The organism is Allobosea sp. 05T422_2, assembly GCF_056396265.1.
On record NZ_JBFTLD010000016.1, the window covers coordinates 1 to 50,598 of the forward strand.

Consider the following 50,598-nt stretch of genomic DNA (forward strand, 5'->3'; position numbering starts at 1 on the left):
GATGCGGGGCTATCTCGATCGTGGCTACACTGTCGTCAAGATGAAAATCGGTGGGGCCCCGATCGACGAGGACCGCGAGCGCATCGAGGCGGCGCTGAAGGAGATCGGATCGCAAGCCCAGCTGGCGGTGGATGCGAATGGCCGTTTCGACCTGGAGACCGGCATCGCCTACGCCAAGATGCTGCGGGATTATCCTCTATTCTGGTACGAGGAAGTCGGCGATCCGCTCGACTACGCCCTCCAGGCCGCCCTCTCGGAATTCTATCCGGGGCCGATGGCGACGGGCGAGAACCTCTTCTCTCACCAGGACGCACGCAACCTGCTGCGCTACGGCGGCATGCGCCCGGATCGCGACTGGCTTCAGTTCGACTGCGCCCTGTCATACGGGCTTGTCGAATATCTCAGAACGCTCGATGTCCTCCAGCAATTTGGCTGGTCGCCGTCCCGCTGCATTCCCCATGGCGGGCATCAGATGTCGCTGAATATTGCGGCTGGCCTCGGCCTGGGCGGCAACGAGAGCTACCCCGATCTCTTCCAGCCCTATGGCGGCTTCCCGGATTCGGTTCGTGTCGAGGACGGCCACATCGTCATGCCGGACCTGCCGGGAATCGGATTCGAGGGAAAATCCGACCTGATCAAGGTCATGCGAGCGCTGGCTGAGTGAGCGCGCGCTGATGCAGCCAATGCAGCGCGATCGTCAGGGGCAGCGGATCGACGAGAACCGTCGGCGGGTTGACGCGCAGGGGGCGGGCCATCTAGCACGCGGCAGGTTGACACGGCCGGGGCGGCTCGATGCGCCTCGTCGTGGTTCCCAGCCGAATGCGGCTAGCTGGGGTGACAGGCGTGGTGGAGCCAACGGTCTTCGGAACCCTCGGTCGCAACCGTCTGCGCCGCAACGCGCGTGCGGCCTGGCTACGCTTCAGACGGGACCTGCCACGGCGGCTGCGCAGCGACGAGATCGCGCTCGTCGTCTTCGCCGGCCTGGTCGGCATCGCGGCCGGCCTGCTCGTCGTTGCGATGGTCGGGGCTTCGAAATTCCTGCACCTGTCCTTTTTTGCGACCCATAAGGGCGACGTCAGCGGCGCAGCCCTGGTCGATCCGCTCCGCGCGGTCGCAATACCTGTCCTGGGGGGCCTCTTGATGGGAGTGCTCGGCGTGGTGCTGGCTCGCCGCAGGCGGGGCTCCGTCGTCGACCCGATCGAGGCCAATGCTCTCCACGGCGGGCGCCTGTCGCTTCGGGACAGCCTGATCCTCGTGGCCCAGACGCTGGTCTCGAACGGTTTTGGCGCGTCCGTTGGCATGGAGGCCGGCTATACGCAGGGCGGTGCCGCCTTCGCCTCCAAGATCGGACGCCTGCTGCAGGTCCGGCGCGCCGACTTGCGGGTGCTGGTCGGCTGCGGCGCCGCCGGCGCGATCGCCGCGGCCTTCGATGCGCCGCTGACCGGCGCCTTCTACGCCTTCGAGCTCATCATCGCGACCTATACCGTCGCGATGCTCGCCCCGGTCGTCGTCGCCTCGCTCTGCGCCATAGGCGTGACCCGGCTCTTCCTGACGCCGATGCCGTTCCAGGTCGACATCACCGCGCCGCTCACCGGGCAGGACTATGTCCTCGTGATGGTGATGGGGGCACTCTGCGCCGGCCTCGGCATCCTGCTGATGCGGGGCGTATCGCTGGCCGAGTACCTGTTCAGGCAAAGCCGACTGCCGCTCGCCCTGCGTCCCGCCATCGGGGGGTTGATGGTGGGCCTGCTGGCCCTGCTGACGCCGACCGTCCTGTCCTCGGGACACAGCGCGCTGCATGTCGGCTTCGCCGCCGACTACACGGCGTCCTTCCTCCTCACCGTGATCCTGCTGAAATCGATCGCCTCGGCGGTCTCGATCGGCTCCGGCTTTCGCGGCGRCCTGTTCTTCGCCTCGCTCTTCATCGGCGCCATGTTCGGCAAGCTGATGGCTCTGGCCTGGACCGCCGGGTTCGGGATTCCGGCCGCTTCGACGGTCTTCGCCGTCGTCGGCATGAGCGCGATGGCAACCGCAGTCGTCGGTGGCCCGCTGACCATGGCCCTGCTCGCCCTGGAGACGACGGGGAGCCTGCCGCTCACGGTGGCGGTGCTCGCCGCCTCGGTCGTCTCCTCGATCACGGTGCGCCGCACCTTCGGCTATTCCTTCGCGACCTGGCGCTTCCACCTGCGCGGCGAGGCGATCCGCAGCGCTGCCGATATCGGCTGGGTTCGCGACCTCGCCGTCGGGCGCATGATGCGCCGGGATGTCCGGACGGTCGCGGAAGGCACATCCCTCGAAGGCTTCCGCCGCGCATTCCCGCTGGGCGCGAACCAGCGCGCCGTGCTGGTCGATGGACAGGGCCGCTATGCCGGCCTGGTGCTGGTATCCGAGGCGTATGGCGCCGATCTGGAGGTCGCCACGGTCGCTGAACTCGCCCGCAACCAGAAGGACGTCCTGCTGCCTTCGATGAATATCCGCGAGGCTGCGGCGCTGTTTGCCGCATCGCAGAGCGAGGAACTCGCCGTCGTCGACAGTCGCGAGACGCTGCAAGTGATCGGCCTTCTGACCGAGCAGTTCGCCCTGCGCCGCTACAATGCGGAGCTCGATCGCCAAAGCCGCGACCTGACCGGCGGCTGAGCGCAACCCAAACAGGGGGGCTCCCGCCCCTCCGCTGCCGCGATTGCGGAGCCCCTGGGCCMGAGAACGCAGAAGGGCCGCCAATCCCGGCGGCCGCTTCATCCTGCCTGAACGCAAGGACAGGCCGAAACCCGGCGGGCTTCGACCTGTGGGAACGCCTGGATCAGAGACGGCGCCGGCCCCAACCCGGCATTTCGCGCTGCTCGTCACGGTGGCCACCTCCAAGCACCGCCCCGAACCAGCCCGCGGCAGCACCGACGAGAAGCACGGCGGCCGTCAGGAAGGCCGAGATGATGCCGACCTTCCGTGCCTTTTCGGCGGCCTGCTTCGCCGTCTCCTTGGCCTGGTTCAGTTTTGCCAGCGTGTCATCGACACGCTTTTCCGCCTCGGGCTTGCCGATCCCGGCACGGCTTGCCATGCGGGTCGCGATATAGTCGCGGTCCGCCGGATCGAGCGTGCCATTCCCCATCGCCGTCGACATCAGCCGGCTCAGCTCCGAACGCTCTTCGGGCGTCACCGGCGCACCGGCGCCGGGCGCCCGCAGGATGCCATCGATGGCCGAGCCGAGCGGATCCGGCTGCAGCTTCAGGAGCGAAGTCGCCCCCGAGGTTGCGGCTGCCGCGCCCTCAAGGGCTGTGCGGCCCGCGCCAACAGCCGATGACGTCGCGATGAAAGCCAGCAGGAGCGCCCCCGTTGCCCAGACCAGGAGGCCATGCGCTCCGTCACGCATCTCCCGTTCGTGGGCGGTGGCATCGGGAACAGGGCGCCGCATCCGGCCGGCCACATAGCCGCCGGCAATGCAGGCCGAGACGGTGACCCAGAGCGCCCATAGCGCTGCTGCGATGCCGAGCACGGCGAGCGAAGAGCTGCGCGAAGGCTCCGCCGAAACCAAGGAAAGCCCGATCGCCGATCCGAAGGCCGTCATGATCGAGGAGATGGCGGCTGCGAGCACCGCTCCCCCCAGGATGGGGGCCCATTCCAGATAGGAGGACGGAGCCGGCGCGACCGCGATCGAGACATCGGTTTCTGTGGGAAGAACAGCCATTCTCGCCTCCTCTCAACGCAGACCAAGGAACGAGAGGATGGCCATGACCACCACAATCAACCCGACGAGATAGATGATACCGTCCATTGCCCCCTCCTCCTGATTGCCCGTGGCCAGCGCCACAATCGAGCAACCTCCGGTGGGGCATTCGGTTCCCTGCGCTATGGGGCGGCCTCTCAGGCCAGCGAACGAGCGGCTACCATTGCTCAGGACGACCGGCTGAAGCTGCGCCGTGACGTCGCGATGCTCCCGGCTCCGCAGCGTGCTCTGTATTTCTCGTCCACGGGCATGTTGGGCTGATCCGCCCGCTCGTTGCTCCTCGCCCATACGATCGCGCGCAATTACGACCCCTGCCCGCACTTCGCGCCAATAAATCGTTTGGTCGATGCGGCGAGATGCTCGGTGCCTCGGTGGAAATCTCCGTCGTATAAAAATTCCTTGCTGCCCATGTGGAGAATAAATCTGCGGTATCCCACATAGGCGCCGAAGCTATTCTTTGAATCGATCCATCCGCAAAGGTATACGTTCTCAGACACAGGCCTGACATTTCTGATTTTAGTCGAAGTACCGTCGTTCATGTGCAGATCGATAGCCTCAATCAGGGTTGCTCGGTCTATCGGCTCCAGCTTGGCCAAACTGCCATCGATATCTTCGAATGCGACGACGCCTGTCACGAGCAGCGCCGCAATGACCACAATGGACATTCGCAACATCTGGCTTCAATCCTCTATGACAGGCCAAGTTCGCTGAACAGCAGGGTGTMGTTGCCAGCAGTTCGGATCGCGCGGTCGGCAGCCGATCATCCACCCCGCCCTCGATTATCGTCAACACCCAGCGGACGAGGCGCTCGGCCGTTCGGCAGCGGGTGCCACGCGCGGCTCGCTGTAGCGGCAGGTCGGGCCGATCCGCGGCAGGACCGGCACAGGCAGACAAAAAAAGACCCGCCGCCCCTTTCGGAGCAGCGGGCAAACTCGGGCGACCCGAGGGTCGCTGGATTCGGGCCTCAGCCCTTGGTCACGATCGGCGAAGCCACCGGCGGCGGGGCTTTGCCTTTGCCCTTGCCGTACATATCGGCGGCACAGCCACCAATGCCCATCAGCCCCACAGAAACGGCCAGAACCAGTATGGTTTTCATATMGGTTATCCCTCGTTGCCAGGACGACGACGCCGCCCATCCAATGTAGCATGACGGAAGGGAAATTCCCATTTCCCCGATCGGTTCCATCGATTGAGGAAGTTATCGTGCGAAGGTTAACGAAAAAGACCCACCATCTCTCTCGGGATGGCGGGCCAGTTCGTGGGAATCCTCGCGGATCACTGTGAAACGAACGGGCATCCCTCCGGTTCCCGATGGGCCGCCCTGGGCGCCCCGGTCGCCCGCGTCCTGGCCGGCACGGTGCCGGGACGCGACTGCTGACGGGTCAAGCGCAGGCCGGCTCTGCACATGCCGGATTGGCAAGGTTGCAGAGGCTAGACGAGCGATCCGAACCTTGTTGCCCGCGAATTTCATGAATTTCGTACCGAATTCAACGGCACCGGCTGAGCGCTCCGGAGACGGGCCAGTCGGCGGCGATCCGATGCCAGCGCGCGGCTAGAGCGTCTTGCGAAGAACCCATTCGCCATGGCGCGTGGTCTCATTCGCCTCTGTAAATCCAAGCGACAGGTAAAAGCCCAGCGGGCTGTGCTGGCCCAGAACAACGCTGGTGATCAAGGTATCGAAGCCGAGCGCACGCCATTCCGTAAAGGCCAATTCCATCGCGGCACGCGCATGGCCTTTTCCCTGGTGCTTCCTGTCGACCATGAAGCGCCAGAGATAAGCCGATTTCGGCTGTTCCCCGCTGCGCCACAGGATGAAGCCCACGGGCTCGTCATCCGCATAGATCGCTCGAAACATCGATGTCGGCTCGAAATGAGCCTGAGCTATCGATACCGCTACAGGCGCAACATAGGTGCGCTGTTCGTCGGCGACCTCCAGGCTGCAGATCGATCGAACGGTTGCGGCGGTCACTTCGCGCAGCTCGACGCCCATGCTTCGCCTATCCGCGTCCCACCCGATCTGCCGCATTCCTAGCAGCAAACCGCTTTGACGCCTCCTGCCCAACGGAAAGACCCACCACCGTTCTGCATGGTGGGCCCATCCCGCAGGCCGAGCCTTGCGGGTTCCCGACCTTCCGGCTCAAGCCAGGGTACGAACCTTTGGCTCGCGGCCCCATTGGCGCGTGCAGGCGGGGGCAAGAAAGGCCTGAGCCTTGGCACCGAGCTCCACGACGCCCGCATCCGCGACGATGCCCGCCTTGTCGAGGAGCGGTTTCGCTTCGGCGCTGAAGCCGATCGCCTTGAGATGGCCAAAGGCGTCCTTGGCGAAATCGATGGCTGCGCCCTCGCTGAGCAGGGCTGCGCAACCTGCTTCGGACAGCACGAGGGCGATAGCGTCGAACATCACCGACGGCGTGCCCGCCAGTTGACCGTCGGCCTTCAGCGTCCTGCCGCCCTTCAAGGTCACGCCGCCGATCCTTGGCGCGACGATCTTGACCGTGCCGCCCTCGCCCTCGACGGCCTTTCCAAGCATGTCGATCAAGGCTCCGTCCGCCCCGTCCGAAACCAGGACACCGACCACCCGGCCCTTCAGCGTCTCGGGATACTTGCCGACGATGCGCAGGGCTGGCGAAACCTCCATGTCCTGCGGGGCCACGGCCGGCGCCGATGCCTTGGGCAGCGCCATGTTCATGCCGTCCGCGACGCGACCGGCCAGTGTCTCGTCGACATTGCGTAGATTGGAGAGAACCCGCAAGCGGACATGGTCGAGCGAGACCTTCGACAGCTCGAAGACCAGCGCGCTGGCGATGTGGGCCTGCTCGATCTCCGTCTGCGATCGAAAGAACAGTCGGGCGTGCGAGTAATGGTCGGCGAAACTCTCCGAACGCAGCCTGAGCTTCGTCTCCTCCACCGGCAGGGCGAAGGTCCGGAAGCCGCCGTTCGGATCCTCGCGCGGCCCGCCGTCCTCGCCGGCCTCGCTGAGGCTGTTGGGCTCGTAATTCGCGCGCCCCGTGAACACCTTTGTCTGCATCTGCCCGTCGCGCTGCAGATTCTGGAAGGGACAGCCCTTGGCCTTGTTGATCGGGATCTGGTGGAAGTTGACGGTGCCAAGGCGCGAGAGCTGCGTGTCCTGATAGGAGAAAAGCCGCCCCTGCAGCAGCGGATCCTCCGAGACATCGATGCCCGGCGGCATGTTGGTCGGCAGGAAGGCGACCTGCTCCGTCTCGGCAAAGAAGTTGTCCGGGTTGCGATTGAGCACCATGCGGCCGATGAAGCGGATCGGCACGAGCTCCTCGGGTATCAGCTTGGTGGCATCGAGAATGTCGAATGGCAGCGCGTCCGCCTCCTTCTGGCTCAGGAGCTGGACACCGAACTCCCATTCCGGAAAATCACCCGCAGCGATGGCTTCATGCAGATCGCGACGGTGATAATCGGGATCGGCACCGGCGATCTTCACGGCCTCGTCCCAGCAAGTCGATTGCGTGCCGAGCTTCGGCCGCCAGTGGAACTTGACGAAGGTCGGCTCATCCTTGTCGTTCAAAAGCCGGAAGGTGTTGACTCCAAAACCCTCCATCATGCGCAACGAACGCGGAATGGCCCGGTCCGACATCGCCCACATGATCATGTGGGTGGCCTCGGGCATCAGGCCGATGAAATCCCAGAAGGTGTCATGGGCGCTGGCGGCCTGCGGATATCCGCGATCGGCCTCCATCTTCACGGCGTGAATGAGATCGGGAAACTTGATCGCGTCCTGGATGAAGAAGACCGGGATGTTGTTGCCGACGAGGTCCCAGTTGCCCTCCCGGGTGTAGAACTTGACCGCAAAGCCACGCACATCGCGCGGCGTGTCGACAGAACCGGCGCCGCCCGCGACGGTCGAGAAGCGCGTGAACAGCTCCGTCTTGACGCCGACTTCGGTGAGGATCCTGGCGCGGGTGAATTCGGCCAGCGACTCAGTCAGCTCGAAATAGCCGTGCGCCGCCGAGCCGCGTGCATGGACGATCCTCTCGGGAATGCGCTCGTGGTCGAAATGCTGGATCTTTTCCCGGAGCACGAAATCCTCGAGCAGGGTCGGGCCACGCCGCCCCGCCCTGAGCGAGTTCTGGTTGTCGCTCACCGGCACGCCGTGGTTCGTCGTGATCCGCTTGTCCGGAGCAGAAGCAGTCTGGTGCGTCTCGCCCCCGTTGCCGGGGTTTGCCCTTGGCGTTCCCGTCGATCTTGATTTGCTCATGATGGCTGCCCGTCGCTGGCTTGCAAGTCGTCGGGGCCAGGTTTGGCGCCGCCCGGATCTTGCATGTGCGGCTCCAACGTCCGAGCCGGCCGCCCGTTCCCACCGAGACCGCTCCCGAAGCCCTGGTCCGGCGCCGACAGCGCGGGATCGAGTGCTCGCCTGCGCTGACGGTTGCTCGCCCCGGTTCCTTGCCAAAAGCTMGCCCTCAGAGGTATCGAACTGCCGAACGGCGGCCAGAGTTGTCGGCAATGATCCGCTGAGAACAGCGACGCCGATCGGTCGGTTGCTCCAACCGCTGCTCGCCTCGGCCGCCCCGATCCCGTTCACCGGCAATGTCAGCCGGCCCGACMGGCGCGCGCCAGGCCATGCGAGACGAGACGATCGATGATTTCGGCATAGCTCACGCCGCTGGCGGCCATCGCCTTGGAATACATGCTGATATTGGTGAAGCCCGGAATCGTGTTCACCTCGTTCACGAGAGGCTGCATRTCCGCCGTCAGGAAGAAATCGACGCGCGCCATGCCATCGCAGCCGAGAGCCCTGAATGCCCTGGCGGCCATCTCCCGCATCTGCGCCTCGACCTCTGCGGGCAATTCCGCCGGTACCTTCAACGCCGCACCGTTCTCGTCGATATATTTGGCGTCGTAGCTGTAGAAGCCATGGCTCACGGCCGGAACGATCTCTCCGGGCCGGGATACGAACAATCCGCCCCTTTGATCTTCCAGCACACTGAATTCGATCTCGCGCCCCTGGATGAATTCTTCGGCAAGCAACTTGCGGTCATGCCGGAACCCCTCGCTCAGCGCCGGCCTGAATTCCTGGCTTCCGGAGACCTTTCTGACGCCGATCGAAGAGCCCTGCCGCGCCGGCTTGATGAAAAGCGGTAGCCCAAGTTCTCGTTCCAAAGCAGGAAGGTCAGGTGCAGCATCGTCGCTAATGGTCACGGATCGGGCGACCGGAAGGCCGGCTGCCCGCAGCAGGCGCTTGGCGATATCCTTGTCCAGCGCCGCCGCAGAGCCGAGGATGCCGCAGCCCGCGAGCGGCACGCGCGCGACTTCCGCAAGCCCCTGTATCGAACCGTCCTCGCCATAGAGCCCGTGCAGGACGGGAAACAGGATGTCGATCGTCCCGGCGTCGACCATCCTGCCGCCGGCCTCGATCGCGATCATTCGCCCGCGTCCGCCCGGGACGAGGGAGACCTCCGTACCGCTCTCGGGTTTGGCGAGCATGCCCCCCTCGAGGCGGCTCAGCAGCCATTGCCCTTCGCGCGTCACGAAAATCGGTACCGCGTCATATTTCGCGGGCTCCAGGGCATTCATCACATTGGTGGCCGACAGCACGGACACGTCATGCTCGGCAGAGCGTCCGCCGAACAGCACGGCAATCCGCAATCGGGGCGAAGACATCGACATCAGGAACTCCAGGAGATTCGCTTTGCAGAAGGCTCAAAAACCGACCGCGAAGCCGTGATGGGCGAAKACGCGGTCGAAGAGGGCCTGCAGCGGCGTGGCGCCTGCATCTCCATCCCTGCTTCTCCTCGTCGATCTGCGGCGGCACTTTGAAAGTGGCTCAATCAGAATGCATTATTGATTCATTTTACAGAGCCACTATACGATTCCACCCTGAGCCACTTGGTGAGCCATTTGGATGGGAGGCTTGATGAACCTGAAGCGGCGCAGGGAAAGCCCATCGGCTCGCTTTCAGCCGGGTATCAATCCATCCTCCCCGGCATCCCTGGCGCGGCAGCTCTACCTTGCCCTGCGCGGTGCGATTGCCGACGGCCGGTTGGATGCGGGACAGCGCCTGCCCTCGACCCGCCTGGCGTCGCAGGAGTGGAAGCTGTCGCGAGGCACCATTGCCGAGGCCTATGAGATCCTGATCGCCGAGGGCTATGCCATCGCCCGCCACGGGTCGGGCACCTATATTTCTGCAGGCGTTCCGGATGGGCTCTTGAGAGCCGGTGAACGCAAGGAGCCAGCGGCTCATGCGACCAGCCGCGCGCTCTCGCAAGCGGTCACGCGGGTTCTGACCTGCGGACCCAGCCTCGAACCACAAAAGCCCCTGCCGTTTGTGACCGGCCGGATCGCCCATGATGAGCGGACCGCAGGCCTCCTGAGCCGCATTGCCGGCCGGCACATGAACTACGCCTTTGAAGGCTATGGCGATATTCAGGGGGAGCCCGCGCTTCGGGCCGCGATCGCCGCTCACCTGGCCGTTTCGAGGGGGGTGCGCTGTACGCCTGATCAGTTGTTCATCACGGCCGGAACGCAGCAGGCGCTCGACCTGGCTTTTCGCGTGCTGGCCTCACCTGGCGACAGCGTCGTTGTCGAGGACCCGTGTTATCCGCCGGCCAGACAATGCCTGACTCTCAATGGCGMGCAGATCGTCGGCCTGCCCGTGGATCACGAGGGGGTCATGACGGAGGTCTTGGCGGCCGGCTCGCTGCAACCACCGGCGCTGTTCTATGTGACGCCGTCAAACCAGTATCCGGTCGGCTCCGTTCTTTCCCTGCCGCGGCGGCTCGAGCTTCTCGCCTATGCAAGGGGGCATGGCTGCTGGATTGTCGAGGACGACTATGACAGCGAATTTCGCTATGACGGTCATCCGATCGCCTCGCTGCAAGGCCTGGATCAGGCCAATCGTGTCCTCTACACCGGCACGTTCAGCAAAGCCCTGCTGCCGAGCCTGCGGCTTGGCTATCTCGTGGTCCCGGCCGATCTGGTGCCGGTGTTCCGGGCGGTGCGCCCGGCGCTTGACCGCTGCCCGCCGACTTTCCAGCAACGCGTCGTCGKCGATTTTCTCAATGAGGGCTATTTTCCAGCCCATCTGCGCCGCCTCAGGGAGCGACTGCGCGCGTCGCGGGATCTGCTGACGGGCCTCCTGAGGGACCGTGCCAGCGAGCATCTTGCCGTCGTCGTTCCCGATCAGGGCATCAATCTCACCGCACGCAGCACGGGGRCCTGGAGCAACGACAGGGCTGTCTCCGCGGCCGCCCTGGCGAAGGGCGTCGTCGTCATGCCGCTGTCCCGGATGAACGTCGCATCCTCCGATACATCGAGACTGCTGTTCGGATTTTCCGGGCTTTCCGAGGCGGAAGCCGATCTGGGAACGCGGCTTCTGGCGGAGGTGCTCGACGGTACGGATTTTCGCAAGGCGCCCGATTGAGGCGGCAATCCGGGAGGCGCGAGGCCGGTATCCGACCGCTCAGTCCGGGTCTCGCGGAAACGCCTGGATGCCGGTGGGCAGCGCAACCCATCCATGCCGCCGGATGTCGTAGACGGACACCTGGGGCAGCGGGAAATCCGGGTCGCCGAAGGCGCCGACAGCAACCGAGACCGCCCCGGTCGCCCCCTCCTCGCTGTGGAAGAGATTGCTCCCGCAGACCGGACAGAAGCGGAATTTGAACGCCGCTCCCTGGTCGCCGGTACGAACATATTCGAACGCCCGCCCGGACACCGTGTAGGGAGCGGCAAAGCTGGCCAGATAGGCGAAAGCGCTTCCCGTTCGGCTCTGACATGCCAGGCAATGGCACAGGCCGACCCCACGCGGCTCGCCTTCGACGGTGATGCTCAGCTGGCCGCATGTGCAGGAGGCGACGCGTTGCATGGGATCTCCCGAGCGTCAGAGCCACCTGCACGCAGCGGATGCCCGTTCGCCGCGTGGCATCCTGTTGCAGCGCGCTACGCGCCCGCGGGGGCTCAGTGCTTTGACGACCGGTGCTGGCCCGACTGGCGCTGCATCTCACCGGCCAGGCTTGTCTCGGAAGGGTGCCGCGTATCCGTCAGGGGCCTGCCGTCCCGCACGCAATAGCCCTGGGCCCGGCCGGCCAGTATCCATTGCTCGATCTGCTTGCCCAAAGCGTCGCCCTCGTCGTCATGGCCTGCGAGATAGTGCTCGCGCTGGGTTCGCTCCATGCGCTCCAGCACGGCCATCCAGTCTGTGTAGGTGGCTTTCGTCATCCCGGCCTCCCMTGCTGCAATCCCCGCGAAGCATGAATTGTGCCTGTCCGATATTCCTCCAGCCCGCCCGCGATCGAGCGCCGCAATCCATCCCATCTTTGCCCATTCCCGGACGACAGGGTCTGCCATATCCGACCACGCGTCCACGCCCGGTCAAACAAAAATCCGTGTTGGTTCATGGCCCGCCGATCGGGCTCGCTGATCACCGGACATTCCAGGGCCTCGGGATGATAAGGGGCCCGATCCGCAAGCGTAGCCAGACCCGGCGTTTCGAGCCGACCTGAACGACCGGGCTGGCCGCATGTCACATCAGGAACGGCTCAGCCGGCGGGTCCGCGTCAATTCGATCGCCGTATGGCAGACGACCGCTGCGAAGATGACCGCGCCCCCGATGACCGTGGCAACCGGCGGTTTCTCGGCCAGCAGGAGCCAGACCCACAAGGGGGTCATCACGATCTCCGTGGTCCCGATGAGCGCCGCCTCGGCCGGCGGCAGGTGACGTGCGCCCATGATGAAGAGCACCAGGGCTATCGAGAAATTCGTGGCGCCGAAGGCCGCGAGCACGACCCAGTTATGGAGGTCGAGCGAACCAGCCGAGCCGAAAGGGGCAAACAGCACGAAGGTCAAAGCGCGCTGACGATGATGGGCGGCAGCGCCGGCAGGTCCGGGTTAAGCCTTGGCAGCACGATGACCATTGCGAACGAGGCCGTCATGACGAGGGCAAGCAGGTCTCCGACGACCCGCCCGCCGCCGATCGACGACGCCATGATGATGCCGACCCCGACCAGGCAGACCAGGCCCGTCGCCAGCGTACGCCAGGACGCGCGCTCCTTCAGGAGTAGCCAGCCCAGGAGCGCGGCAATGAACGGTGCGGTTGCATAGATGGCGGCGACGTTGGCGACGCTGGTCGTGTAGTAGGCGCCGATGAAGCTCGCCTGGCTGATCGTCTGGCAGGCGATCATGGCCAAACCCGCCGGCTGCACGACCGCCCGCCAGTGCCGGCGCGACAGGCCGCCGCCGAGCATGAGCAAGGGCCCAATCAGGAAGAGACCGGCGAACAGGGAGCGCCATCCGATCGCCGTCCAGACATCGGTGGTCAGCAGGCGCGAATAGAGCCCGCTGGCGCTCMAGCAGATCGTCGCCGCCAGGACGAGGAACGTCCCCCTGGAGCGCTCACTCATGTGTGTCGAATGCTGGGTCAAGCGCTGTGTCTGCCGGTGCGTCGGGTTCGGGGTCGTGGCGGGTCTTGTGGCGCGGGACTATGCGATTGTATAGCTACTATGCAAGCGCATAATATTGATCTGCTGACCCTGACTGCATCGGAGGCACAGTGATGACGGCGACATTCAGGCGGGCCCCCGACTTCAACCGACGCGCCGACCTGATCGAAGCCGCGCTCGACTGCATCGCGGAGCTCGGCATCCAGGGCACGACGGTACGCGCCGTGGCTGCCCATGCCGGCGTCAGCAACGGCCTGATCCGGCACCACTTCGCGTCGAAGGACAATCTGATGGTCGAAGCGTACCGTCGGACGATCGAGATCATCACCGGACCGCCTCTCGCGATCGTCGAGACGGAGGGCAGCGCGCATGAGAAGCTGCGCCGTTTCATCCTCGCGAGCATCAGCGGGCCGGTCGCCGATCCTCGCGTCCTGTCGCTATGGGCGACCTTCATCAGCCAGGTTCCGATCAACCCTGCCTTCGCCGAGGTGCATCGCGACAAATATCTCGCCTACCGATGCGCCTGCGACCACCTGATCGGAGAAGTGCTGACGGCCGAGCAGCGCAATCCAGGCCCATCCGAGCGGCAACGCCTCAGCATCGCGCTCAACGCCGTGATCGACGGCCTCTGGCTTGAAGGATGCCTCAGCGCAGAGGAGATCGACGAGAGGCTCCAGGCGGAGACCGGGATCAGGACGATCGAAAGCCTGCTGGACATCAAGCTTGCCTGATAAGCCAGATTCCCGCCCCGTTCCGCGAACCGGACTAGCCTGATGCCCCGAGTGTAGCCTGGCAGCGCGGCGCCCGAACGCCGACGCGCTCAGCCCTGGGCGCTGCGGGCCAGATAGTGGTCGAGGCTCGCCCGCGTGCCGACGTGCCAAATTCGTTGCAGGGTCTGACCAAAAGCCTCCCGGAAGCGCGCGTCGTCCGCCAGATCGCCATAGACATCCCGCATCGCGAGCCAGGACTCCGGCTGGATTCTGGCCTTGCGGGCCTGCTCCGTCAGCCTTTGCCAGCTCGGATCGTTCGGCGCGATCGCCTGCCCGCTTTCGGTTTCGCCATAGCAATAGCGGCACCAGAGCGCGGAGACGAGCGCGAGACCGTCGATGGGGCGGCCTGCCCCGAGCGCGTCGCGCAGCGTCGGCAGGATGAACTTGGGCTGGCGGTTCGACCCGTCCAGGCAAAGCCGGCGGATCGTGTCGCCGATCTTCGGATTGGCGAAGCGCCGCTCGATCGTCCGCCGATAAGCCCCGAGGTCGGTATTGGGCACAGGGGGCACGAGCGGGATGATCTCGTGATCGAGCAGGGCCCGGAGGAAACGCGCGATCTGCGGGTCCTCCATCGCCTCATGTACGAAATGGATATCGAGCAGGCCGGCGGGATAGGCGATCGCCGCGTGCCCGCCATTCAGGATGCGGATTTTCATCAGCTCGAAGGGCGCGACATCGGCGACGAATTCGACACCGACCTGTTCGAGCCGCGGCCGCCCGGCGGGGAAGCGATCCTCCAGCACCCATTGCCGAAAATCCTCGCAGAAGACCGGGCGCCGGTCGTCGATGCCGAAATCGCTGCGCAGGGCCGCGCGCTCGCGCTCCGAGGTCGCGGGCGTGATGCGGTCGACCATCCCGTTGGGAAAGGCGACGCTCTCGCGGATCCAGTGCGCGTCGGAACGGTCGACCAGTTCCACCAGCCCGGCGACGGCATTCTCCGTGACATGGCCATTGCCCGGCAGGTTGTCGCAGGACATCACCGTGAAGGGCGCAAGGCCGGCGGCGCGGCGCTGCAGAAGGGCGGCGCCGATCAGCCCGAAGGCGGTCTTTGGAGAGGCGAGCCTATCGGCGGCATCCGCAATGATATCGGGGTGGTTCGCGTCGAAGGCCTGCGTCGCCGGATCGATGTAGTAGCCGCCCTCGGTGACGGTGAGCGAGACGATCCGCGTGCGGGCATCGACGAGGCGAGCGAGCAGCCCTGCCCTGTCGCCGGGCGGGATGAAATCGATCATCGCACCGGTGATCCGCGCCTGCGCGGAGGTCGCTTCCTGCGCGACGACCGTGGTCAGGAAGTCCTGGGCGGCAAGCTCGCGCCCCATCGCCGCATCGCTTTCCTGCACGCCGGTGCCGATGATCGCCCAGTCGCGATCGAGCCCGCTCTCGAAGAGTTCGTCGAGATAGCAGGCCTGATGCGCGCGGTGGAAATTGCCGACGCCGAAATGGACGATGCCGGCGCTCAGATCCTCCGGCCGATAGCGCGGCCGGGCGACCGCGCTGCCGATTTCGCCGAGCCGGGCCCGCGACAGAGTGACGGCCATCGCCTCACCCAGCCTTCGCGGCCAGCAATTGCAGGGCGAGATCGGGGCGATCGCTGGTGATCTGCGCGATCGGCTGCCCCAGCCAGTAATCAAGCTCGCGCAGGGTGTTCGGCACCCAGACACCGAGTTTCTCGCGCCCGACAATGCCCAGCGCACGATCGAGTGCCAGCCGCAGCAGCGACTGCTCGACCGCGATGATGCAGCCGAGATCGACGAAGCGCCGCAAGGTGGCATCAACGCCGCCGAAGGCTTCGCAGGAGCGGCGATCGACCGAAGCGAGGCGGCGCATGTGCGGGGCCTTCGCCCGGATCTCCTCGATGACCTCGGGAACGAAGCAGGTCAGGACGACGCGCGAGGCCATGCCTCTGGCCTCGACCAGGGCGATGACCTTCTCCAGCAGTCCCGCATGGGGATTGCCGAGCGCGTCCATCTTCATCTCGATCTCGAGCTCTATGCCGGTCGGCGCGAAGACGTCGAGCACGGCCGCCAAGGTCGGGATCGTCTCGCCCAGCGTGTCGTTGAGCCGAACCTTGCGCAGCGCCTCGCGGGAGAGCCCGGCGACCGGCCCCTTATGGTCCGTGGTGCGCTCGAGCAGCGGATCATGGATCACCATGATCTCGCCATCGGCGGAGAGATGCACATCGAGTTCGACCGCGTCGACCTTGAGGTCGCAGACGTTCTTGAGGTCGCAGACTTGCCGGAAGCCGCTGAGACTGTTCTCCGCCCAGATATTGCGCGCGCCGCGATGTCCGATGATCCGCATGATGGTCGCCTTGGTTTTATGGTGCTGGCCGCTACTTGCCGCTGTCGACAAGTCCCTTCACGAACCAGCGCTGAAGGAGAAGGATGACGAGGGTCGGCGGCAGCATCGTCAGCAGGGCCGCGTTCATCAGGAGATGCCAGGTCGGCAGCGAGTCGGCCTGCGGCATCAGCTTCTTCAGCCCGATCACGGCATTGGCCATGGCGGGCTCGGTGGTGAGCAGCAGCGGCCAGAGATACTGGTTCCAGCCCATCAGGAAGAGGATGATCGCGAGCGCGACGATGTTGGAGCGCGAGAGCGGCAGCAGGATCAGGCGGAAGAACTGCCAGGGGCTGGCGCCGTCGATACGGGCGGCCTCGCAGAGTTCGTCCGGAATGGTCAGGAAGAACTGGCGGAACAGAAAGGTCGCGGTGGCCGAGGCAATCAAGGGCAGGATCAGGCCGGRATAGCGGTTGACCATGTTCCAGTCGAGATCGACCAGGACCTGCATGCCGAGCCATGAGCCGAGGATGTTGAGCGGCAGGGCGACATTCGCCGCCGATTCATAGGTCGGGACGATGCGGACCTCGATCGGCAGCATCAGCGACATGAAGATCAGCCAGAACACGGTCAGCCGGAAGGGAAAACGGAAATAGGTGACGGCGAAGGCCGCGATCACCGAGACCGAGAGTTTTCCGATGGTGATGCCGCTGGCGATGATGAAGGAGTTGAGCAGGAGCCGGCCGAAATTGGCGCTGCTCAACACGGTCTCCAGATTCGTGAAATAGGCGTCGCCAGGCAGCCAGGACATCGRCACCCGCATGACCTCCTGCTGGGTCAGCGTTCCCGTGACGAAGACGAAATAGAGCGGCAGGCAGACGAGTGCTGCGCCGACCAGCAGGATGAGATGGCAGACGACGTCAAGGACGGGCGTGCGCTCGTTCATGCTCAGGCGCTCCCCTTACACGCTGTAGTTCACGCGCCGCTCGATGAAGCGGAACTGCGCATAGGTGAGGAGCAGGGCCAGCCCCATCAGGATCACGGACTGGGCGGCGGACGAACCGAGATCGAGCGTGACGAAACCGTCCTGATAGACCTTGTAGACCAGGATCGAGGTCGCTCCGGCCGGGCCGCCGCGCGTCGTCGCGTCGACGATGGCGAAGGTCTCGAACAGCCCGTAGACGAAATTGATGACGATCAGGAAGAACAGCGTCGGCGCGATCATCGGCAGCGAGATGCGCAGGAACCGCTGGATCGGCCCGGCCCCGTCGAGATAGGCGGATTCCAGGATCGAATGGGGCACCGAAAGCAGCGCCGCGACCAGGAAGATGTAGTTGTAGCAGATGTGTTTCCAGGACGCCGCCATGACGATCAGGGCGAGCGCATGCGAGGAATTGCGGTTCGGATCCCAGTCGAAGCCGAGCCCCTGCAGCATATGGGCGACCGGGCCGACGCGCGGGTTGAACAGGAAGGCGAGCATGATGCCGGCGATCGCGGGCGCGATCGCATAGGGCAGCAGCAGGATGGTGCGGTAGGCACCGCGCCCGCGCAGGATGTGGTTCGAGGCGAAGGCGAGCAGCAGCGCGAGCGACAGCGTCAGCACGTTCTGCGCGACGGTGAACACGACCGTGACCTGGACCGAGGACCAATAAACGCTGCTGCGGAACAGCCGCTCGAAATTCTGGAAGCCGACCCATTGCGTCGTCGCGCCGAACGGATCGGTGAGCTGGAACGCCTGGATCAGCGCCCTGACGGAGGGGATGAAGAAGAACAGCAGGAGGATGAAGAGCTGCGGCGCCAGCAGCCAGAAGGGCAAGCGCCATTCCGTGAAATGGGCCCGCTTCAACCCGCTCTCGGCCTGCCCGTCGGAGAAAGCCGGAGCAGTCCGGCGCCGCAGCGGCCAGCGCAAGCGCCAGCCGCCGGCAGCCGCCGCGGGAAGCTCCGCCGCGCTATTTCTTGCCAGCATTGAGCTGCTCGTAGCGGCGCAACGACTCGTTGCCGCGCGAAACGGCATCGTCGAGCGCCTGCTGCACCGGCTTGCGGCCGAGGAAGGCGGCCGAGACCTCTTCCATGATCGCGACATTGATCTGGTTGCTGTTGCCGATACGGAAGCCCAGAGAATTGTCGCTCGGCGTGCCGCGCATCAGCTGCACGACCGCGATCTCGCGCGTCGGGTTCTTCTGGTAGTAGCCCTGCGCCTTGGCTGCGTCATAGGCAGCGACCGTGACCGGCACATAGCCGGTGGCCTGGTGCCACCAGACCTGCGTGTCGGTCTGGGCCAGGAAATTGTAGAAGGCGCCGATCGCCTTGTACTTCTCCGGCGTGTGCCCCTTCAGGGTCCAGAGCGCCGCGCCGCCGATGACGCTGTTCTTCGGCGTCACACCCTGCTCGAAGGGCATCTCGGCCGCGCTCCAGTCGAATTTGGCAGCGGCGACGACGGCGGCATGCGAGGCAGTCGAGGCGATGATCGTCGAGCATTCACCCGAGGTGAAGAGCTGGATCGGGATGACGCCCTGCCCCGCGAGCTGCATCACGCCGGGGCCGATCAGGCGCTTCATCCGCTCGACCTGGCCGACGAGCTTGCCCTTGTTGAAGACGAAGCTGGTGTCGAGCCCGTCCATGCCGTTGCGCTTGGTCGCATACGGGATGTCGTTCACGGCGCTGTAGTTTTCCAGGAAGCTCCACTCGTAGTCGCCCGGCAGCACCATGGCGCATTTCGACACGCCCTTGGCCTTGATCGCTTCGAGCTGCGGCTCGAGCTCCTGCCAGGTCGCGCCGGGCTTGTCGAAGMCCGCGGCTTTGAAATGGTCGCGGTTGTAGAACAGGATCGGCGTCGAGGAGTTGAACGGCATCGCCTGGAGCTTGCCGTCGATGGCGTAGTAGCTGACGACCGGCGCGATGTATTTCTTGACGTCGATCGGCTGGCCCTGCTGGGCCATCAGTTCGCTGGTCGGGATGATCGCCCCCGAATTGACCATGGTCAGGAAGGAGCGCTCGTTCGACTGCACGATCTCCGGCTGGCGCTTGGCCCGATAGGCGGCGATCGTGCCGTTCAGGACCTCGTCATAGGTGCCCTTGCCGACCGCCTTGACGACATAGTCCTTCTGCGAGTCGTTGAACTTCTTGACCAGCTCGTCGACGCGTTCGCCGAGCGTGCCGCTCATCGCATGCCAGAACTCGATTTCGGTTGCCGCCTGGGCGCAGGACAACCCCGCCAGAAGCATCGCACCCGCACCAGCGAGCGCACCAAAGACAGGTCGCATTCAAAGCCTCCCTCGTCGGTTTATATGAGCATCTGCTCTTGATTGAAGCATATGCTCGCACACTCCGCTTCTATGTCAACCATCGATGACAAAGCGATGACGGCCGCCGGCAATCGGGGGGCACGGGCCGGACATCAGGACGAAGCGGGAGTGACGCGATGGACGCAGGGAGCTGCTGGCCGGCCTCAGAGCGCCAGCAGGGCGCGCGCCGTATCCTCGTCCGTGACGAGGCCATTGATGAGACGACCGCTGAGCGCGGCACGCAGAGGAGCGACCTTGGCGGTACCCTGTCCGATGCAGATCCGCAGCCGGTCGCTGCCGGGCTCCGGCGGCACGGAGGTGACCCGCAGATTGGTACCGCGGTCGAGCAGCCTGCCCTCACCGTCGAAGACCCAGCCGGTAACCTCGCCGACCGCGCCGTGGCGCACCATTTCGAGCAATTCGCTGCGCGTCATGAAACCGTCCCGATAGAGCACGGCGTCCTCGCCGATCTGGCTGATGCCCATTAGCCAGAGATCGGCCTCGCCGGCGATCGCGCGGATACGCCGGATCGCCTCGATCTCGATCAGCTGCGCCCGCTCCTCGGGGCTCGAGACATAGAGCGGCAGCGGCATCGGGAAATGCTGGGCCTTGGTGATCTCGGCGAGCTTGACCAGCGTGTCGAACGGGCTGGCGGAGCCATCCGGCGAGATCGTGCCGACCAGCGAGACGAGCCGGTGCAGCGGGCAGGACATCGGCGACACCCGCTCGATGCTGGCGCGCATCGAACGCCCGGTACCGAGCGCCATGACCAGCGATTTGCGCGAGCGCAGCCAGCGCTCGATCAGCACCCCGCCGAGCGAGGCGACGCCGGCCGCAGCCGTCTCGGCCGAGCCGTCGGAGGGCGCGATCTCGCAGTGCTGCAGCTCGAAACGATCGCGCAGCCGTGCCGCAAGCTCCATGCAGGCGCCGATCGGATGGTTCATCTGGAAGCTGATCAGCCCCTCGCTGCGGCTGAGCGAAACCAGCCGCTGCGCGGCGGGGCGCGAAATGTTCAGGATCCCGGCGATGTCGTCCTGGGTGCGGCCGGCAATGTAGTAGAGCCAGCCGGCGCGGGCGGCATCGTCGAGGCGCGCGCTGTCATTATCGGCCATGACGCCTCAGCCCGCCGTTGCAGGCAGCGCGAGCTCGCGCCAGGCGCCGAGCAACCTGTCGGCGCCGGCCTCGACCAGCGCGCGCCGCTGGTCCAGCACCGCAAAATGACTGCCTGCGGTCAGGCCATAGGCGGTCATTCCCGCCGCCTTGGCGGCAAGCACGCCGCTGACGCTGTCCTCGATGACGAGGCAACGCTCGGGCGCTACGCCGCGCTCGCGCGCCGCAAGCAGGAAGAGGTCGGGCGCGGGCTTGCCGCGCTGGACGCGCGTCGTGCTGAAGATCCGCCCCTCGAACAGATTCCAGAGCTCCACCTTGCGCAGGCAATGCTCGATGCGCTCCTCGTCGCTGGAGGACGCGACGCAATAGTCGACATCGAAGGCCTCGACCGCCTCGCGCACGCCGGCAACGGGTTGCAGCGCCGCGCTGAAGGCGGAGAAGAGCCGCGCCCGCCAGTCCTGCCTGAAACTCTCCGGAGCCGGCCGGCCGGTCATGCGCTCATAATCCTCGACGACTGCGCTGGCGGGGCGCCCGAGATAGCGCCGCATCACCGCTTCCAGATCATAATCCGGGTCCAGTGGCGAGAGAATATCGACCAGGGTGCGGCAGCTGATCGTCTCGCTGTCGACGAGCACGCCGTCGCAGTCGAGGATGATGAGGTCGAAGCGTGGAAGCGGAGCCATGAGACAGCAACAATCTTGAACGGATGCTCCGATCAAGAGCATCCGCTCGCATTCCTGTCAAATCCTGCAACCGCGCCTACTGCAGCGCGCGACTGAATTCAGCGGCGCTCTGCCAATCGTCGTAGCGCTCCCGATAGGCCGCAACGAGATCCCGCTGCGGATTGAAAATCTCGGGGCTTCTCAGGGGTTGGGTACAGATTTCGCCGGAGTTCTCGCCGGTGCAGGCCAAGCGGGCGAGCCGCGCCGCCCCGAAGGCGGCGCCGGTCTCGGTCTGAGGATAGCGATGCAATCTCATGTCCAGGACGCTGGCGAGGATGGAGAGCCACAGGCCCGAACGCGCGCCGCCGCCAATGACCACGGCTTCCATGATCGGCCCGCCCGCGCTTTCCAGCGCCGCCTTGCCGTCCCTGAATGCGAAGGCGACGCCCTCCAGCACCGCCTGCGTCATGGCATTGCGGCCGGTTTCGTGACCGAGACGGGCGAAGCCGCCGCGCATCTGCGGGTCGTTATGGGGCGTGCGCTCGCCGGAGAGATAGGGCGTGAACAACACCGGCGATGGCGCCGTGACGGTCTCGCCGAGCGCCGCCAGCAACTCGGCCTCTGTATGCCCCGTCACGTTCGCCCACCAGTTCAGGCTCGCGGCGGCGGAGAGATGGACCGACATCTGGTGCCAGAGGCCGGGCAAGGCATGGCAGAAGGCATGAACGGCCCTGTCAGCCCGCGGCTCGAAACCGGCGGTGGTACGCCAGAGCACACCGGATGTGCCGAGCGACAGGAAACTCGCCCCGGCGGCGACGGCGCCCAAGCCAACCGCGCCGGCCGCATTATCGCCTGCCCCTCCGGCAAAGAGCGGCGGTGAATCAAAGCCGAGTTCGCGGGCGAGATCCGCGCGCATCCGTCCGGCGGGCTGCGAGCCCTCGACGAGGGCTGGCATCTGGCTGCGATCGAGCCCGGTCGCAGCAAGCATCCTCTGCGACCAGTCGCGGGAACCGACATCGAGCCAGAGCGTGCCTGATGCGTCCGACATCTCCTCGATCGCTTCCCCCGTCAGCACAAGGTGCAGATAGGCCTTCGGCAGCAGGACTTTTCGGATGCGCCGGAAGAGAGCGGGCTCATGCCGGCGGACCCAGAGCAGCTTTGGCGCGGTGAAGCCCGGCATCGCGATGTTGCCGGTGATGGCGCGCGAGGCCGGCTCGGCCGCCTCGAGCGCGGCGCATTCCGCGCTGGCGCGGCCATCATTCCAGAGGATGCAGGGACGCAGCGGCCGGTCGGCCTCGTCCAGGAGTACGGCGCCATGCATCTGCCCTGACAGGCCAATGCCCCTGCAGAGACGAAAGGCGGAGGGCGCAGCGTCCCTCAGGTCGTGCAAGGCGCCCAAGGCGGCGGCGACCCAATCGCCCGGCTCCTGCTCCGACCAGAGCGGCTGCGGACGATGCACGGTGAGCGCGCGCGCCGTATCGGCGACGACGCGTTGTTGCCCGTCGACCAGGATGGCCTTGAGCGACGAGGTGCCGAGATCGATGCCGATGAAGCTCACGTCAGGCGCCACCTCGCCAGTGTCGGACGCCCGTCATGTTTCCACGAGCGCTTCGGTCATCGGACCGGATATCGTGTCCGGTCTGATGATCTAAGCTTATGTGTTTGCATCGGCTTTCCCGAAAACCGCGATCCACTTTTCGGGCCGATGCTCTTATGTGCTTGCATCGGCTCTTCCGAAAACCGCAATCCACTTTTCGGGCCGATGCCTTAGCGCGCGTCATCAGCGGGCCCTCGCGGGTAGATCAGGCTCTTCACCATGCCGGGCTCGTTGGCGGCGTGGCGACGAAAGGCGTCGGGCCCGTCGGCAAGCGAGAAGCGGTGGCTGACGACCGCATCGACATCGACCTTGCCCTGCGCGACGAGTTCGATCGCCCGGGGATAGACATGGCCCATGCGCCGCGAGAACTTGATGGTGAGGCCGCGCCGGCGGGCTTCGGCGGCGGGAACGACATAGCTGTCGCCATCGGGAATACCGACGAGCACGACCCGCCCGCCGATGCGCGCGGCGCGAATGGCATCGCGAAAGCCTTCCGGTGCATTGGTGGCCTCGACCACCAGCGGCATGCCCTCGCCCTTCGTCCAGTCCGCGATCTCGGCCACGCTGGCGCCGGCCTTGCTCGCGCCGAGCTTGAGCGCCAGCGCGCGCCGATGCTGCTGCGGATCGCAGGCCAGAATCTCGCCGACGCCGACGGCCCGGAGCACCTGCAGGATCAGGAGCCCGATCGGGCCGCAACCAATCAGCGCGACGCGTTCGAGCAGGCGGGGCTTGGCGAGGTCGACCGCGTGGATCGCGACGCCGAGCGGCTCCAGCATCACGGCATCGCTCGGCGTGAAGCGTTCCGGCACGGGAACGATCTGCGATTTCGGCACCCAGATCCGCTCGGTCATCGCGMCATCATGCGGGGGCGCACCGATGAACACGACCTCGGGGCAGAGATTGGGGTGGCCGTCACGGCAATGCTGGCACTGGCCGCAGGCCTGATTCGGATCGACCGCGACCAGTGCGCCCCGCGCCAGGCCAAGCTCCGGCAGGTCCTCGGTCAGCCAGCCGCTGAACTCGTGGCCCGGCACGAAAGGGGTGGCAATCACGGCCGAACCGATGCCGCCATCCTTGTAATAGTGCAGATCGCTGCCACAGAGGCCGACGGCCGCGACATCCAGCAGGGTTTCACTGGCAGCCCCCTCGCGCAGGTTGAACGGCGCGAAGCGCGCGTCACCCGCGGCGTGAAGAAAGATGGCGTGGGACATTCTGCAACGCACTCCGGCTTCGCTGGGTCTTCTACAAATGTATTTGTGTATTTACATTAGTGAAGGTCAAGGCAAATCCGCAGCGGCAGGCCGCATCGCTGTGCGTTGTCGCAGCAAACGAAAGCGATGTAAGCCCGGTGCAGGAACGCAATCTCGACCGATTCCGCCGCGAAGGGCTGGCGGTCTCGACGCCGCTCTCGCCCTTGGGATGACGCGATGCCGGAGGATCCGCAAACCCAGGTCAGGGCCGCCTGGCTCTATTACATGGAAGGCCTGACCCAGGCGGATATCGCCGACCGGCTGAAAATGACGCGGCTGCGGGTCAACCGCCTGCTGAACGAGGCGCGCAGCAGCGGGCTCGTGAATATCACGATCAATTCGCGGCTGGAGAGCTGCGTCAGGCTGGAACAGGCGCTGGTCGAGGCGTTCGGCCTCAAGGACGCGATCGTCGTGCCGACGCCGAGCGACCCGGCACAGATCTCCGCGCAGATCGGCAAGGCGGCCGGCGAGCTGGTCTCGCAGATCATCGACGAGCATCCCTCGGGCGTCTTCGGCGTCGGCTGGGGCGGGACGCTGCGCGAGACGATCCGGCATGTGCGGGCCGGCCAGTATCGCGACCTGACCGTGACCTCGATGATGGGCGGGCTGACCTATGGCATCGAAATCAACACGTTCGAGATCGCCAGCCATTTCGCCAGGCTCTGGCAGGCGGAGTGCCATTATCTGGCGGCACCGATCTATGCCGGCACGCCGCAATCGCGCGACACCATCCTGGCGCAGGACGTGTTCGAGGCCGCCTTCGCCCGCATCCGCGCGACCGATGTCGCGATCCTCAGCGCCGGTGATCTGAGCGAGCGCTCGCTTTTGGTGCGCTACGGGCTACCCGGCGATGTCGGCCCCAGGGAATTGGCGGAGCATGGTGCGGTCGGCGACATGCTCGGGCAGTTCATCGACGCTGAGGGCAACGCGATCGACCACCCGATCAACCGCCGCGCCATCGCCCTGCCCCTGGACGGCCTGCGCCGCATCCCGACCGTGATCCTGGCATCCGGCGGCACGAACAAGGCCGCGGTGATCGCAGCCGCACTCCGCGCCAGGCTGGCGTCCGTGGTGATCACCGATGAAGACGCCGCCGCGGCGGTGCTGGCGCTGCATCGTGGCTGACGCGTGAGCGCGCGAGGCGCTCATCGCCGCCAGAAGGGCTTGGCGATCTCGGCCTCGACCTGCCATGTCGTCAGGCCGATATCCCTGATCAGACGCGGATTCTCCTGCAGGTTCCGCGCGAGCTGCCAGCGGAAGCGCAGCCGCCAGCGCCAGGTCGTGAGAATGCTGCGCAGGCTCGCCAGACTGGACTGCAAACGCGACATGCCCGGCGGCGCGGCCCGGTGCGGGACTGAGGCAAGGGTACAAGATCCGTCCATGACAACCTCCATCCGGTTTGAGGGGTCGGGAGCCCTCGGCCTGAATGAGGTTGAAGACTGCGGGAGACGAGCAGCGTCGTACTTAAGCCAGCCCAAATAGTTCCAAAAACTTCCAAACGGGCTATAAATGCGCCGCATGCAGGGATCGCGCTTTGCCTTTGGTCCGTTCGTGCTTGATTCAGGTGCGGGAACGCTGCTTCGCAACGATGTCCCCGTTGCCCTTGGCCAGCGCGGGCTGAAACTGCTTGCGGCGCTCGTCGAGCGGCCCGGCGAAATCCTGGAGAAGGCCGCGCTGATGGATGCGGCCTGGCCGGGTACGGCCGTCGAGGAAGGCAATCTCACCGTCCAGATCGCGCAGTTGCGGAAGCTGCTGGGCCCGGGCGCCGATAGCGGCGAATGGATCGTGACCGTTCCGCGCGTCGGTTACCGCTTCACGGGGGCGATCGAACAGCTTGACGGCGCGAGGCGCGCCCCTTTGGCGCTGCCCGGGAAACCCTCGATCGCCGTTCTGCCCTTCGTCAATCTCAGCACCGATCCCGAGCAGGAATCCTTCGCCGATGGCTTGACCGAAGACCTGATCACCGACCTGTCCCGCAATGCCGGCCTGTTCGTCATCGCCCGCAACTCGGCCTTTGCCTATAAGGGCAAGGCGATGGATGTGCGCGCGATCGCAAGCGATCTTGGCGTGCGCTACCTGCTGGAGGGCAGCGCCAGACGCGCCGCGGGCCGCGTGCGCATCAACGCACAGCTGGTCGACGCGGTGAGCAGCGAACATCTCTGGGCGGAGCGCTTCGATCGCAGCCTGGAGGATATCTTTGCCGTCCAGGACGAGGTCACCGGCAAGATCGTCGAGGCCCTGCTCGGCCGGCTCAGCGCCCCGCCGCCGCGCAACCGGCCCAAAAACCTCGAGGCCTATGACCTCTGCGTGCGGGCGCGCAAGCTGATCGATGAATCCCCGCAGACGGCGCGGGAAGCGCATCTGATGCTGACGCGCGCRGTTTCGCTCGATCCGGACTACGCCGAGGCCTATCGCTGGCTGGCCATGAACCACTGGATGGGCTGGGTGCATTGGGGCGAGCCGATGGAACCCGCCCGCAGCACCGGCCTGGCCCTGGCGCGCAAGGCGGTGGCGATCGACCCCAATGATGCCGGCTGCCGCTGGGTCCTGGCCTATCTGCTGGCCTATGACCGCAGCTTCGCCGAGGCGGATGCGGAATTCGCCCGGGCGATCGAACTCGACCCGAACGAGGCCGATATCTTTGCGACATTATCCGACATCGCGGTCCTCGCCGGGCGGACCGAGGACGGCCTCGCGCATATCGGCAAGGCGTTCCGGTTGAACCCGTATCCGGCGGGCTGGTACTATCTGACGCTCGGCCAGGCGCAATATGCAGCGGGCGACTACGAAGCCGCCGTCGAGACGCTGCGCAAGGACGAGACCTATCGCACGAGCTCACGCCGCTTCCTGGCGGCAAGCCTGGCCCAGCTCGGCCGGCTCGACGAGGCCGGCTCCGAGGCCGCGCTGTTCCTCGTCGGCAATCCGCATTTCACGACCAGGCACTGGGCCGCGACGGAGCCCTTCCGCGACGCCCGGACGCTCGCGCATTTCGTTGATGGCTTCCGCAAGGCCGGTCTGCCCTGACGTCGCTGGCGTGCACCGTTCCTGCGCCCTATTCCTCACGCCCCGGGGCGTCGCGATCGCGCTCGTAGCGTCTCGCAAGCGGAAAGGGCGGCAACCAGGATTCGCGCCGGATGATCCAGCTTTCATAGGTCGGCATCAGCTGGTCCGGGGCATCGAGCGAGCCCAGATTGACTTCGATTTCATCGCCGCTGCGTCCGAACAGGGGCGAACCGCAACGGGGGCAGAAGAAGCGCCCGCGATAGTCGCGGGTTTCGCCCTCGACCGTCACCGCATCCTCAGGAAACACCGCGGACGCATGGAACAGGGCGCCATGATATTTGCGGCAGTCGAGACAATGGCAGAGGCCGACGCGGTAGGGGCGGCCCGAGGCCACGATCCGGACATTGCCGCACCGACAGCCGCCCGTGAAACGGTCCATGCTGCGTCTCCTCGCGAGGTCAAGCCGCCGGAATGGTTACAGCGATCCCTGGGAAGCGTCCATGCGAGTGGGGCTCAGGCGCCCCTGATCGCCTCCAGGAGCTCCTCATGGATCAACCCGTTCGAGACGACCTTCTCCAGGTCCTCGTCGCGTGAATCCTGTCCGCCGACCGTCGTGACCTTGCCGCCGGCCGCGCGCACCAGCGGCATGGCGGCGGCGTGCGAGACGATGTCGGCCTTCAGCCCGATGAAGGCATCGAGCCGGCCTGCCGCCACCAGCGACATTTCAAGCCCGCCGGAGACGATGACGCGCACGCCGCGGCAGAGGCCCGACAGCCGCCGGATGACGGCGCAGGTCCGCTCCGTATCCTCAATCGAATAATGCGAGGTCAGGCAGATCGAGACGACCGCGTCGGCAAGGCTCTTGGTCCGGGAGACGGCGGCAGGCTCTCCATTGATGCTCGCGACGGAACCTTCGGCATAGCGCGCGACCAGCCCGGCGAGCGGGGCATGGGTCAGGCCGAGCACGGTGCGGCCCTCTTCCTGATAGGCGAGCGTCACCGAGAACCAGGGCAGGCCGCCGGCATAGTTCACCGTGCCGTCGAGCGGGTCGATGATCCAGCAGGGCGCGTCGGACGCGCCGGAGAAGCCGGCCTCCTCGGAGAGGATCGCCGCCTCCGGCGTCAACCGGCGCAGGCCCGCGATGACGAGACGCTCCGAGGCGAGATCGGCGGCGGTGACGACATCGCGCAATTCCTTGCGCGTCACGGAAAGCTGCTCGCCCTGCATCGCGACCAAGAGATCGGCGGCCTCGCGCGCCAGCGCGCCGGCCTGTTCGAGAAGGGAAATCAGGCGCTGGTCAGACATGGGCTGCCACCGCCTGCTGCTTGCCGGGATAGGCGGGGTCGAGCACGAAGGGCCGGCGCGGGCCGAAATCGCCGATCGGCTGGAGATGGCTGACCAGGCCGGTCTCCGGTTTCCAGACATGGATCGCGAGCGCGGGCGGCTCCATGACGAACCAGTTCTCCGTGCCCGGGCACAGGTCGAGCGCGACCTGATGGGCGGTGCCCGGCGCGACAAAGCCGATCGTGCCGGCGAAACGAAGCTGGATCGGGCGATGGTAATGGCCGCAAAGCACCCGCTCGATCTCGGGATGACGGGCGATCAGCGCGACAAAACCCGGCGAGACCCGGCAGGGCATGATGTCCATGCCGTCGACGCCGACCGCGAAGGGCGGGTGATGCATGAAGATCAGCGTCGGGCGGCCGCGCCCCTCGGCAAGGCGCTCAGCGAGCCAGGCCTCGCGCTCGGCACAGATCTCGCCGCCATCCTCGCCGGGAATGACCGTATCGAGCCCGATCAGCCGGACCGGGAAGTCCTCGATTACGTAGTGCAGGAAGCCGCTCTTCGGCAGGTAAGAACCGCCCYCCCCGAGCACGGAAGCGAAGACCTCGCGCCGGTCATGGTTGCCGGGCACGGCATAGACCGGCATCGGCAGCCGCGCGAGCTCGGCGCGGACGATCTCGTATTCCTCCGGCAGCCCGCAATCGCAGAGATCGCCGGTGACGAGCACGCAATCCGGCCGGGGCTCCAGCGCMAGCACCGCGTCGATCGCCCGTCGCGTCGCAGCATTGGTGTCGACGATGCCATAGGCCGGCTGGCCATGCGGGCGCACATGGAAGTCGCTGAGCTGGGCGATGATCATGAGGGCTCCGTAGGGCCAGGCAAGGATGATCGAAAGGATTTGCCGCCCGGCTGGCGCCGGGCGGCGTGGAGCGAAGCGTCAGGCGCGCCTGTTCACTTCATCAGCGCTTCGGTCTCGGAGACGATGCGCTCGATGCCGGCCTTGGGCTGGATGTCGCCGCGCATCACGCCGGAGATCACCTCGCGCTGTTGGCGCCAGATGCGGACCGAGTTGCCGCCGGGATAGCCTTCCCAGGGAGCAGCGCGCTGGACCTGGCCGTTGATCGTCCGGAAATTGGCGTTGTCCTTGTAGAACGGACCGAGATACGCGTCCCCGCCGGCGCGCAGGTTGGTCGGCATGTAGCCGGCGGTCTCGACGACGATCTTCTGGGCCTCGGGGCCGGTCACGAACTTGATGAATTCCCAGGCCGCCTTCTGCTTGGCTGAATCCTTCGCCGTGATCAGCGCGGCGTTGCCGCCGGTCGGCAGCTTGCCCTTGGCCTTGTCATCGACCGGGAAGAGCGCGGTCTTCAGGGTGAAGCGGTCGCCGATCAGGTCGGTGACCTGGCGCAGCCGTGCCGGCGTGTCGAAGAAGATGCCGATCTTGCCGGCGATGAACTGCTGGCGCGACTGGTCCCAGTCGATCACCGGCATGCCGCCTTCCGTGACGAGACTGCGCAGCAGGCCCAGCGTCTTCTCGCCCACCTCGCCGCCGAAGGCGACTTTCTTGCCGTCGGGCGACAGCATGGAATGGCCGCCCTGCAGGATCACGCCGCGCCAGAGCCAGTCGTCGGGCCAGTCATGGATATTGTAGGCGAGACCGGCGGTGTCGCCGCTACGGATCTTTTTGGCGAGCGCAACCACCTCGGCCCAGGTGTCGGGCAGTTTGTCGGGGTCGCCGCCCGCCTTCTTCACCAGCTCGGCATTGACATACATCAGCGGTGTCGAGGCGTTGAAAGCAAGGCCAGCCTGCTTGCCGCCGACCTGGCCGAGCGCGAGCAGCGCGTCGGAGTAATTCGCCTTGCGCCAGTCTTCCGGCTCCCCCTTCAGCAGCGGGGCGAGATCGACGACCTGCTTGCGCTTGTCGAGCGTCTCGACCAGTTCGCTCAAGAGATGGAAGCCGGAATAATAGACATCCGGCAGCTGGTTGGTGACGGACTGACGCAGCATCGCCTGATGCCCCTCGTCATAGCTCGCCGCCGGCGCGCGGAAATTGATCTTGATCTTGGGGTGCGCCTTCATGAATTCCGCGGCTATCGGCTCGTGGAACTTGGCGAAGGCCGGGAAGGCATAGAGCACGTCGAGCGTGACATCCTGGGCGCGGACGGCCGTGGATGCGACGAGGGCGAGCGCTGCCGCAGCAAGCGCCTTGCCAAAGGGTTTCATGTTTGATCTCCGTGACATGGACAGCGAAGCTGCCGGGTTGAATCGATGCGTCAGGCCTGAGCGTCTTGCGGTTGGAGCTTGGCAGTGCCGGTCCTTGTCGGAGCCTGCCTACTTCACCCCGGTCATCGTGATGCCGTCGATAAACCTCCGTCTGGCGATGAGGAAAGCGAGGACGAGCGGCGCGGTCAGGATCGTCGCCGCGGCAGTGAGCGCGCCGTAATTCGAGCCGGTCTCGGCATCGGCGAAGAACATCATCCCGAGCGGCGGCGGGGCGAGCTTGGCATCGGAAATGACGATCAGCGGCCAGTACAGGTCGTTCCAGTGCGCCACCGCCGAGAAGACCGAGAAGGCGGCGATGGCCGGCCAGGCGCTTGGCGTCACGATGCGCCAGACGATCTCGAACTCGCTCATGCCGTCGAGCCTTGCCGCGTTGATGATGTCGTCCGGGAAGCTGCGGAAGAACTGGCGGAACAGGAAGATGGCGAAGACCGAGAGGAAGAACGGCACCATCATCGAGAAATAGGTGTTGAGCAGGCCGAGCTGGGCGAGCGCGATATAGAGCGGCATGGCCGGCACCTGCACGGGGATGCAGAGCCCGAGCAGCACCAGGACGAAGAGCGCGTTGCGGCCGGGAAAGTTCAGCTTCGCCAGGGCATAGGCGCAGGGAATGGCCACCAGCAGTTGCACGACGAGGATGCCGGCGCAGAGGATGACGCCGTTCAGCGCGAAGCGGAGCAGCGGCGCCTTCTCCATCGCGAAACCGTAATTCTGCAGGCCGTAGAACTGCTTTGGCCAGAGCGAGATCTCGGCGCTGAAGATCTCGGCCGGCGGCTTGATCGAGGTCACCAGCATCCAGATGAAGGGCGCCAGCATGAAGATGGCGCCCGCGATCAGCACGCCATGGACCAGGGCGAGCGAAAGGAAACGGCGCAGCACCGAATGCACGGGCGTGACGGCGGCGGGGGCAAGCGCAGGAGCGGCCATCAGTAATGCACCTTCTTGTCCAGCGCGAAGGTCTGCACGGCCGAGAAGACGAGGATGAAGGCGAGGAAGATGAAGGTCAGCGCCGCGGCATAGCCGGTGTGGAAATACTGAAAGCCTTCGAGATAGATGTTGTAGAGCAGCACCTCGGTGGAGCCGACCGGGCCACCGCGCGTCATCACCGCCACCGTGTCAAAAATCTTGAAGGCGGTGATCATCGTGGTGACGAGCACGAACATCGTTGTCGGCCCGAGCAGCGGCCAGGTGATGGTAAGGAAGCGGTCGATGCCGCTGGAGCAGCCATCGATATCGGCCGCCTCGTAGAGATCGCGCGGGATCGCGGTCAGCCCGGCGAGGAACAGGATCATGTTGAAGCCGAGCAGCTGCCAGATGCCGATCACGGCCAGCGTCGCCAGCGCCGTCGATGGCTCGCTCAGGAAGGCGACCGGCGCAAAGCCGAGCCATTTCAGGAGACCATTGACCGGGCCKAGCGAGGRGTGGAGCAGGAACTGCCAGACGGTCGCCATCGCGATCAGCGTCGAGGTCACCGGCAGGAAATAGATCACCTCGTAGAAGGACCGGCTGCGGCGGCGCCGATGCACCATGACCGCGATCAGCAGCGCGCCGAAGACGCCGCCCGGCACGACGATCGCGACATAGAGCAAGGTGTTGACGACAGAGCGCCGGATGATCGGATCGGCCAGCGCCTTCTGGAAATTGGCGAGGCCGACCCAGTCCATGTCGACGCCGCCGAACTCGTAATTCGTCAGGCTGAGCAGCATCAGCACCGCAAGCGGCAGCAGGATCGTCAGCAGCAGCAGGATGAAGGCCGGCAGCGCGAAGCCGAGCCCGGTCAGCCGCTCGATCAAGGCCCGCCGGCGGGCGACTGGCGCGAAAGCGGCGGGCGATGAGAGGGCAAGCGTCATGCTCAGGCCCTCAGCGGCACGACGGAGGCGCCGCCCTGCCCGCGCGGCTCGAGCCTGTCGCCGTCGGCATCGAAGATATGGCTCGCCGCTTCATCGAAGCCGAGCGTGACCTCGGCCGCCTCGTTGACGCCGGCGGCGACCGCGGGGCTCGCGCGCATGGTGACGCCCGGTGCATCGCGCCCGGCGAGATCGAAATGCAGGATATATTCGGAGCCGAGATTCTCCTTGCGCCTGAGCCGCGCCGAGAACCAGGCGCGGCCTGCGCCGGCCGGCTCGCCATGGATAAGCGTCAGCGCCTCCGCGCGGATGCCGAGGGTGACCGCCTGCCCCGCCGCCGGCGCCACCGCAAGCGCCATTGGCCGGCCAAACAATTCGAGGCGGCCTGCAGTGCCGACCGTCGCGGGCAGGAGGTTGATCGCCGGGCTGCCGATGAACTGCGCRACCTTGAGCGAGGCCGGTTTCTCATAGAGCTGCGAAGGCGTGCCGAGCTGCAGAATCTCGCCTGAATCCATCAYCGCGACGCGGTCCGACATCGTCATCGCCTCGACCTGGTCATGCGTGACATAGATGAAGGTCGCGCCCAGGCGCTTGTGCAGCTCCGCCAGCTCGGTGCGCATATGGACGCGCAGCTTGGCGTCGAGATTGGACAGAGGCTCGTCCATCAGGAAGACATCGGGGCTGCGCACCATGGCGCGCCCGAGCGCAACGCGCTGGCGCTGGCCGCCCGAGAGCTGGGCCGGCTTGCGGTCGAGCAGATGGCCGAGCTGGAGCTGGGTCGCGACCGCGTCGACATCCGTCATGATGCCGGCCATGGCCTTGCGCCGCTGGCCCGAGAGCAGGCGGAGCAGCGGCAGGCGCTGCCAGAGTTTCAGCCGCGCCATCATCAGCGGCAGCGCGATATTCGCCCGCACGCTCATATGCGGATAGAGCGCATAGGACTGGAACACCATCGCGACGCGCCGCTCATGCGGGCGCAGATGATCCACGCTGGCCCCGCCAATGGCGACGCTGCCGGAATCCTGCTGTTCCAGCCCGGCGATGATCCGGATCAGGGTCGATTTTCCGCAGCCGGAGGGGCCGACCAGCGTCAGGAATTCGCCATCGGCAATGTCGAGTTCGACCCCGCCGAGCACCTGTGTCGGCCCAAACGCCTTGGCGATGGAAGACAGTGCGACTGTGGCCATGTCGTTCGCCTCTTGAACTGTGAGGGATGGCGGGGCGGTGTCGAACGCGGCCGCGAGGCGCGGCCGACGGCGTCGTCAGGCGGCGCGCGGCGGGTAGACCTCGTGGATCACATCGTCGATCCAGAGCGTTGTCAGCGCGGGAATCTCATGGATCGCGGCGGTGAAATCCCGACCGTCGAAGCTATAAGTGACGGCGCCGAGCGTGCTTGAACCGGCCATGCCGGGCTGCAATTCGGGGCCGACGACGAAGCCCGAGGACGGCCCCCAGATGTAGCGCGTGCCATCGATCATGAAATCATGGGCCCGGTGCAGATGGCCGCTGGCGACGAAGGCGACGTCATGCCTCCGCACGAGATCGAGCAGATGGGCCCGGGGCCTCGGCGGCACGCTCCAATAGCCCTTGTCGCCTTCATCCGGCGTCTCGACGAAGAGCGGCCGGTGCAGGAACCAGCCGAGACGGCGCCCCTCGGCCTCGGCGATCTCGCGCTCGAGCCAGGCGAGCTGGCGCTCCTCATCCGCCTCGTCGCTGCCGAACAGCATGGAATTCAGGCCGATCAGCCTGAAGCCCTCGATATCGCGGCTCCAGAAATCCGCGCCGAGATGGCTGCGCCAGCGCGCGAGACGCTCTGCATTGACCGGCTGATGCGGATGCCAGGCCTCGCCGACATCATGATTGCCGGGAATGCTCAGCACCGGCAAGCCGAGCCCGTCCAGCAATTCGCGGCAATGGCGCATATCCTCGTCGACATCGGCGCCATCGACCGTGACATCCCCGGTATGAATGACGAGGTCCGGCCCCTGCCCCGCCAGCCAGGCTCTCAGCGGCTCCCAGTTGCAGGCAAAATGCGGCTTGCCCGGGCTGAGATGGGTGTCGGAAATCTGCACGAGCCGCTGCATGGTCCCCTCCCAAAGGGCGCTCCCGGTAGGAAGCGGCCTGCCGCCGTCAGATGCAGGGCAGTGCTTTTGCAGTGGATCATACAAATGAATGTTTTATGACACAAATGTATTTTGCGAGATGACGTGGCTTGCCGCGCGGGCGTTGTGCACCGGGCTGGAGGCGCTCGGTCACCGCAGGTTCGGCCGGCTGAGGGGGGGATCAGAGGGTGGCGCCGACCACGCGCCCCTCAGCGGCGCCTGCGCCGGACCGAACGCCCGGCCTTGATCTCTAGCCTACGGAACCGCACGCCTCGCCCACGCCAGAGATCGCCCACGCGGCGCGGGGACGAGCCGCCTTGCCCTCTCCGTTCGCAGGCGTTCGACTTTGCAGCCACACCCGTCCGTATTGCGTCAAGTTCCAACATTCGGCGCCTGTTGCTGAGCGGACATTCGCCGCAACATTGGAGCCAAGGGCACCTTACCAAATCGCAATCCGGACCCAGACCGAAACCGATGAAGGACGAAGCTTCAATGCACGGTGCTTGAGAGCAGCTTGCGGGGCAGCGAGCTCATTCTCCTGCAGCCATCGGTTTCGACTACGATGGTTTCGCTGAATCCCAGGCCGCCGGCCGTCACATACATGTGAAAGACCATGCCCTCTTCGAGTCTCCAGCGCGCGTTCGGCAGGAACACGCGAGAGAAGTCGCTGGGCCGCGGGGTGCGGGCGTAGAGGCCGAGCGTGTAGCCGGTGACGTTATCGTAGGCAGGACGCAAACCCTCACGAAGCACGGCTTCACGCAGCACGGCATCGATCTCGCAGGCCAGGGCGCCCGGACGCATGGCTGCGAACTGCTCGTCCTGGAGCGCGACCAGACGCTCGGCGAGCAGTGAAAGTCCACGCTCGTCCCCGCCGAYAAGCACCGGACGCATCAGTCGGGCGCCGTAATTGCGCAGTTTCGGGATCAGTTCGACATGGAGGATGTCGCTCTCGCCGAGCGGCTGCGCCGTCATCACGCCGTGCAGGAATTCGTGGTCGCCAATGCCGGGCAGGATCGGGCCGGTTTCGCCTGTATMGGCGCCGTTCTCGAGAAAGCAGGCAGCGGCGACGGCTGAGGCTGCCCTTGGCGAAAGCCYGGGCCGCGCCCTTTCCGCGATTGACCTCATCGCCTTGTCGGCGATGCTGGCGGCCTGGCCGATCTGGTTGATCTCGGCCGGCGACTTCACGGCCCGGAGCAGGTCGCTCGCCTGCGGCAGGTCGACAAAGCGAGCCTGCGGCAGAAGCGCCGCGAACCGGTCGCGCGTCGCGGCCGTAAAGCCATAGGAGAGATGATCGGCGCCGATCCGCGCGTTGCCGAGGCCCCGTCGACGGATTTCATCGGCCATCACGGCGTGGGGCTCAGCCGTATCGGGAAACCAACAGGCGGCGCGGCAGGGCCCGGCGTCGAGCTCCCGCAGGACGAACCACGGCTCGCCCTCGAGCGGCAGGAAAGCCGCGCGATACATTGTCTCCGAGACCGTGAAGCCTGTCAGCCATGCCAGGCATTCGGCATGGTCGACCAGCAGAAGCTCCGCGCCGACTTCCGCCATCGCGGCGCGGGCACGCGCCACCCGCCCCGCAAATTCCTCGCGCGAGAAGAGCGGGCTCACGCCACCTCGCAGATATCCAGGATGGTCAGCATGTAGATGCGGACCATGTCGAGGAAGTCGCGGATCTCGACGCGCTCGTCGGGCATGGTGTTGTAGCGCCCGCCGGGCCCGCAGACGATGCCTTCCATACCGGCTTCGGCATAGAGATGGCCGGCATCGGTGCCGAAGAAGCCCGGCGGCTTGATCGCGCCGGTCGGCTGCTTTTCGCCGCGCACCRCCTCATAGGCCGCATTGACCGTCTTGACGATGCGCGCGTCCCTGGCGACCTCGAAGGCCGGCATCGACTGGTGGCCTTCCTTCTTCTCGATGCGGATCGTGGTCTTCAGGCCGGGGAAGCGGGCCTCCAGCGCGGCGAGCTCGCGCTGCATGTCGGCGAGCGCGCCTTCTTGCGTCTGGCCGGGCGCATAGCGGCCGGAACCCTTGAGCTTGCAATAGTCGGCGACCTGCGGCGCGCGCCACTCGTGCAGTTCCTTGCCGAGCGCGCCATGGACGACGCCGACATGGACGCGGTTGATCGATTCATGCTCGGCGGTCAGAGCGCCGGAGAAGGTCATGCCGTTCAGCCGCGGGATCAGGTCGCAGGCCGCCATGACCGCGTCGACCGCCTGCTCGCGCTTCGAGAGATGGCGYGTGTTGCCGACGAGTTCGATGACGAAGGAGAAGGCGCAGGCGTGCATGGTCACGGCCTGCACGTCGGTCGGCTCGCTGTTGACGAAATAGTCGGCGCGGATGCCGCTGCGGATCGCAGCGACGGTGCCGACCCCGCCCTGAAGCTCGCCGACGACATAAGTCAGGACGACGTCGCCCTTCAGCTTCACGCCGGCATCGAGCAGCGTCTTCACCGCGCAATAGGAGGCCGCGTCGCCCGCCTTCATGTTGGATACGCCGATGCCGTAGATGAACTCGTCGTCGACGAGCCCGCCCCAGGGATCGACCGTCCAGCCCTCGGTTGCCGGGTTGGTGTCGAGATGGCCGTTGAACATCAGGCTCTTGYCGCCGCCTGTCCCCTTCCAGCGCCCGATGGCATTGGCGCGGCGGCCCTCATCGAAGGCCTGCGCCTCCGCCTCGATGCCCATCGCCTTCATCTGGTCGACGACATGATGGACGAGCGCCCGCTCGCCGTCGGTCTCGGAATAGCTCTTGTGCCTCGCCCAGTCTGAGAGGAGCGCGAGGCAGGCCTTCTCATCGAGGGAATGGATCAGGTCGCGGGGATTCATCGTCAGGGCCTCGAATGTCAGGCTGCCGCCGCGGCCGGAGCCGGCACGGCGTCGAGCAGGGAGCGGGTATAGGGGTGGAGGGTTCCGTCGGTCAGCGCGGTGACATCGACGAGGTCGACGAGGTCGCCGCGATACATCACCGCGACCCGGTGAGCGATCTGCCGCACCAGGTTGAGATCGTGGGTGATGAAGAGATAGGCCGTGCCGAAGCGCTTCTGCAGGTCGACCAGGAGCTCGACCACCGAGGCCTGCACGGAGACATCGAGCGCCGAGGTGATCTCGTCGCAGATCACGAGTTTTGGCTTCGAGGCGAAGGCGCGCGCGATCGCGACGCGCTGCTTCTCGCCGCCGGAAAGCTGATGCGGATAACGGTCCGCGAAAGCGGCCGGCAGCCTGACCTGCTCCAGCAGTTCGCCGATAGCAGCCGCATCCTTGCGCGCGCCCGGCTCGCCATAGAGTTCGAGCGGCCGCGACAGGATCTCGCGAATGCGCTGGCGCGGATTGAGCGAGGAATCCGGATGCTGGAAGATGATCTGGACGTCGCGGCGATAGGCGCGGTCCATGTCGTGGAGCCCCGCGATCCGGCGCCCGGCGAAGCGGATCTCGCCCTCGAAGCGGTTGAGGCCGGTCATCGCCCTGGCGAGCGTCGACTTGCCCGAACCGGACTCGCCGACGATGCCGAGGATCTCGCCCGGCATCACCGAGAGGCTGACCTCGCGATTGCCGGTGAACTGAGTGTTGGCGCGCCCGAGCAGCCGGCCGAGAAAGGGTTTGCGGCCGTAATGGACGCTGACCTTCTCGACCTCGACCAGCGGCGTGCCGGCGGCAGGCTTCGCCGTCTCGACGAGGCGGTGGTCGGGCCGGGGCACGGCGGCGAGCAGCTTTTGCGTATAGGCGTCGCGCGGGCGGGCGAAGACTTCGCCGACCGCGCCCTGCTCGACGATCTTGCCGCGATGGATCACCGCGACCTTGGTCGCGATCTGCGAGACGAGCGCGAGATCATGCGAGATATAGAGCGAGGCGACGCCGGTCTCAGCCTGCAGTTCCTTGAACAGGTCGAGGATCTGGCGGGCCGTGATCACGTCGAGCGCCGTCGTCGGTTCGTCGAAGATGATGCATTMCGGCTGGCAGGCGAAGGCGGTCGCGATGACGACGCGCTGCTTCTCGCCACCCGAGGCCTCGTGCGGATAGCGTCGCATCATCTGGCCGGGCACCTTCAGGCCGACATGGGCGAGACGCTCCTCGCCCTCGGCCCAGGCCTGCCTGGGCGTCAGGCCGCGATGGCGCACCAGCACCTCGGCCAGTTGCGTACCAAGCGAGAGCGTCGGGTTAAGCGAGGTGCTCGGATCCTGGAAGACCATGCCGATGCGCTTGCCGCGGATCGCCTCGATCTCGTCTTCCGAGACCTTCAGCAGATCCTGCCCGGTCAGCCGGATGGCACCGGCCTCGCGCGCGCTCTTCGGCAGGTGGCGCATGATCGCCCAGGCGAGCGAGGTCTTGCCCGAGCCGGATTCGCCGACGAGGCCGAGCACCTCGCCCCGGGCGATGGAGAGCGTCACGTCGTCGAGCGCGCGGGTAAAGCCCGCAGGCGTCGCGTAGTCGAGGCCGTAGCCGGCAATGTCGAGGATCGGGGTCGCCATCACCTCAGCTCCTCGGGTTCAGCGCGTCGCGCAAGCCATCGCCGAGCAGGTTGAAACCGATCGCGACCAGCGCGACGGCAAGGCTCGGCCACAGGATCATCCAGGGGCTCAGATGCATGAAGCGGCGGGCCTCCGCGACCATCAGCCCCCATTCCGAGGCCGGTGGCTGGGCGCCGAGCCCAAGGAAGGAGAGCGTCGCAAACAGCATCACSGCRAASGMSACGCGGATSGTCATCTCGACGAYGATCGGGGCGACGACATTCGGCAGCATCTCGCGCCCGACGATATAGGCGGCGCTCTCGCCGCGCGCGATGGCGGCGTTGACATAGTCCTGCTTGCGCACGGCGAGCGCGACCGAGCGTGTCACCCGCGCCATGCCGGGCGCGAAGGCGAGCGCGATGGCGAGAAGTGCGTTCATGCTGCTCTTGCCGAGCAGGTTCACGATCAGCAGCGCCAGCAGCAGGCTCGGGATCGACATGATGGCATCGACAGTGCGCATGATCGCCTCGTCGCTGCGCCCGCCGAGAAAGGCCGAGACCGTGCCGACCACGGCGCCGACCAGCGTGCCGAGCGCAGTTGCGATCACCGCCATGACGACCGTGGCGCGTGCCCCATGCAGCAGGCGGCTCAGGATATCGCGGCCATACTGGTCGGTTCCGAGCCAGAACTGCGCGCTCGGCGGCTTGTAGCGCATCAGCGGCGCCATCTTCTCGGGGTCGTAGGGCGCAAACCACGGCCCGACGATAACGGCGAGCAGGATCAGGCCGACGATGATCAGGCCGAGCGCACCTTGCGGCGAACGCAGCATCCGCTTGAGGATCTCAATCATACTGGATCCTCCGGTCGAGCCAGGCATAGGCGATGTCGGCGAGGAAATTGGCGACGGCGTAGGTCGTMGCAAGGATCAGCGCGCCGGCCTGGATGGATGGCAGGTCGCGCGCCTGGATCGCGACGATGAGCTGGCGCCCGATGCCCGGCAGCGCAAAAATCTCCTCGACGACGATGACGCCGCCGAGCAGATAGCCGACATCGAGCGCGACGATGGTGATGGTCGGCAGCAGCGCATTGCGCAGCGCGTGCTTGAACAGCACTTGCCGCTTCGACAGGCCCTTGAGGCGCGCTGCGCGGATATAGTCGGAATGCAGCACATCGACCAGTTCGGAGCGCACCATGCGCGAGACATGGGCGATCAGGATCAGCGAGACGGTCAGCACCGGCAGGACGAGATGCCTGAGGCCGCGCAGCGGATCCTCGGTCAGCGGCACATAGCCCGTCGCCGGCAGCCATTGCAGCCAATCCGCCAGCACCAGCACGACGAGCGTGGCGGTGACGAATTCCGGAAGCGAAACACCGACATAGGAGAGAAAGCTCACCCCCAGATCGGCGGCCCGGCCGCGTCGCACCGCCGCGATAATGCCGAGCGGGATCGCCAGCACCAGCATCAGCACGATCGAGAACAGCGCCAGCAGCAGCGAGCGCCCGAGCGCCTCGAGCATTGCGGGCGCAACCGGCTGGCCGGTGCGCATCGAGAGGCCGAAATCGCCGTGCAGGACGCCTGCGAGCCAGTGCAGGTACTGCAGCCAGATCGGGTCGTTCAGCCCCATCTTGACGCGCAGCGCCGCGAGCGCATCCGGCGTCGCGTTCTCACCCAGCATCATGACCGCAGCATCCGCCGGCAGGATCTGGGTGATCGCGAAGACGATCAGCGACACGACCAGCAGCGTGTAGCCTATCAGCAGGATCCTTTTGAGGATATAGGCGGGCGACACGCGCTTATGCCTCGCTTTTCGCTTGGAGCCGGATCCGATCAGATTGAATCAATCTGATCGGTGAAGCCGTCTCTCGCTTTGGAACGGGCTCAGCCGCGCTTCGGCGCGTTGGCGCCGAGCGAGACGAAATCCAGCCGGAAGACGGCGCCGCGCGGATGCAGCTGGTAGCCCTGTACCCAATCGCGCTGTCCGCCGAGCAGGTCGAAGAAAGCGGGAATGATCGAGGGCACCTCGTCATACATCAGCTTCTGCGCCTGCGCGTAGAGCGCGCGGCGCTTGGTCTCGTCGACCGTGGCGCGCGCCTCGAAGATCAGCTTGTCGAAGGCGGTATTGTTCCAGCGCGTCTCGTTCCAGGCAGCGTTCGAGGTGTAGAGCAGCGAGAAGATGGCGTCGGCCGTCGCCTGCATGTTGTAGAAGCCGACATAGAACGAGCCCTTCTTCCAGACCTGGTCGAGATAGGTCGCGTGCGGCATAGTCTCGACCTTGATGTCGAAACCGGCGGGCTTGGCCATCTCGCGCAGGGCCACGGCCAGCTGCGTGCGTTGGCCCGGACGATCCGAGGCGATCAGCGTCGCTTCCAGCCCCTTGGGATAGCCGGCCTCCGCCAGCAGCGCCTTGGCCTTGGCGATGTCGGCCTTCTTCGCCGGCAGCTCGGCGAAGAAGCGATAGGCCGGGCTGAGCGGGGTATCGTTGCCGGGCGAGCCAAAGCCCTCGGTGACGAAATCGACCATCGCGGCGCGATCGACGGTGAGCGCCAGCGCCTGGCGCACGCGCACATCGTTAAAGGGTTTTTGGTCGCAGCCGAAATTGACGTTGCAGAACTGGCCCGACGGCACGCGCAGCGCCTTGACGCCCGAGGCCTTCTGCAGCCGGCCGAACTCGGTCGGCGGCGTGGTGCTGATCAGATCGGTATCGCCGGCGATCAGCGCCGAGGCTTCGGCACTGACATCGGGGAAGACCACGACCTCGACCTTGTCGAGATAGGGCCGTGCCTTGTCGTAATAGGCCTCGTTGCGGGCGACCACGATCTGCCGCTCCGGCTCGAAGGAGACGAGCTTGAACGGGCCGGTGCCGATCGCCTGGCGGTCAAGCTTCTCCAGCCCGCCCTTGATGACGGCAGCCGGCACGATCTTGGCGTTGGTATAGGCTAGCGTCACCGGCAGATCGGCGAAGGGCGCCGACAGGGTGAAGACGACGGTCGCGTCGTCCTTGGCCGCGACCTTGGCGATCGGCCCGACATTCTGGCGTGCTGGCGAGGCAGTCTTGGCGTCGAGAATGGCCTCGAAGGTCGCGACCACATCGGAGGCCGTGCAAGCCGAGCCGTCATGGAAGGTCAGGCCCTTGCGGAGCGCGAAGCTCCATTCGGTCAAATCGGCGGAATTCGTCCAGGATTCAGCGAGATCGGGCTCGGCGCTCATGTCAGGATTCAGGCGCGTCAGGCCGGAATAGAGCAGTTCGGCAACGAGATATTCCGGGTTCACCCGGGTGACGAGCGGGTTGAGCTTGGAGACGGCCTGATCGACGCTGACGCGCAAGGTGCCGCCGCGCCGGGGCGCATTCTGGGCGAAGGCCGGCAGACCGGTCAGGCTAAGCCCGCCGAAGGCGGCGGAGGCGGCGAGGAAATCACGACGGTGGATGCTCGGCATGGAACGCTCCTTCAGCTTCGGGATATGAGAGGGGTCAGGCAAGGTCGGGGTTGAGCTCGGGCCTGAACTCGGCGGCGAGATAGGCGAGCACGGCGCGCGCCAGCGCGATGATGTCGGAGACCGTCGTGTACTCGCCCGGCGCGTGGATATTGCGGTCGGGGCGGCCGAGCCCGCCGAGCAGCACTTCCGACCGGCCGGTTGCGCGCTGGACCCAGCCGAAATCAGAGCAGCTCGCCGCGCCCCAGCGGCGGAAATCCTCCGGCGCATAGCCGAAGCCCGCGCCGACGGCGGCCTGCCAGCGCGGCCAGTGCGGCCCGGCCGGATCGCTGGTCGGAGCGAGATGTCCGATCAGCGCCGTCTCGACGGTCAGGCCGGGGACGGAAGCGACGGCGCGGCGCACCGTCTCCTCGATCTCGGCCAGCGCGTCCTCAAAAGCTTCCTCCGGCATGTAGCGGCGGTTTAGCGTGAGTTCGAGCAGGGCCGGCACCTGCCCGCCGGCCGTGCCGCCGCCAATGGTCGCGATGTTGAGCTGCGCGGCCAGTGCCGGTTTTCCCGGCGGTGGCGGCAGTGCGGACAGGCGGGTCGCCACCTCCGCCTTGAGACCAGCCAGCGCGTTCAGCAGCGGCAGCGAACCCTCGATCGCGTTGAGGCCGCTGCCGCGCCGGTTGCCTTCGCCGGCATGGACCGCCTGCCCGCGGACCCGCACCAGCAGGTTGAAGAGCCCGAAGCAGCCGGCCCAGATGCGCGCCTCGGCGCTGCCGTTGAAATTGATGATGGGAGCGTGGAGCCTGCCCAGCTCGGCGCCGACAGGGCCGTCGAGCCGGCCCTGCTCTGCGAGATAGCGGATGCCGGGATAGAGGCCGCCCTCCTCGTCGGTGCAGAACAGCAGCATCGGATCATAGGCGAGTGCGATGTTGCGGGCCTTGGCCGCCCGCAGCGCCAGCAGCACGGCTGCGATGCAGCCCTTCATGTCGGCAGCGCCGAGGCCGATCAGGCGTTCGCCATCGCGGGCCATCGAGAGCGGATCGGTCGTCCAGCCCGGTGCGGCCGGGACCGTGTCGACATGGAAATAGAGCCCGCAGACCGGCTTTCCGGTCTTGGCGGTCGCAATCAGATTCGTCCTGGTGCCAGCGGCCGGGCCGTTCGGGACACGCCAGAGCTCGTCCGGCACATCGACGCGCTCGGTTTCCAAGCCGAGCGGGCGCGTCAGCGCCTCTATCAGCGTCGCGAAGTCGCCATAGCCCTGCCCCGGCGGAAATGAGGTATCGACCGCGATCATCGCTCCGAGATCGGCGATCGCCGCCTCGACCGCCTCAGCAATCCAGGCGCCGGCGCGCTCCAGCCCCGCCGTCTCGCGCACAGCCTCGCGCGCCTCCTGCCCGTCACGGCTCATCGGACCGCCCTGCCCCGGCGCGGTGGCTGGGCGGCGCGGACGCGATCTGCCATGGAGATGGCTGAGGTAGCGGAGTGCATGGCCATTGGCGCTCAAGCAGCTTTCATATAAACTATATAGAAATAGGACTCAGCCTCATGCCTCCTGTCAATGCCAAAAAAGCGACCGCGCCTGCCGCGGGATTGATCAGCGGCGGCGACGTGGCGTCCACGCTGCCGAACCTCGTCTCCCTCGATTCCGCACCGCTCTATGAGCGCGTGAAGCGGCATATGTCGGAGGCGATCCTCGTCGGGGAATGGCAACCCGGCATGGTGCTGCCCAACGAAACCGCATTGGCGCAAGGGTTTGGCATCGCTGTGGGCACGGTGCGCCGGGCGATGAGCGACCTCGTTGCCGAGGGTTTGCTGTCACGTCGGCGCAAGACCGGCACGGTCGTCACCGGCCGCGCGCCGCATCATTCGCTGCGCTTCTTCTTCCAGTATTTCCGTCTCCACCGGGCTGACGGCAGCCTGGTGCGGTCGACAAGCCAGTTCCTGACGGTAGAGACGCGGCAGGCTACGCCCGAGCAAGCCCAGCGCCTACAGATCAGAGCTGGCGGTGTGGTCGCGATCCACCGCATTCGGCATGCGGACGGCCGCCCCGTCATGCATGACAAGTTGCTGCTCGCAGAAGAAAGAGTCCCAGGCCTACCCCGCGAGCCGGCAGCTCTGCCGCCGCTACTCTACCTTCATCTGCTGGAGCATTACGGCATTCGCATCTCAGCAGTTCGCGAGCAGATTACCGCTGAACTTGCCAATGATGAGGACATCGCCCTCCTCGATCTCGCCGGGCCGGAAGCAGTGCTCGCCATTGACGAGGTCGCCTACGATCAGGCGGGCCTGCCGACCATTCTCGGCCGGCATCGCGCCAGTACGCGCGCGCATGCTTACATCAATGAGGTTCGGTAGGCGCCGCAACCGGGCATGGGAGGGTCGGCCAAAAGCTGACGTTGGGTGCCTGCACGGGCTATATCGGTTGGCGGCCCATCAGGACGCGAACGTCCTGGCCAACGGTCAGCGCCTTCCTTGGGTGTGGCAGCGATTTACCCATCGCGCCGCAGATGGCCACCGTTGCGCGCGAATTGACGGCCGCCCAAAACGCCCTCCGCCGCATCGAGCCCCGTCTGATAGGCCCCGTGCGCAGTCGAGAAATCCTGCGTTGAACAGGCCTCGCCCGCGAAGAAGATGCGCTCGTCCCATGGGCTTGCCAGAATGGCGCGCGCCTCGACGCAGCCGGGGAGCGCGTGGCTGTAGGAGCCCCTGATGAAGAGCGATTTCGCCCAACGCGTCTGGGCGACCGGTTTCAGCCGGCGGCGGATGCMGGCGCCGAAAAGGCCGGCGAGCTCGTCCTTGGCGAAGGCGACCATGTCCTCGCCCGATTCGAGTTCGCGCGCCGCGGCGCCGCAGATGAAGCCCTCGATCAAGGGTCGGCCGAACGGGCGCAAATGGTAGCTGCCGGTCTTCGCTTCATGCGGGTTTCCCAGCACCTGCGTGTCCGGCTCCAGATCGTCCGGGCGGTCGATMGCGAAGGAGACCTTATCGGCGAGGCCGAGCGGCAGGCGGGACGCCGCCTCGATGTGGTCGGCAAGCGCCGCCGGCAAGCGGATTGCGCCTGAAGCCAGGACATCGGTCGAGACCGTGATGATCGCAGCCCCTGCCCTGATCGTGCCCGAGCCCGTGACGATGGCGAGTTGGGATTGGTCAGCCTCGATTGCCGAGACGGGCATGCCGAGCGAGATCGGCAGCCCGGATGCCGCCCTGGCGATGAGCGCGCCATAGCCCTCGATGACGCGCCAGTTCACGCCCGTATCMGCATCGGCGAAGGCGAGATAGTCGCGGATCGAGAGCGTCTCGAGGTCAGTTCCGTTGATATAGCTGCTGACGGCCTCGAGATAGGGATTCCAGGTGCCGCCCTCCTCCAGCAGATCGGAGGCCCGGTCAGTCTCGGCCGGGGCCTGGCGCAGGCGCTGCTCGAAGCCGGCGAAGGCGGCGCGGGCCGCCATCTGATCGGCGGCGGGGAAGCCGATATTCCTGAACTGGCGCCCCCAGGGCGGCAGCGTCCTGTCGATGGTGAAGCCGAGATCCGGCGCCAGCGCGGTCCAGGGATTGCGCTCGGCTGAGTGCAGCCAGCCACAGCCGAGATCGATCGGCAAACCCTCGTGCCGGATGGTCCAGGCGCGGCCGCCGACCCTGTCGCCGGCCTCGATGACGGCGAGCGACAGACCGGCTTCGCCAAGCCGTCGCGCTGCCGCGATCCCGGCCGCGCCGGCGCCGACCACGACGACATCGAGTTCCGCGCTCATTCGACCGTCCTTGCTGCTGCGCCCAGTTCCAGCCAGTCGAGCTCTTCCTCGAGCCGATGGAAGGCATCGTCGCCGATCGTGCCGTCGCGCCGCAGGGCCAGCGCCTTGTCGCGCGCCGCGGCGAGTGCATCGCGCCGGAGTTGGTTCTGCGTGGTATCGAACTCGTCGCTGTCGCGCGTCTGCGCGAGCATGTCRTCATATTCGCGGCGCACCGCCAGCGCGGCCTCCGACGGCGCATCGCGGATCGTTGCAATGGCCGCCTTGAGGGCGAGCTTTCGCGCCATGCGAAACTCGCGCTCGACCGGGCGGTCGTCCCGCGGCGACAGCCGGCGCAGCAGCAGCGGCAGGGTCAGCCCCTGGATCAACAACGTCCCGACCACAACTGTGAAGGCGCAGAGCAGGATCAGGTCGCGGTGCGGAAAACCGCCCGGCAGGGCATAGGCGGCCGCAAGCGTGACGATGCCGCGCATGCCGCACCATGCGATGATCAGGCCATCGCTGCCAGCCGTTGACGCCGGGCGCGTCTCGTCCTTCGCGCCCTCCGTGGCCCGGCGCGTCAGTTTCGCGATCGCCTGATAGGTCATGACCCAGCTCAGGCGCACGATGATGACGGTTGCCAGGACGGCCAGCGCAATGACGGGAAAGGCGCCGATCTCACGCGGGCTGAGATTGGCGAGGATAGGCCGCAATTGCAGGCCGATCAGCACGAAAGCCAGGGTCTGGAGCACGAAGACGGTCGTCTCCCAGACCGCATAAGACGGGATGCGAAGGCGCGCGCTGGTGCGGGCGGGCGCGGTGCGCGCAATCACCATGGCATAGACGACGATGGTGATGATGCCCGACAGATGCAGCCGCTCCGCCAGGATCCAGACCCCGAATGTCGTGATGAACTGCAGGATGATGGCGCTCGGCGGGTCCTTGAACGCGCCGAGGAAGCGGACCAGCGACCAGCCGAGAAACGCGCCGAGCCCGATACTGCCGATGACGACGAGGCCGAAGGTCGGCAGCGCCGAGGCTGGCGAGAAGCCCCCGACGAGCACGGCCCCGACGGCAACGCGATAGATCAGCAGCGCGGTCGCGTCGTTCAGCAGGCTTTCGCCTTCCAGGATGACGAGGAGCCGATGCGGCGGGCGCAGGCGGCGCAGAACGGCGGTCGCCGCGACAGCATCGGGCGGCGCGACGATCGCGCCGAGCGCCACGGCGGCGGCCCAGGGCAGATCCGGCACCAGCCACCGGGCGACCGCCGCGACCGCGACCGTCGTCACCCCGACGGCAACGACGACGAGACTGCCGACGGAGAGCCAGTTCCGGCGCAGGTCGCGCGGCGAGGTATCGAAGGCGGCGTCGAGCAGGATCGGCGCGACGAACAGGGCGAGCACCAGTTCGGGATCGAGCGCGAATTMCGGTGCGTTCGGAACCAGCGCCAGCGCCGTCCCGGCGACCGCGAGCACGACCGGATAAGGCACGCCGATGCGCCGCGCGCCCGCCGAGAGCAGCACCGCCCCCAGCATGATGGCCAGGATCGACTCGAAGAAGATCATCGCCGGATTTTGCGCGGGGCCGCCGGCATTGTCGATTGGCGGGCAGATCAGTTTGGCGGCAAGCCCGATCGCAGGAGGCGGACCGCAGGATGAGCGCGGCTGAGGCCGTCACGCGCATATCCTCGCGCCCCTGCCCTGCCGCTGCGGGCAGCCTGCACTCTGGCGGATGACCGGAGCGCCATGACAGGAACGCGCTAGAGCATCGGACCGAAAGGTGGAATCCGGTTTTCGGAAGAATCCGATGCTCGAACAAAGAGCGAGATCGCCGCTCCTGTCCGAACGGACGCACGGCGATCTGGGCTGGCAGTTTGCATCCGGGCTCTCCTGGGATACGCCTTTAGGCCTGTGGGCATGGCGTTCCCCCATCTGGCTTCGGGAGGTTGCAGCGTGGCACTTTTGACCCGACGGCGTTTCGTCGCCTCACTTCCGGCTCTGGCATCCGCGCTGGCATCGCCGCTGCGCGCGCAGGTCGGCACCCCGACAGGCACCGGCACGACACTGTTCCAGGACGTCCGCATCTTCGACGGGACGGGCAGCGGGCTCTCGGCACCGTCGCATGTGCTCGTCCGCGGCAATCTGATCGAGCGCATCGCGACGGCCCCAATCACTGCGGAGCCCGGCACCGTGGTCATCGCGGGCGGCGGGCGAACGCTGATGCCGGGGCTGACCGACATGCACTGGCACGCGATGCTGGTGCGCTCGACGCCGTCGCAATCGCTCTTCGGCAATCTCGGCTTCAATTATCTGACGGCCGGCGCCGAGGCGACCGAGACCCTGATGCGCGGCTTCACCACGGTCCGCGACATGGGCGGCCCGTCCTTCGGCCTCAAGCAGGCCATCGATGGCGGCGTGCTGCCCGGGCCCCGCATCTATCCCTCCGGTGCGGTCATCACGGTGACCAGCGGGCATGGGGATTTCCGCCAGCTGACCGACCTGCCGCGCGCGCAGGGCTCACTGTCGCGGATGGAGCAGGTCGGCGGCAGCATGGTCGCCGACAGCCCCGACGAGGTGCGCATGCGGGTGCGCGAGCAGCTGATGCAGGGCGCCTCCCAGATCAAGCTGACGGCCGGCGGCGGCGTCGCCTCGCCGTTCAGCCCGCTCGATGTCTCGACCTTCACCGCAGACGAGCTGCGCGCCGCCGTGGAGGCCGCCGAGAACTGGGGGACCTATGTCACCGTCCACGCCTACACGCCGGCGGCGATCACCCGCGCGATCTCCGTCGGGGTGAAATGCATCGAGCACGGTCACTTGATGGACGAGGCGTCGGCTCGGCTGATCGCGGAAAAGGACATCTGGCTGAGCACGCAAGCCTTCCCGGACGAGATGGCGGAGGCCTTTCCGCCGGGCTCGGGCGAGCGGGCCAAGGCCTATACCGTGTTTGCCGGCACGGAGAAGACCTTCGCGCTGGCGAAGAAATACAAGCTCAAGCTCGCCTTCGGCACCGACATCCTGTTTTCGCCGCAGCTTGCGAAGCGGCATGGCGAACTTCTCGCCAAGTGGACGCGCTGGTTCACCCCCGCCGAAACCCTGGCCATGGCGACCAGCACGAATGCGCGGCTGCTCGAACTGTCCGGCCTGCGCAATCCCTATCCGGGAAAACTCGGCGTGGTTGCGCCCAACGCCCTGGCCGATCTGCTGCTTGTCGACGGCAATCCGCTCGAGAACATCAATCTCGTCGCTGATCCGCACCGGTCTTTCGTCGTGATCATGAAGGACGGCAAGATCTACAAGAATGCGCTGCCGGGCTGAGGGCCTAAGGCGGCTCTGATGCCGCCATAGTCTTTCCTGCCCTGCTGGCGGAACCCCGATGGGGCCAGGGCATTCCAAGGTCGTGGGGGACYTTTGACGAACCRTGAACCGCCTTCGTCTGCGTGGAAACCAGGCCGGAACTGGCCGTAAACAGCGAAAGGACAAGCCGTGACGATCGCCAAGAACACGATCTGCCTCTGGTACGACAAGGACGCGGAAGCGGCCGCCCGCTTCTACGCCGAGACCTTTCCGGACAGCGCGGTGGGGGCCGTCCGCCGCGCCCCGACCGATTTCCCCTCCGGCAAGGCGGGCGAMGTGCTGACGGTCGACTTCACCGTCGCCGGCATCCCTTGCCTCGGCCTGAATGGCGGGCCCGCCTTCAAGCATAACGAAGCCTTCTCGTTCCAGATCGCCACCGACGACCAGCAGGAAACCGACCGCGACTGGAATGCGATCGTCGGCAATGGCGGGCAGGAAAGCGCCTGCGGCTGGTGCCGGGACAAATGGGGCATCTCCTGGCAGATCACGCCGCGCGTGCTGACCGAGGCCATGGCGGCCGGCGGCGAGGAAGCAAAGCGCGCCTTCACCGCGATGATGACCATGAAAAAGATCGATGTCGCCGCGATCGAGGCGGCGCGGCGCGGCTGAGGCTCGCAAGGGGGTTTTGCCCATTGTAGCCCCGCCGGCCATTGCGATACCGGGTCGTGTCCGGCGCAGATCCAGAGACGCTGCGTCGCGCTGGCGCGGCGGGCGCAGCTTGGGGATGCCGGATCCCCGCCGCGGCTCGATCCCGCTTGAAGGCCAGCCCATGCGGCATTATCTTACCATCGTCTTACCCACGGCATTTGGACACCATGGCAAGCGCGCCGAAATTGACAACGACGGTCTCCACGAAGGGCCAGGTCATTCTGCCCAGCTCCATTCGCCAGCGGCGCGAATGGGGGGCCGGAACGCGCCTCATCGTCGAAGAGACACTCGATGGCGTGCTGCTGAAGCCGGCTCCTGCCTTTGCGGAGACCCAGCCTCAGGACGTCTTTGGCGTTCTCCCGCCTGTCGGCAGGGCGAAGACGCTGGAAGAGATGGCGGCGAGTGTTCTGGCT

45 protein-coding genes and 1 pseudogene are annotated in these 50,598 nt (G+C 66.2%); 10 read left to right on the plus strand and 36 right to left on the minus strand.

The window, feature by feature from the left end:
* A partial coding sequence (locus AC1DJT_RS05030; RefSeq protein ID WP_476833647.1) for an enolase C-terminal domain-like protein occupies positions 1-664 on the plus strand: 664 nt, incomplete at its 5' end.
* Between the two features lie 155 nt (positions 665-819).
* Positions 820-2,637, plus strand: a complete 1,818-nt coding sequence (locus AC1DJT_RS05035; RefSeq protein ID WP_476833663.1) for a chloride channel protein — start codon at positions 820-822, stop codon at positions 2,635-2,637.
* Between the two features lie 163 nt (positions 2,638-2,800).
* Here AC1DJT_RS05035 and AC1DJT_RS05040 read toward each other — a convergent pair whose 3' ends face one another.
* The 6 genes from AC1DJT_RS05040 to AC1DJT_RS05065 form a co-directional block, all read right to left on the minus strand.
* A complete protein-coding gene (locus AC1DJT_RS05040; protein WP_441507921.1) occupies positions 2,801-3,682 on the minus strand; it encodes a hypothetical protein in 882 nt (293 codons plus the stop codon).
* Between the two features lie 341 nt (positions 3,683-4,023).
* Positions 4,024-4,386, minus strand: a complete 363-nt coding sequence (locus AC1DJT_RS05045) for a hypothetical protein (RefSeq protein WP_441507922.1) — start codon at positions 4,384-4,386, stop codon at positions 4,024-4,026.
* A gap of 299 nt (positions 4,387-4,685) precedes the next feature.
* The gene (locus tag AC1DJT_RS05050) at positions 4,686-4,817 is read right to left on the minus strand and encodes an ABC transporter (RefSeq protein WP_113517473.1); all 132 of its coding nucleotides are present in this window, start codon (positions 4,815-4,817) and stop codon (positions 4,686-4,688) included.
* A 456-nt stretch (positions 4,818-5,273) separates the two neighbouring features.
* Complete coding sequence (locus AC1DJT_RS05055; protein WP_441507923.1) at positions 5,274-5,711, minus strand: GNAT family N-acetyltransferase; 438 nt, start codon at positions 5,709-5,711, stop codon at positions 5,274-5,276.
* A gap of 147 nt (positions 5,712-5,858) precedes the next feature.
* A complete protein-coding gene (locus tag AC1DJT_RS05060; RefSeq protein WP_441507924.1) occupies positions 5,859-7,949 on the minus strand; it encodes a catalase in 2,091 nt (696 codons plus the stop codon).
* A gap of 335 nt (positions 7,950-8,284) precedes the next feature.
* A complete protein-coding gene (locus AC1DJT_RS05065) occupies positions 8,285-9,361 on the minus strand; it encodes a D-alanine--D-alanine ligase family protein (RefSeq protein ID WP_476833648.1) in 1,077 nt (358 codons plus the stop codon).
* A gap of 247 nt (positions 9,362-9,608) precedes the next feature.
* Here AC1DJT_RS05065 and pdxR point away from each other — a divergent pair, with 247 nt between their 5' ends.
* Positions 9,609-11,114, plus strand: a complete 1,506-nt coding sequence (pdxR, locus tag AC1DJT_RS05070; protein WP_476833649.1) for a MocR-like pyridoxine biosynthesis transcription factor PdxR — start codon at positions 9,609-9,611, stop codon at positions 11,112-11,114.
* Positions 11,115-11,153: 39 nt separating this feature from the next.
* Here the strand turns inward: pdxR and AC1DJT_RS05075 are convergent, their stop codons facing one another.
* From AC1DJT_RS05075 to AC1DJT_RS05085, 3 genes and pseudogenes are all read right to left on the minus strand, one after another.
* Positions 11,154-11,555: a GFA family protein gene (locus tag AC1DJT_RS05075; RefSeq protein WP_441507927.1), complete on the minus strand. Its 402-nt coding sequence runs from the start codon at positions 11,553-11,555 to the stop codon at positions 11,154-11,156.
* Between the two features lie 92 nt (positions 11,556-11,647).
* On the minus strand, positions 11,648-11,908 hold the full coding sequence (locus AC1DJT_RS05080) for a hypothetical protein (RefSeq protein WP_441488374.1): 261 nt from the start codon (positions 11,906-11,908) through the stop codon (positions 11,648-11,650).
* A 309-nt stretch (positions 11,909-12,217) separates the two neighbouring features.
* Positions 12,218-13,089: pseudogene (locus tag AC1DJT_RS05085) on the minus strand (DMT family transporter).
* 152 nt (positions 13,090-13,241) lie between these two features.
* On the opposite strand from AC1DJT_RS05085, the gene AC1DJT_RS05090 reads away from it, so the two are divergent.
* Positions 13,242-13,859, plus strand: coding sequence for a TetR/AcrR family transcriptional regulator (locus tag AC1DJT_RS05090; protein ID WP_476769755.1), 618 nt, complete (start codon positions 13,242-13,244; stop codon positions 13,857-13,859).
* A gap of 89 nt (positions 13,860-13,948) precedes the next feature.
* Here the strand turns inward: AC1DJT_RS05090 and AC1DJT_RS05095 are convergent, their stop codons facing one another.
* From AC1DJT_RS05095 to AC1DJT_RS05135, 9 genes are all read right to left on the minus strand, one after another.
* Positions 13,949-15,436 carry a mannitol dehydrogenase family protein gene (locus AC1DJT_RS05095; RefSeq protein ID WP_441507930.1) on the minus strand — a complete coding sequence of 496 codons (1,488 nt, stop codon included), beginning with the start codon at positions 15,434-15,436 and terminating at the stop codon, positions 13,949-13,951.
* A gap of 4 nt (positions 15,437-15,440) precedes the next feature.
* Positions 15,441-16,199 (minus strand): glycerophosphodiester phosphodiesterase family protein, encoded by a 759-nt coding sequence (locus AC1DJT_RS05100; protein ID WP_441507931.1) that lies wholly within the window; start codon positions 16,197-16,199, stop codon positions 15,441-15,443.
* Between the two features lie 31 nt (positions 16,200-16,230).
* Positions 16,231-17,121 carry a sn-glycerol-3-phosphate ABC transporter permease UgpE gene (gene ugpE, locus AC1DJT_RS05105; RefSeq protein ID WP_476833650.1) on the minus strand — a complete coding sequence of 297 codons (891 nt, stop codon included), beginning with the start codon at positions 17,119-17,121 and terminating at the stop codon, positions 16,231-16,233.
* 15 nt (positions 17,122-17,136) lie between these two features.
* Positions 17,137-18,141, minus strand: a complete 1,005-nt coding sequence (locus AC1DJT_RS05110; RefSeq protein WP_441488380.1) for an ABC transporter permease subunit — start codon at positions 18,139-18,141, stop codon at positions 17,137-17,139.
* On the minus strand, positions 18,125-19,438 hold the full coding sequence (locus AC1DJT_RS05115) for an extracellular solute-binding protein (RefSeq protein ID WP_476833651.1): 1,314 nt from the start codon (positions 19,436-19,438) through the stop codon (positions 18,125-18,127). The genes AC1DJT_RS05110 and AC1DJT_RS05115 overlap by 17 nt, the downstream gene beginning before the upstream one ends.
* A gap of 185 nt (positions 19,439-19,623) precedes the next feature.
* Positions 19,624-20,571 (minus strand): sugar-binding transcriptional regulator, encoded by a 948-nt coding sequence (locus AC1DJT_RS05120; RefSeq protein WP_441507932.1) that lies wholly within the window; start codon positions 20,569-20,571, stop codon positions 19,624-19,626.
* A 6-nt stretch (positions 20,572-20,577) separates the two neighbouring features.
* A complete protein-coding gene (locus AC1DJT_RS05125) occupies positions 20,578-21,252 on the minus strand; it encodes an HAD family hydrolase (protein ID WP_441507933.1) in 675 nt (224 codons plus the stop codon).
* 76 nt (positions 21,253-21,328) lie between these two features.
* Positions 21,329-22,789 carry a xylulokinase gene (gene xylB, locus AC1DJT_RS05130; protein WP_476769259.1) on the minus strand — a complete coding sequence of 487 codons (1,461 nt, stop codon included), beginning with the start codon at positions 22,787-22,789 and terminating at the stop codon, positions 21,329-21,331.
* Between the two features lie 209 nt (positions 22,790-22,998).
* Complete coding sequence (locus tag AC1DJT_RS05135) at positions 22,999-24,039, minus strand: zinc-dependent alcohol dehydrogenase (protein ID WP_476833652.1); 1,041 nt, start codon at positions 24,037-24,039, stop codon at positions 22,999-23,001.
* Positions 24,040-24,255: 216 nt separating this feature from the next.
* Here AC1DJT_RS05135 and AC1DJT_RS05140 point away from each other — a divergent pair, with 216 nt between their 5' ends.
* Positions 24,256-25,203 carry a sugar-binding transcriptional regulator gene (locus AC1DJT_RS05140; RefSeq protein ID WP_441488385.1) on the plus strand — a complete coding sequence of 316 codons (948 nt, stop codon included), beginning with the start codon at positions 24,256-24,258 and terminating at the stop codon, positions 25,201-25,203.
* A 20-nt stretch (positions 25,204-25,223) separates the two neighbouring features.
* Here AC1DJT_RS05140 and AC1DJT_RS05145 read toward each other — a convergent pair whose 3' ends face one another.
* A complete protein-coding gene (locus tag AC1DJT_RS05145) occupies positions 25,224-25,460 on the minus strand; it encodes a DUF1127 domain-containing protein (protein WP_441488386.1) in 237 nt (78 codons plus the stop codon).
* Positions 25,461-25,587: 127 nt separating this feature from the next.
* Between AC1DJT_RS05145 and AC1DJT_RS05150 the strand changes: the two genes are divergently transcribed.
* On the plus strand, positions 25,588-27,102 hold the full coding sequence (locus AC1DJT_RS05150) for a winged helix-turn-helix domain-containing tetratricopeptide repeat protein (protein WP_441507935.1): 1,515 nt from the start codon (positions 25,588-25,590) through the stop codon (positions 27,100-27,102).
* A 28-nt stretch (positions 27,103-27,130) separates the two neighbouring features.
* Here AC1DJT_RS05150 and AC1DJT_RS05155 read toward each other — a convergent pair whose 3' ends face one another.
* The 15 genes from AC1DJT_RS05155 to AC1DJT_RS05225 all read right to left on the minus strand — a co-directional run bounded on the left by AC1DJT_RS05155 (position 27,131) and on the right by AC1DJT_RS05225 (position 43,867).
* A complete protein-coding gene (locus AC1DJT_RS05155; protein WP_441488388.1) occupies positions 27,131-27,520 on the minus strand; it encodes a GFA family protein in 390 nt (129 codons plus the stop codon).
* A 74-nt stretch (positions 27,521-27,594) separates the two neighbouring features.
* The gene (locus tag AC1DJT_RS05160; RefSeq protein WP_441488389.1) at positions 27,595-28,386 is read right to left on the minus strand and encodes an inositol monophosphatase family protein; all 792 of its coding nucleotides are present in this window, start codon (positions 28,384-28,386) and stop codon (positions 27,595-27,597) included.
* Entirely contained in the window at positions 28,379-29,224 is an 846-nt protein-coding gene (locus AC1DJT_RS05165; protein ID WP_476833653.1) for a phosphodiesterase, read from the minus strand. The genes AC1DJT_RS05160 and AC1DJT_RS05165 overlap by 8 nt, the downstream gene beginning before the upstream one ends.
* A 92-nt stretch (positions 29,225-29,316) precedes the next feature.
* Positions 29,317-30,588, minus strand: coding sequence for an ABC transporter substrate-binding protein (locus tag AC1DJT_RS05170; protein WP_476769255.1), 1,272 nt, complete (start codon positions 30,586-30,588; stop codon positions 29,317-29,319).
* Positions 30,589-30,696: 108 nt separating this feature from the next.
* Positions 30,697-31,461 carry a carbohydrate ABC transporter permease gene (locus AC1DJT_RS05175; RefSeq protein ID WP_441488829.1) on the minus strand — a complete coding sequence of 255 codons (765 nt, stop codon included), beginning with the start codon at positions 31,459-31,461 and terminating at the stop codon, positions 30,697-30,699.
* 110 nt (positions 31,462-31,571) lie between these two features.
* Positions 31,572-32,495, minus strand: a complete 924-nt coding sequence (locus AC1DJT_RS05180) for a carbohydrate ABC transporter permease (RefSeq protein WP_476833654.1) — start codon at positions 32,493-32,495, stop codon at positions 31,572-31,574.
* A gap of 2 nt (positions 32,496-32,497) precedes the next feature.
* Positions 32,498-33,679: an ABC transporter ATP-binding protein gene (locus AC1DJT_RS05185; RefSeq protein WP_476833655.1), complete on the minus strand. Its 1,182-nt coding sequence runs from the start codon at positions 33,677-33,679 to the stop codon at positions 32,498-32,500.
* 75 nt (positions 33,680-33,754) lie between these two features.
* Positions 33,755-34,576, minus strand: a complete 822-nt coding sequence (locus tag AC1DJT_RS05190; RefSeq protein WP_441488394.1) for a metallophosphoesterase family protein — start codon at positions 34,574-34,576, stop codon at positions 33,755-33,757.
* A gap of 507 nt (positions 34,577-35,083) precedes the next feature.
* Positions 35,084-36,202 carry a M24 family metallopeptidase gene (locus tag AC1DJT_RS05195; protein ID WP_476833656.1) on the minus strand — a complete coding sequence of 373 codons (1,119 nt, stop codon included), beginning with the start codon at positions 36,200-36,202 and terminating at the stop codon, positions 35,084-35,086.
* Positions 36,199-37,419, minus strand: coding sequence for a M20 family metallopeptidase (locus AC1DJT_RS05200; protein WP_476833657.1), 1,221 nt, complete (start codon positions 37,417-37,419; stop codon positions 36,199-36,201). The genes AC1DJT_RS05195 and AC1DJT_RS05200 overlap by 4 nt, the downstream gene beginning before the upstream one ends.
* 17 nt (positions 37,420-37,436) lie before the next feature.
* Positions 37,437-39,059 carry a dipeptide ABC transporter ATP-binding protein gene (locus tag AC1DJT_RS05205; RefSeq protein ID WP_476833658.1) on the minus strand — a complete coding sequence of 541 codons (1,623 nt, stop codon included), beginning with the start codon at positions 39,057-39,059 and terminating at the stop codon, positions 37,437-37,439.
* A gap of 4 nt (positions 39,060-39,063) precedes the next feature.
* The gene (locus AC1DJT_RS05210; RefSeq protein ID WP_476833659.1) at positions 39,064-39,888 is read right to left on the minus strand and encodes an ABC transporter permease; all 825 of its coding nucleotides are present in this window, start codon (positions 39,886-39,888) and stop codon (positions 39,064-39,066) included.
* Positions 39,881-40,828 (minus strand): ABC transporter permease, encoded by a 948-nt coding sequence (locus tag AC1DJT_RS05215; protein WP_441488399.1) that lies wholly within the window; start codon positions 40,826-40,828, stop codon positions 39,881-39,883. Before AC1DJT_RS05215 ends, AC1DJT_RS05210 begins: the two co-directional genes overlap by 8 nt.
* 89 nt (positions 40,829-40,917) lie before the next feature.
* Complete coding sequence (locus tag AC1DJT_RS05220; protein WP_441488400.1) at positions 40,918-42,474, minus strand: ABC transporter substrate-binding protein; 1,557 nt, start codon at positions 42,472-42,474, stop codon at positions 40,918-40,920.
* Positions 42,475-42,508: 34 nt separating this feature from the next.
* Positions 42,509-43,867, minus strand: a complete 1,359-nt coding sequence (locus AC1DJT_RS05225; protein WP_441488401.1) for a M20 family metallopeptidase — start codon at positions 43,865-43,867, stop codon at positions 42,509-42,511.
* A gap of 182 nt (positions 43,868-44,049) precedes the next feature.
* On the opposite strand from AC1DJT_RS05225, the gene AC1DJT_RS05230 reads away from it, so the two are divergent.
* Positions 44,050-44,814 (plus strand): GntR family transcriptional regulator, encoded by a 765-nt coding sequence (locus AC1DJT_RS05230; RefSeq protein ID WP_441507940.1) that lies wholly within the window; start codon positions 44,050-44,052, stop codon positions 44,812-44,814.
* A 134-nt stretch (positions 44,815-44,948) separates the two neighbouring features.
* Here the strand turns inward: AC1DJT_RS05230 and AC1DJT_RS05235 are convergent, their stop codons facing one another.
* Both AC1DJT_RS05235 and AC1DJT_RS05240 read right to left on the minus strand, forming a co-directional pair.
* Positions 44,949-46,208: a flavin monoamine oxidase family protein gene (locus AC1DJT_RS05235; RefSeq protein ID WP_476833660.1), complete on the minus strand. Its 1,260-nt coding sequence runs from the start codon at positions 46,206-46,208 to the stop codon at positions 44,949-44,951.
* The gene (locus AC1DJT_RS05240) at positions 46,205-47,749 is read right to left on the minus strand and encodes a cation:proton antiporter (protein WP_476833661.1); all 1,545 of its coding nucleotides are present in this window, start codon (positions 47,747-47,749) and stop codon (positions 46,205-46,207) included. The genes AC1DJT_RS05235 and AC1DJT_RS05240 overlap by 4 nt, the downstream gene beginning before the upstream one ends.
* Before the next feature lie 351 nt (positions 47,750-48,100).
* Between AC1DJT_RS05240 and AC1DJT_RS05245 the strand changes: the two genes are divergently transcribed.
* The 3 genes from AC1DJT_RS05245 to AC1DJT_RS05255 all read left to right on the plus strand — a co-directional run.
* Positions 48,101-49,498, plus strand: a complete 1,398-nt coding sequence (locus AC1DJT_RS05245; RefSeq protein WP_441507943.1) for a metal-dependent hydrolase family protein — start codon at positions 48,101-48,103, stop codon at positions 49,496-49,498.
* 174 nt (positions 49,499-49,672) lie between these two features.
* Complete coding sequence (locus AC1DJT_RS05250) at positions 49,673-50,146, plus strand: VOC family protein (RefSeq protein WP_476833664.1); 474 nt, start codon at positions 49,673-49,675, stop codon at positions 50,144-50,146.
* 206 nt (positions 50,147-50,352) lie between these two features.
* Positions 50,353-50,598 (plus strand): AbrB/MazE/SpoVT family DNA-binding domain-containing protein (locus AC1DJT_RS05255; protein ID WP_476833662.1); only part of this gene is annotated, 246 nt, incomplete at its 3' end.

Bases quoted from the DNA above. Each gene is read 5' to 3' on its own strand.
- AC1DJT_RS05040 (WP_441507921.1), bottom strand. From the start codon at position 3,682: ATGGCTGTTCTTCCCACAGAAACCGATGTCTCGATCGCGGTCGCGCCG.
- AC1DJT_RS05245 (WP_441507943.1), top strand. From the start codon at position 48,101: ATGGCGTTCCCCCATCTGGCTTCGGGAGGTTGCAGCGTGGCACTTTTG.
- AC1DJT_RS05155 (WP_441488388.1), bottom strand. From the start codon at position 27,520: ATGGACCGTTTCACGGGCGGCTGTCGGTGCGGCAATGTCCGGATCGTG.
- AC1DJT_RS05110 (WP_441488380.1), bottom strand. From the start codon at position 18,141: ATGCTGGCAAGAAATAGCGCGGCGGAGCTTCCCGCGGCGGCTGCCGGC.
- AC1DJT_RS05095 (WP_441507930.1), bottom strand. From the start codon at position 15,436: ATGGCCGTCACTCTGTCGCGGGCCCGGCTCGGCGAAATCGGCAGCGCG.
- AC1DJT_RS05050 (WP_113517473.1), bottom strand. From the start codon at position 4,817: ATGAAAACCATACTGGTTCTGGCCGTTTCTGTGGGGCTGATGGGCATT.
- AC1DJT_RS05060 (WP_441507924.1), bottom strand. From the start codon at position 7,949: ATGAGCAAATCAAGATCGACGGGAACGCCAAGGGCAAACCCCGGCAAC.
- AC1DJT_RS05045 (WP_441507922.1), bottom strand. From the start codon at position 4,386: ATGTCCATTGTGGTCATTGCGGCGCTGCTCGTGACAGGCGTCGTCGCA.
- AC1DJT_RS05075 (WP_441507927.1), bottom strand. From the start codon at position 11,555: ATGCAACGCGTCGCCTCCTGCACATGCGGCCAGCTGAGCATCACCGTC.
- AC1DJT_RS05100 (WP_441507931.1), bottom strand. From the start codon at position 16,199: ATGCGGATCATCGGACATCGCGGCGCGCGCAATATCTGGGCGGAGAAC.
- AC1DJT_RS05160 (WP_441488389.1), bottom strand. From the start codon at position 28,386: ATGTCTGACCAGCGCCTGATTTCCCTTCTCGAACAGGCCGGCGCGCTG.
- AC1DJT_RS05220 (WP_441488400.1), bottom strand. From the start codon at position 42,474: ATGCCGAGCATCCACCGTCGTGATTTCCTCGCCGCCTCCGCCGCCTTC.
- AC1DJT_RS05225 (WP_441488401.1), bottom strand. From the start codon at position 43,867: ATGAGCCGTGACGGGCAGGAGGCGCGCGAGGCTGTGCGCGAGACGGCG.
- AC1DJT_RS05145 (WP_441488386.1), bottom strand. From the start codon at position 25,460: ATGGACGGATCTTGTACCCTTGCCTCAGTCCCGCACCGGGCCGCGCCG.
- AC1DJT_RS05055 (WP_441507923.1), bottom strand. From the start codon at position 5,711: ATGGGCGTCGAGCTGCGCGAAGTGACCGCCGCAACCGTTCGATCGATC.
- AC1DJT_RS05140 (WP_441488385.1), top strand. From the start codon at position 24,256: ATGCCGGAGGATCCGCAAACCCAGGTCAGGGCCGCCTGGCTCTATTAC.
- AC1DJT_RS05190 (WP_441488394.1), bottom strand. From the start codon at position 34,576: ATGCAGCGGCTCGTGCAGATTTCCGACACCCATCTCAGCCCGGGCAAG.
- AC1DJT_RS05175 (WP_441488829.1), bottom strand. From the start codon at position 31,461: ATGCTGGCGCCCTTCATCTGGATGCTGGTGACCTCGATCAAGCCGCCG.
- AC1DJT_RS05090 (WP_476769755.1), top strand. From the start codon at position 13,242: ATGACGGCGACATTCAGGCGGGCCCCCGACTTCAACCGACGCGCCGAC.
- AC1DJT_RS05120 (WP_441507932.1), bottom strand. From the start codon at position 20,571: ATGGCCGATAATGACAGCGCGCGCCTCGACGATGCCGCCCGCGCCGGC.
- AC1DJT_RS05125 (WP_441507933.1), bottom strand. From the start codon at position 21,252: ATGGCTCCGCTTCCACGCTTCGACCTCATCATCCTCGACTGCGACGGC.
- AC1DJT_RS05080 (WP_441488374.1), bottom strand. From the start codon at position 11,908: ATGACGAAAGCCACCTACACAGACTGGATGGCCGTGCTGGAGCGCATG.
- AC1DJT_RS05170 (WP_476769255.1), bottom strand. From the start codon at position 30,588: ATGAAACCCTTTGGCAAGGCGCTTGCTGCGGCAGCGCTCGCCCTCGTC.